Source organism: Streptomyces sp. NPDC057302 (assembly GCF_042667685.1).
Taxonomy (GTDB): domain Bacteria; phylum Actinomycetota; class Actinomycetes; order Streptomycetales; family Streptomycetaceae; genus Streptomyces.
This window is the reverse complement of record NZ_JBHUZJ010000008.1, coordinates 111,592-165,361: the sequence shown is the minus strand read 5'-3', so window position 1 is coordinate 165,361 and position 53,770 is coordinate 111,592. Positions and strand designations below refer to the sequence as shown.

Genomic DNA, 53,770 nt, shown 5'->3' with positions numbered 1-53,770 from the left:
CTCTGAGTGCAGTGGTTAGAACATAGTACTGCGACTGCAGTGGTGTCAATGGACTTCCGGAAGGAAAATGTCATGCGTCAGAACCCCGCACGACGGGCCGCCCTGCTCGATGGCGCGATCGAGGTCCTGGCCCGCGAGGGCTCGCGCGGCCTCACCCTGCGCGCGGTCGACACCCAGGCCGATGTCCCCAAGGGCACCACCACCAACTACTTTGCCAACCGCGCCGAGTTGCTGTCCCAGGTCATGACGCGCATCCAGGAGCGCCTGACCCCCGAAGAGTCGCAACTCGCCGACACCATGAGCGAAAAGCCCTCCGTCGAGCTGGTCGCCACCCTGCTCAAGCAGCTCCTCGGCCGCATGCGCGCGGACCGCGGCAGCTGGCTCGCCCTGATGGAGCTGCGCCTGGAGGCCACCCGGCGCCCCGAACTGCACGCCGAGCTCACCCGGTTCTTTACCGCCCAGCTCGACGCCAACATCAGCTTCCATCTGGACGGCGGCCTGCCGGGCGACCGGACCGGTGTCGTCCTGATGTATCTCGCCATGGTTGGCCTGATCGTGGACGACCTGACGGTGCCGGACCTGCTCGCGGCGCACTCCGTCGACAAGCTGATCGACGAATTGGCGCGGCGCGTCGTGGGTGTAAGCGCGGACGTCTGAGATCAGGCGCCCATCCGGGGAAAGCTCAGCGGTGCCACACCGTGGCGGGCCCCCGAGGCCGCCAGCACCGTTCCGGGAGTCGCTGATGTTCTGAGGGAACCGATGTGGACGTGCCGAGGATCGTGCTCCGTTGGGCTTCACGCACTCCAGGAGACCAGCGTTCACCACAGCATGATGATCTACCGCATAGAGTGACCTGCGCCCGGCTGGTCTGCATCAGGGCTTCCGGCGGCGAGCGAATGAGGCTGCGATGAGTGAACTGACGAAGCCCGGGATCGACGTTCCGGAGGGTGAGGCTCCCACCGAACTGACCGTCCGCGACCTCGTCGTCGGGGACGGGCTCGAGGCGAAGCCGGGCAGGGTCGTCCAGGTTCACTACGTCGGAGTCACCTTCGCGTCCGGAAAGGAATTCGACACCTCTTGGGACCGGGGCCAGACGTTCAAGTTCGCCGTGGGCGGTGGCAAGGTCATCAAGGGCTGGGACCGCGGGGTCAGAGGGATGAAGGTCGGCGGCCGGCGCGAGATCATCGTTCCCCCACGCCTGGGCTACGGCAACCAGTCACCCTCGCCGTTGATCCCGGCGGGCTCGACACTCGTCTTCGTGGTGGACCTGATCTCCGTCGCAGTCTGAGGCCTTCTGCTGCCCGGCCGGCCTCTCCGCCCGCAACCAAGGATCGCGTTCTACTCACTCTTGCCCGAGATATTGCGGTCGCGTCCGTCGGCCCTTGGCACGGGCCGTCGACGGACCCGTCAGCGAAGCGCCTGCCATTCCGCACCCGAGCCCCCGCCACACGCTCCACGCAGCGCCGGGCCGGGCCGGGCCGTCACCACCTTCCGGGTGCCCTGGTCATCAAAGTGACAGGGTGACAGGCCAGGCCCACCAGAGTTCCCCGTCGATGCCTTGATGATCCTTGGGCCCACCGCCCCGATGCCTTGACGGCCCACGAAGATTTCGGCATTCCCGCAGCTCAACGTATCGGTGACGCTGACTGCTAGGCGTTGCCGCATCGTTGGCCGGTGTGAAGACTTTGCCGGGCCCCTGGTGCGCGGGGTGGCGGCCGGACAGGCTAGTTTGCTCGGATGAGTCTCCTTGATGATGTGGCCGAGCGCGACGGCTGGCGATGCTGGGTATGTGACGAAGCGGTCGACCCCGACGAATCGGTGAACGACCCGCGGGGGCCCAGCGTCGACAGCCGGACCGCCGACCGGAAGGCCAAGGTCGCCGAGCGGCTCGCGCACCGCGGATGCAACACCCGCAAGGGCGCGGTGAAGGTGGTCATCGCCTGGCCGGACCGCCTGTACGTGGTCGAACCCGCGCCGCTGATCACCGTTGCCGGGAGGCTGGAGCGCAAGGGGGGCCGCGAGATGGTGGGCCGTTGCCCGACCAAGCGGGACGCCCAAGAGGCGGCGGATTGGCTGGTGGACCGGTTCTCCCGACTCGTACCGGGGCTGCCGGTGACCGCCGACATCGAGCCGGGCGGCGGCCAGTTCCTCGTCACCCTGGCCACCGGCCGCCGCTGACCAGGAATCACCCGAGCACACGCGCGTCGAGCTGCACCAGGCGAACCGGAAAGTCAGCGCCTACACCGCGGCCTGGAGCACGTCCCGCTCCCGCCGCCACTCCTGCATGCCGACGCCGACGCTCCGTACGACAAGGGCGTCGGCGTCGCCCGTAGCGCAGGCCAACTTCCCGTCCGGGCGTTTGTGCAGCCAGTCGCGGCCAGCCAGTCTCCTCAGCCTCCCGCGCAGCGGCTGATGCAGCCCCTCACCCTGACTAGAACCGAAAGAGCGTAAAAGCCAGCACCGGAGGACCTCTGGGACGTTCTGCAGCTTTCGGCCGCGTCACCGAGCCTGTGCCCGAAACAGCCGAATGGCCATCCGCGCAGGTCAGCGGCGTGATTCCGCCCAGCGTCGAGGCCACAGGCCCGCTCGACCCCTGCCGCGATACCTGACACCTCATCAGAACATGCAGCACAAGCTCGAGTTGGTTGCCAAGAGATGGCAGGACAACGCGACTGCGTCTTCGCGATCGGCACGATCACCTGGGTACACCTCGTGCCCACGAGGAGGCCTGTTGCAACGACGTCTCGTACGTCGCGAAGCCGGTGAAGGGCACCCTCGGAAGCAGCAGTGACGACGTTCGACGGCGCCGCGGTTCAGCGAGGAGAAGCTGGCGGCTGCGCGGTCCGCGTCCGGGGCAGTCCGGTGCGGGACCGCTTCCGCTCCCCCTCAGTTTGGTACCTTTCATTGGACACGCAAATCGATCGGATGTTCGTTTACTGGATCTCCGAGACGTCCGTTGTCGGCAGTAGACGCTCACGTTCTTCGACGTGCGGCGCGCCACACAATCGGACCAGGTGAAAGCTCATGGCAGGAACCGACCACGAAAAGGCGCTGGACACCGCGCTCGCGCAGATCGAGCAGAAATTCGGCAAGGGCGCGGTCATGCGCCTGGGCGAGCGGCCCAATGAGCCCATCGAAGTGATCCCCACCGGGTCGACCGCGCTCGACGTCGCGCTCGGCGTCGGCGGCATCCCGCGCGGCCGTGTGGTGGAGGTGTACGGGCCGGAGGCCTCCGGCAAGACGACCCTGACCCTGCACGCCGTGGCCAACGCCCAGCGGGCAGGCGGCTCGGTGGCGTTCATCGACGCCGAGCACGCACTCGACCCCGAGTACGCCAAGAAGCTCGGCGTCGACACCGACAACCTGATCCTGTCCCAGCCGGACAACGGCGAGCAGGCGCTGGAGATCGTCGACATCCTGATCCGCTCCGGCGCCCTCGACCTGATCGTCATCGACTCCGTCGCGGCCCTGGTGCCGCGCGCCGAGATCGAGGGCGAGATGGGCGATTCCCACATGGGTCTGCAGGCCCGCCTGATGAGCCAGGCCCTCCGCAAGATCACCAGCGCGCTCAACCAGACGAAGACGACGGCGATCTTCATCAACCAGCTCCGCGAGAAGATCGGCGTGATGTTCGGCTCCCCGGAGACCACGACCGGTGGCCGCGCGCTGAAGTTCTACGCCTCGGTGCGGCTCGACATCCGCCGGATCGAGACCCTGAAGGACGGCACGGACGCGGTCGGCAACCGCACCCGCGTCAAGGTCGTCAAGAACAAGGTCGCACCGCCCTTCAAGCAGGCCGAGTTCGACATCCTCTACGGCCACGGCATCAGCCGCGAGGGCGGCCTGATCGACATGGGCGTGGACAACGGCTTCGTCCGCAAGGCCGGCGCCTGGTACACGTACGAGGGCGACCAGCTCGGCCAGGGCAAGGAGAACGCCCGCAACTTCCTCAAGGACAACCCCGACCTCGCCGACGAGATCGAGAAGAAGATCCTCGAGAAGCTCGGAATCGGGGTACCGCCCAAGGCCGCAGTCACCGAGGACACCGGCGTCGTCCCGGTCCCCGGTGCCGCCCGGGTCCCGGCGGGAAGCGCCGCCTGACAGATGCGGGCACGGCTCTGCCGGAGGGGCAGGCTTCCAGCAAGGCCACCGCGGACGGGGGGAAGAGGCCGACAAGCGGGATCGCGCCGTCGTGTTCGTCCACACGGCAGCCCCTCACACTTGCACCGACCCCAGGCCCCGCGAGCGAGGAGAGCTCCGCGTGTCCCGCAAGCCTGTAATCCCGTCGAACGTCACCCTGGACGGCATGACGACGCATTACCCCGTGGAGTACTGGCAGGCGCCGCAGAGCGTGAGCAGGGCCGGACAGCCGTCGGCACCCAGCGCGCGCTCCGCCGAGCCCGACGGAGCGCCCCGATCGCAGCGCAGGCGATGAACCTCGCCGGCCGCAGGTCCACGATTACTTGCGCGGCTACTTGCGCGGCCGAGAGGGAGGTCGCGGCGTCCAGGCGCACCAGGGCGTCAGGCACGGTGGCCACATCGAGAGGATGCAGGTAGCGCCCTGCCCGTGCCCGACATCACCGCCGACGACCACCGTCACCGTAGATAGTCGGCGCGAAGCAGCCCGACGGGCATCCACCGACTACCCCGCGTTGCTGATCGATCTCCCCTCTCCCTGCAGGCGGCCCAACCGGACGATGTGCTCTGCACGCTGAGCAATGATTGCGCTTTACGTCGCCGTCAGCCCTTGGTCCGCGACGAAGCTGTGAAGGTAAAGGTCGCGAAGGACGCCGAGTTCGGCTCCGTGGTGAGCAGCTTCGTCCAAGGCGTGGAGAGCCAACACAAGGTAGCTCTCGTGACCGTAAACGCCGGCGCGGGAGCCCATGGGTTGGAGGAGTCGGTCGTCGCCGAGGGACTCGACCTGGGACCGGAATCGTGACCAGTCATTGGCCATCGTCTGAACGCCCTCGGTCGCTGTGCCGGGCCACAGGTGCCGGTCGTCCTCGCTATGGGGGTGGTCCTCGAAGAAGCGGCCGTAACTGCGCAGGCAGTCGGCGCCGATGTGCCATATTCGCCAGGAGATCGTCGTGAACGGCGCCGGGTGGACATCGGCTGTGGGCCGCGGGTCGGCACGGAACACGCCATCCGCATCGGCCCGGACCGTCATGCACGAGGCGACGGGTTCCCAGAGGTATTCGGCGTCGGTGAGGCCTTCAAGGCGAGCGAAGGTTCTGGAACGTACGTCGTCAAAGGTTTCGAGCAGGTCGCGGGTGACGGGGCCGGACGAGGTCATTCGCTACTCCAGGTTCGCCGACAGGTGCGGCCACCGGTGATCATCGGTGTGCGGAGACAGAAGATCAGGCGGTGGCCGTGGGTCACAGCATAGATCTTGCCCGTTGGCAGGACGCGTTCAAGGTCCTGATGGGCTGTATCGCGGGGCGGTATGCCCGGGTGGAACCGCGTTGCCGTGCAGGGGAGTTCACGCTCGGGATGCTGTCCGACCTGCCGCGGAAGAACTGTTGGGTGCTGGCCGAACCTGCTGGGATACGCCCCCGACCCACACAGGCACGCGGCGAACGACCGTGACCTGCATGTGCCGCGCTCAACGAGCTGCCTGGCGCGCGGGGATCCCCGCGAAAGTCGACTTCGCCATGAAGCCCCAACTCGCGGAGTTGGTGGGCCGCGCCGTCGCGTACTGAGCCGCAGACGAGATCCATAGCACCTGGCCCTCCGCCAGATATGCCCTCGCTCGGCGCCAACGCCCGTAGGAATGACGGAACTTGAAAGCCCTGCAGCACAATCACGACCCGGTCCGCCGTAGGTTCCCTCCCGACGTCGCGTGGAGCCGGAACTGCATGACGTGGTAAGACCAGCGCCAGCAACACTGCGGATTCGGCGCACCAGAACGTATCTACGTGGCCGCCGCCGCTACTTCCAAGCGACATTCAGGCACTCTCCGGTCGACGGGTAGAGCCCATCGACAAACGCTCTCCCTTGGAAGTTCAGGCACACGTTCCGTAAAGCAGTGGACGAGTCTCTTCTGATCGGCAGACTGTAGCGATGCGGATTGAGAACGTCGTCAGGGTCCAGGCAGTCCGACTCGCCGTGACAGTCGGTGCAGTCATTGCCGCTCCAGTCTTGTTCGTGGCTGGAACTCCTTTGCGGCGCCGTATGTTGCGTCGCTACCTCCGCGAGGACGGTCCGGGCCTCGTCTGGAAAGCGGACGGTTGGGTGAGCCCGGGATACTTCATCGTCACCAATGTGGTTGTTCGAGCCCTCTGCTGGCCGTCACAGTACGCATTTCGACGGCTTCGTCCTGCCTGAGCCGATCAGTCATCGGACCGCGACCTTTCCGCAACGACGATCTGAATAGGCGTGCACCCGTGCCTACTTCAGGCCATCCGCGCTTGATACTGAGGCCTGGCCTTTCGATCTGAGGGATGCTGCAAACGTCCGAGGAACTGTCAACCGCACTTGAAACGCTGCCAGACGGATTATCGCTGACCAGAGTGGACAGATCATCACCTACGGCTAGCCCTGGCCTTGGACGATCGAACGACGGGTGGGCGGCGGGATCTCATCGCCACCCACCGCACAATTGCACAAAACGCTACGCAACTCCCGCAACTAGCTCTGGAATGGAAGAAGATGAACGGAAAACAGCTACCCGCGTATGCAATCGCGTGTGTCGCCATCTGCATATTTGCGGTAATCAAAGGGGCTTTACTGAGCGACCCCACAGACTGGTGGAGTGTGACGGCGGGTGCCATCGGTCTTGTGGGAGGGGCCTTGATGCTCTCGGCGTATCTCCGCGGACCACGGCGCTACGGAAAATAGGGAGGGGTCGTCGAGTAGCGAAGCTGGCAGGCAATCAGCTCCAGCAAGCCAGGCGAGTCCCAACTCGGCGCCTCCCGCCCGGTTCTGGAGAAGCACAGCACACCGGTGCACGCAGCCTACCCAAGGGAACGGAATGAACTCGGCTGCCAAAAGCATTACAATTGTCTCCGCCCGACTGTCGATGCCCGTTGTAGCGATCGCCATTATCTCCACCCCGCGGATCGCCGGATGGCATTTCCATACGGCCGTCTTTTCGAGCGCATCGTTCATCATCGTTCTTTACGCGGCGAACATCCTGCTGCTGCGGTCCGCTGCACGCGACATCCGGAAGCACCTGCCGCAAGGCGAGGAGGTGCGACTGTCCCTGCCAGTGCGCAAGAGGGTTGGGCAACTTCCCTACCCTCTGCTAAGCGAGGAGTTCGTCGTGACGCTGACCGACCGGCGTCTACTCCTTCAGCCACGCTCCATCTTCACAGGACGCCCGAGAGGGGACCTGTGCATAGGCGAGCGAATCAGCTTTCGCCAGGGAAGGACACTTGCCATCGAAGCAGAATCGGGTACCAGGATAAATGCCTTGGTGCCGATGACGCATCGACACGACGTCGCCCGTTGGATGCAGCAGCGGCAGCACCACTGACCTCGCCTTGGCTTGTCCGGTCACACACGCACCGATGACGGTTGGACGGACGCAGGCCGCCCGTGCATTTGCGCTCGTGGGCCGGGTGCCCTGCCCTGACGCGGGCGACGGCTGCACAGTGTCAGGGCGCAGGAGGATGCTGCGGGCGGGTCAGGCTATGGGACATGAGAGGGATGAACGCCCTCTAGACGTGGGCGTCGGCATGTGCCATGGAGCTTGCGCGTCCGTCTCGTCCCTCTCGTCCTCGCGTCGCTTCGCCCGTTGTGCACGCATTCAACAGCTCAACCACCAGCCGTTGCTTTGGTCCACCATTCAGCCCGCCGCCCGCCGCACGCAGTGGGAAGAGGGCAACACCCTAGGTTGCCGCCCTGCACCAGCGGCAACCTGGAACTGGCAGGGCTAAAACATCAACGCGGCGACGCCCTGCTCATCCCGACATACGCCCGGATCGGTCCGACCGCTCAAGCCAGGACGGCGGGCTTGAGCACTTCCTCGCACCACTGGCGGAAGCTGGTGGGGGCGGGCGAGGCCAGTGCCTGCTCGGCGTCGTAGATGCCGTCGCTCTGGGCAGCGGCCATGTCGACCAGGCTCTGGGCGAATGCCTCGCTCATCCCGTACTGCATCATCGTCGCCTTGTGGGTCTCGGCGTCGACCTGCTGGAAGCGGACCGGGCGTTGGAGGACTTCGGACAGGACCTCGGCCATGCCGTTGGGCGACAGCGAATCAGGGCTGATCACCGGGACGGTGTCCTTCCCGGACCAGGAGTCGTCGGCCAGGAGCCGGGCGGCGGCTGCGGCGATGTCGCGGGTGGCGACAGTCGCCAGCGGGCGGTCCGCGGCGTTCGGAAGGAAGAACATCCCCTGCGTCTTGATCACCTCGGCCTGCTGGAGGAAGTTCTCCATGAAGAACGGCATGGCCAGCGCCCGGTAGGCGACCCCGGTGCTCTCGATCATCTCGTCCATCGCGAACGCGTCCGACAGTTGTCCGGCGTGCTTGCCGTACGCGCGGCCCAAGCTGGTGACGCCGACGACGCGCTTGACCCCTTGGGCCTTGACGGCGTCGCAGGCCGCGCGGGTGAAGCCGAGGTAGTGCTCCCGGTTGTCGTCGGTGCCGGGGTTCGGGGGGACCAGCCACAGAACGGTGTCGGCACCCTTGAACGCGGCGTCGAGGACTTCCGGGTCGCTGTGGGTTCCCTCGACTATCTCGGAGCGCTCGCGGGCCTGGGGCGTGAGCCGGCCGGGGTCGCGGGCGATGACTCGTACGGGATAGCCACGGTCGAGGAGGGCGTCGAGGACCTGGTGGCCGATCTGGCCGGTAGGGGCAGTGATGACGATCATGAGGTGCTCCGATCGGTACCGGGGAGGGCGATGCGGTCGAGCCACTCCTCAAGGAGGGCGCGTTCGTTGTCGGTCAGTGCGGTGCTCTGGGAGAGCACCGCACGCAGGGCGACCGCGGCTGAAACGGGGCCGGGGTCCGCGGAAAGGGGGGCGTCGTTGGTGATCGCGGCGATCACCGCTTCCCGCCCGGCGGAGATCAGGGACGGATGACGCTGCTCCGAGGTGCGGGAGAGGAGTTCCAGCGCGACTCCGCGGCCGCTGGCGTGCACCAGTTGGGTCGCGAGGGCCTCGTCGACCCGTAGGCGGCCGGCTGCGGCGATCTGGTGGATGGCATCGGCCAGGATCTTTCCGGCGATCTCCGCCGCCTCGACCTGCACCCCGGGGCGCGGCTCGCCGTAGATCAGCGCGTACAGGGTCGGGTTCTCCAGGGCGAAGGAGATGTTCACCGCCCAGCCGGCACGCAAGAGGTCCACGGGGTCGCCGTCTGCGTCCAGCGCCAGCTTCTGGGGGAGGTGCGCGGCGAAGCCGTGGGCGGCCACGGCATCGAGCAGCCCCTGCTTGTCACCGAAGAGACGGTAGATCGTCGGGGCCTGCACATTGGCCGCGGCAGCCACCGCCCGGGTCGAGACGGCCTCGCGTCCCTCCTCGTTCAGGAGGGTGAGAGCGGCGGCGACGATGCGCTCACGATTGTCCGCTGCCGAGAATCGCTCCTTTGTCATACCTCGACGTTAACATTTTTTCGTTATCACCGATAACCAGGGAGGGGTTGCGATCGTCACGGTCACCGCCGACACCGTCCAGAACGGCATCGTTTGCGACGCCCGGGGACTGCGCCAGGAAACCGGGAGCGGCTGCACACTCTCACCGTCGGCGGCGAGCACCTGTACTACGTGGACATCGCCGCCTTCATGGCCGCCTGCCACCCCCACCCCCTCCCCCGCGCGCCGACTCGGCGCCCGGACGCCACCCGTAACCGCCAGGACGTCCTGGCCGCCGACGGAAGGCCCCCCTCGGCGGCTCCGCGTAAAGCTGTGCCGACCAACGCCTATACCTGACTCGCACCATAAATCGAACACATGCTCTACTGAGAACATGGCGCACACAGAACACACCACCCCCGACATCGTGCAGACCCAGCGCGACTGGACCCGCACCTACAACGCCCTCGCCGGGGCCCCTGTCGCCAGCAACACCGTCCTGCGCCGACGGCTCATCGACCTGTCGCGCCGCCTTGTCCAAGAAGTGCCGCGCGCCCAGCTGGCCGACCTGCGCCGCCGCGCCGAGGAACGGTCATGACCCGTCACTCGGGGACATCACCGAGCGACAGCAAGAGGTGGGCGCCGCCGTCGGGCTATCCAACTCCTCCTCCCCCCATGACCTATCAGCTGCACCGCCTCGAACTGGCCGGGGCCGTCGTACGAGCCACCGGCACCGGCTGGCGGGATTGCCGGCTCGGCTAGTGACCGAGATCCGGCGCATCGACGTGCTCCGCTTCCTGGAACGGGTGCAGGAACGCGACAACGCCAGCCTTAGCCAGTCCGCCATGCCGAGGCCGAGCACCGCCGTGGTGAGGGCAGCGGGGGCAAGAGCCTGGCCCGCGCTGAAGCCGAGGCCGATGGGGCCTTGGTACTTGGTACTGGCCTTGGGCATGGTTCGGGACAAGACCGAAGCCCGCCGAGGGCTCCCAGGCTTCTGCCAAGCTATGGACGAAAATCGCTGCCGAGGCCAGTCCCGCTGCCGCCCAGACCGGGGTATACGCCGCCAGCGCCATCATCGGACAGAAGAGCAGCCCGCGGTGCGAAACGCCCTGCCGGCGTCGTGCGGGTTTCGATACGGGAACCGATCCTGGTATGCATCAGTACGCAGAAGGCGGCATTGGCGGCGAACAGTGCGGCCACTGTCCAGCGCGGCGCTTCGGTCTGTTCCGAGATCCAGATCGGCAGGAGGCTGCTATCCGGTACTACCAGCACCGGATAGCAGGGCAGCAGGAGCAGAAGGACCGCGCACAGGGCGAAGCTCGCCGCATTGCCGAGGCTCAACATGACATAGGCGCCACAGGTGTCCGCGGCCAGCGCCAGCCCGGCCCCCGCCGACCACTGCGGCGATCTGGTCGACCGTCGCGATGATCGTGAGCGCGGCCCAGTTCTCGACGAAGACGAGGGCCGCCATCGGCATCGCCCGCCCAGGGCCAAGCCCCGAGGGGGCTCGGTCTGCCGGTGGCGCCGCTGTGACCTCGTCGTGTCCCGGCGACGGACCTTGATCAGTGCGCAGATGCCGGAGAGGTAGTGCTGGCGGCGACCTCGCATCACGAGGCTTTCGGTGCTGGGGGACTTCGGTCGAGGAGCCAAGCTGCTCCCGCGCGAGCGCCTCATCCGTTGTCTCGGGGCACATGAGACCCCGTGATCGGGCTGTGGGCCGGAGACACATCAGCTTTCCAGGTCTAGGTCGAGCGACCCTGACCGGAACTGGTCCACGCACGCGCTGGCGCCGCCCGACGCCCGCGCGACCGCGTCGCCGTCACCGTCGGACTCGGCCACGCCCCCGAAGGCGGGTTCGACTCACGGTCCGCGCCAGAGGTTGGCGAAGGCCGCGTTCTCGATGGTCCGCCTCTGGCGTACGGCCTCCAGCTCCATCACCGCGTCGTGGACGGCAGCCAGCACGGTCGTCACCGCCTCGTCATCGAGACCGGGCTCATCGTCGGATCGTTCGTCGTCGATGCCCACGATCGAGGCGAGGGCGGCCAGGACGGGTTCCTTCTCCTGCAAGCGGTCGGCTGCACGGCGGCGCGCGGGCGTATCGACCGGTTCCATGCGTTGCTGGCCGAAGGACAACCGGCCGCTGCGCTGCGGCTTCAGCTCATCGCTCTCCTCGAGAGCGGTCTGGTACGCGGCCGCAAGGTCTCGGCCGCGACGCCACAGCCAGTCATCGATCCGTTCATAGGGTGCCTGCCGAGTGAGCGCTGCCGCAGCCTCGCCCATGAACCGATCCTCCAGCGTCGGCTGTTCACCCGGCACGATGCGGTCACCGTCCACGGCAACCGCCCCCGCACCGATGAGATCGATCAGCTCGGCTCCCGCGAGTGCGAGGGACAGGTCGCCCTGTCCCACGGAATGCTTCAGGTCCATGGCGATGATGAACAGGTCTTTCGCCGTGGTCATGAACGGCTCCCCTCAGAGACATCGACAAAGGTGCATCCCCCACCAGCCGGGCCCGCTTCAGGGACCGGCTGGTAGGCCGACTGTCACCATCAGTATCGCCCCGCCCGCGCGGCCGAGGCCTGTTAGCCAGGCGGCGGGGGCTTCTGCCGACGACGTCAGGGCAGAGGATCTTCGCTGTTAATGATCCCCGAGCCGCTTTGTCCGCCTGTCCGTCGAGCGACTGCGAACGGTCGGTGAGAACAAGACCATCAGGCGCGTACCGGCCGCTGATAGCGAGTCCGTGCATAGTCGCTCACGGCGTAGCGGTATCGAGGCTGGCTGCAGGACCCATCCTTCTGCCACTCCACCCATCGCGTCTACCGACCACTCGGCAGGTCTGAGGGATACACGCGCAGGCTTCAGTGTCGTCTGCTTGGGCTGTTGTCGCTGGGACTGGGCGAAGAGCCATCGTGGTCCCGATTCGCTGTCGACGCCTACCTGAAGTCCTCGGCCACCGGCTCCGGAACCTCCAAGCCGTGGGCCTCCTTGCCCTGTGGCAGAAAGGCCATGGTCATCGAGTACGCCGGAGCAGCAACTGGAATTGCCCCTCGCATCTGAGAGTCAGCGGCAGAGCGCCACGATGCTGTCGGTGAAGTGAAGGAATTCCTCGGCGGCTTGCTCGATCACCATGGCGGCCGGCTGGCGCAGGCCCGGCGCGAATCGCTCCGCGACAGCTGCCATCTCCTGGTTGGGGCGCGGAGTCCAGCCCGGCTGACACGAGGTGGCTGCCTCCAGAGGCCCGAAGCCGTCGGCCAGTAGCCACAGAAAGGCGCCCAGGTCACGAGCGACGACACCGGTCTCCCCTTCGGACCCGAGGAAGACGACGGGCTGGTCGGCCAGGGGCCGGCCTGGGCGGACCAGCCAGAAAGCGGCGTATCCACCCGAGCCGTCCTGGCCGAACGGCCAAAGGTCGTCGCCTTGTGGTTCACCGTTGCCGGTCCAGGCACGAAACCAGGCGGTGGTCTCCTCGGCGGACAGGAAGGCCGTGAAGGGCTCGAAATCGACCCCGGCACCGTCGGCGTAGTCGAACGGTAGGGCCATCGCCGCAGCGAGCGCGGCCGGAAACTGTCGATCATCGGTGAGATGCACCCCACAAGCTAGCGGTGTGGTCAGACACTGCCGCCGACCGGTAGGAATTCCTCGAAGCCGCCCTGGCCAACTGCCCCGGACCGGCAGCTCTCCGGCTGAGACTGGGCAGATCGGTAGAAGCTCTAGTCGTCACCCGCCCGGCGCCGCAACAGGACGTCGACGCAATCGACGACGCGGGCCCTGTGGGTCTGCTAGAACGTCGGAATGCCATGTCAGCGCCCCCTGCTTCCCCGTTCGGCGCCGGCCGCCTCGGGGATATCGTCCCGTTCGATCGCCGCGATGCTGGACAGGCTCGAAGCGCGATCAGGCGAGAGCCACTCCCTGATGGTCGTACATCGCGGTCGCGTCGTGGCCGAGGGCTGGTGGGCGCCGTACTCGGCCGACCGTCCGCACCTTCTCTACTCGCTGACCAAGTCGTTCACGTCAACCGCCGTCGGGCTCGCGGTCGGCGACGGGCTGCTCTCGCTGGATGACCCCGTGGTGGACGTGCTGCCCGACCGTGTCCCGGCCGACGTCTCGGAGCAGGGCCGCCGCATCACCGTTCACCACCTGCTGTCCATGACGGCCGGGCATCCCACCGACAGCCTCGCCGAGGCGTGGGAGCGGGAACCCGACGACTTGGTCAAGGGCTTCCTGGGCCTGCCGTTCTCCGTAGCCGAGGGGGCGCGGCACGTCTACGACAACTCGACCACTTACATCCTGGCCCGGATGGTGGAGCGGGTTACGGGCCGCGGTCTTCCGGAGTTCCTCGACGAGCGCCTCTTCTCGCCGATGGGCATCGACCATGCGGAGTGGGACCGGGTGGCCAGTGGCGCCGCCTTCGGATTCCACGGACTGCATCTGACGACCGAGGCCGTCGCCGCCTTCGGCGAACTGCTGCGGCGCGGGGGCGTGTGGGGCGACCAACAGCTCGTCCCACGCGCATGGGTGGAGCTGGCGACCAGCAAGCACATCGACAGCGAGTGGGTCCTGGACGGATCGCACCAGACGGACTTCTCCTACGGGTACGGCTACCAGTTCTGGATGTCGCGTCACGGCTACCACGGGCACGGCTCCTATGCGCAGCAGTGTGTGGTGGTCCCGTCCCACGATCTCGTCGTCGCCGTGACCGCCCAAGGAGACTCCCAGGACGTGTTCGACGCAGTTGGGGAATGTCTGCTGCCCGGCGTGGGTAACGCGGATAGCGCCAGGGACGACGCGATTCTCTCCGGTCGGCTGCGGCGACTGTCGCTGCCGCCGGTGCCCGGTTCGGCCTGCCCGGGGCGCGCGGTCAGTGCGCAACTCGACGCCTCGGCCGAGGGGTCGGCGCTGCCCGAGGGAACGACGGTGACCGTCGATCCCACCGGCGGCGGATGGCTCGTGCGATGCGAGTCGCTCTTCGGCATCGAGGTCGGCCACGGCGACTGGCGGGAGAGTTCCCCGCTCGGTCGGCCGATCGTGGCGTCCGGCGCCTGGCAGGGCAGCACCTATGTCGCCGATCTCTGCATCATCACCACCCCGCACCGCGTTCGTCTGGTCGTCGACGCCGACGCGGGGACCGCGACGGCGACTTGGAGCACCCCTCCCCTGACCGGCCCCAGCCTGGAGCTGCACGTGCGCTCGCCACTGATGACGCGGCCTGACGTCGCGTAGGACAGCTCTACAGGACCTCTTGGGCGTGCACCGCATTCCTTTGGGGTGTGGTGGTGAGTCGGCCGGTCGGGCCGCGGCAGATCCCCGACAGGCCGCTCCCGGCCCACTGCGGTGCCAAGCGTGTCTGAAGTATCAATAGGGTGTCCCCCATGCCTGCCACGCTGAGTTCCACGAAGACCGCCGCCGCGCTCCGCAGATCTGCTCGAGTCTCCGTCGAGTTGTTGCTGGTTCTGGTGGCCGCTGCGGTGGCCCTGTGGGTGGTGGGTCGGATGTGGTCGGTCGTCTGGCCGCTCATAGTGGGCCTCTTGCTCACCACACTGACCTGGCCTGTGGCCCAATTCCTCCGCCGGCGCGGGTGGCCCGCCGCCCTGGCAGCCTCGGTGGTGACCGTGCTGTTCCTTCTGGTCGCTGCGGGCATCGTGGCGCTGATCGCGGTGCCGGTGGCGTCCGAGTCCGGCGAACTCGCCGACGGCGTGGCCGACGGCGTCGAGAAGTTGCGCGAGTGGGCCTCCGGACCGCCCCTGAACATCGATGACGCCCAGATCTCAGGCGGAGTCGACTCGGCGACCGCCGGGATCAAGGACAGCGTCGGCAGCGTCGTCACCACCCTCTTCACCGGAGTGAGCACCGTGGTGAATGGTGTGGTCACTGCGGTCCTGGCGCTCTTCCTGATGTTCTTCTTCCTCAAGGACGGCCCGCGGTTCCTTCCGTGGCTCGCCCGCCAGCTCCCCGGCCGGCTTGCCAGCGATGTCCCGATCCTGGCGGCGCGCAGCTGGGACACTCTGGGCTCGTTCGTACGTTCCCAGGCCTTCGTCGGCATGATCGACGCGGTCCTCATCGGTCTGGGCCTGTGGATCCTGGACGTGCCGCTCGTACTCCCGCTGGCGGTGCTGACCTTCATCTCCGCTTTCGTGCCGATCGTAGGTGCCCTGTTCGCGGGCTTCGTAGCAGTGCTCATCGCGTTGGTGTCCAACGGTCTGACAGACGCGCTGATCGTGCTGGCGATCATCGTCGTGGTGCAGCAACTTGAGGGCAACGTGTTCCAGCCGATGATCCAGAGTCGCGGGCTGGGTCTGCATGCGGCGGTGGTCCTGCTGGCCGTCACGCTGGGCGGGAACCTGGCCGGCGTCGTGGGCAGCCTGCTCGCGGTACCGGCAGCCGCCCTGATCGCGGTGGTCTGGGACTACCTGCGCGAGCAGCTCAGCGACCCGCCGTCGGAGCCGGCGAGCGACGACCCGCAACCGGGTGCGGCCGTCCCGTCGTAACTCTGCCTCCATGCCGAGTTCGCCCGCGGAAACACCAGTGGCACGGCCCTGTTCGAGCAACTGCGTGGACTGCGTGGACAGGGCTAGCAGGGCGGCTACTCCAGTCGCACCCGCTGCCTCCGCGCCGTTCGCGCCGTTCGCGCCGTTCGCGCCGTTCGCGCCGTTCGCGCCGGCATCTCACCCACGGCCCCGCCGAGTTACCCATGCCGCGCCGCGCGCCGGACCGCCTGCTGGATCATCATGCAGAACCGCGCGAGCCTGCCACCTCGCGACGCCGCCGGTCTGGACGAAGTGCGGCTGACCTGCCCGGACATCGCGGGGGCAGCCTGCGACTTCGCCCGCGCGTTCACCGGCCTGCTGCGCCACGGCCGCGACTTCCTTCCGTACGACTGGATCAGTCGGGCCGAGCAGACCGTGCCCGCCCCGGTGCAGAGCTTCGCCGGGTTCCTGTCTCAGGACATCGACGCCGTGCTGGCCGGGTTGACCTCAGGGGTCTTCAAGACGGTCGTCGTTGAACGGCGTCGGCGATAACCGCTGTCACGAGCTTGTTGACGGCTGCCAAGTCCGGTGGGCCGGGGTCGCGGTCCGCGAACAGGAGGTGCCCGCCTCCGACCAGCGAGAGGGTAAGTGAGTCGATGTCGGCGTCGGCCGCGATGCGGCCCAGTTCACACTCGTCGGCCAGATAAGCGGAGATCGCGGTCGCAGCCTCGGCGAGGATGGCGATGCCGCCTCCGGGCCTGGCCTGCCGCAGCCGTGCGCGCAGCTCGTCCCGGAAGGTGATGAGCGGGATGATGGCCACCGGAATCGGTCCGAACAGGGTGGCCAGTGCGCTGGTGAGGTTGTCGGCCACCGCGCCGGTGCCGGCGGTCTCGCGCAGCGCACTCGCCTGCGTCTCGAGCTGCGCGGCCCGGTCGAGCACGAGGTCGGCCAGGAAGGCGTCGAAGTCGGAGAAGTGGCGATGCAGGACCCCTTTGGCGCAGCCCGCCTCATCGGTGACGGACCGGCTGGTCAACCCGTTCGGCCCGTCCCGCAGAAGCACGCGCTCCGCAGCGTCGAACAGCTGCTGCCGCGCGTCGCGAAGATGCACCCCAGTCGGCATTCACAGATCCTCTCGTACTTCATCGCGCTGGCGATCGTTGCCTAGTGGGCATGCGCCCACTACGGTGGGCGCATGCCCACTTTACCGCGAGAGCAACCAGGATCATCCCCGGCAGAGCCGCATGAGGCCCGCCGGATGGCCGAGTCGTTCGGCGAGGACGCCCAACGCTACGACCAGGCCCGCCCCGGCTACCCCGATACGTTGGTGACACGAATCGTCACCGGTAGCCCCGGCTCTGACGTGCTCGACGTCGGCTGCGGCACCGGCATCGCAGCCCGCCAGTTCCAGGCCGCCGGCTGCACCGTGCTCGGCATTGAACCCGATGCGCGGATGGCCGACTTCGCGCGAGCCCGTGGCCTGCAGGTCGAGGTGGCCACCTTCGAAGCTTGGCAGCCGGGCGGGCGGACGTTCGACGCGGTGATCGCTGCCCAGTCGTGGCACTGGGTGGATCCGGTCGCCGGCGTCGCGAAGGCGGCACGTGTGCTGCGGCCAGGGGGACGGTTGGCGATCTTCGGGCACGTGTACGAGCCGCCGCCCGAGGTGGCCGAGCCGTTCGCCGCTGCGTATCGGCAGGCGGCGCCCGACTCCCCGCTCAACGGCCAACCGACCCGACGTCCGCTCGGCCTCTACCAGGCGGCATACGAGAAGTTCGCCGACAAGATCCGCGAGACCGAGCAGTTCAACGCTCCCGAACAGTGGCGATTCGACTGGGAGCAGTCCTACACGCGCGACCAATGGTTGGACCTGCTGCCCACCACCGGCGGCCTTACCCAACTCCGTCCCGATCAGCTGGACCAGATACTGGACGCGGTCGGGAGCGCCATCGATTCCCTTGGCGGAGGCTTCACAATGAACTACAGCACCCTCGCAGCGACCGCCGTACGCGTCGGCACCTCCGCCTCCTGAGCCCATCGCCAACGCCCGCCCCACCAATCTGCCGTTCCGTGTTCCGCCGACGCGTGGGCGACCATCTCGACCGGGAGTTGCCGACCGGCGGGCGCCTCATCGAAGCATCTGGTTCCTGATGAACTCTGGTGGCTGGACGCCCCGTTGCTGCCGCCGTTCGCTGATCGGCCACAAGACGGTGGGCCTGCTCCGTGTGGCGAGCGGGCTGCGTTCGCGGCAGTGATGTACGCGCTGACCGGCCGCTGTGCCCAGCGGCATCTGCGCCCTGCCTACGCGCGCCGCGCCGAGGAGGTCGGTCCCGTGATCCGCGACGACCGACGGAGCCGAGGCCTTGCCATGACCGCCGCCCTGCGTCGCCCGCCGATCGCAGCGTGAACCACACCCACCCGCGGCTCCCGTCACTGCCGGGGGTCCACCCACAACGCCTCGGCGACGGCGCACAGTTCACCCTCGGCCGTGGCCAGCGCCACCCCCGACGGATGCTTGCGCCCTGCCGACTCCCCCACCCACGCGTAGGAGACATACTCCTCACCGGCCACCACGGGCCGCAACAGCGTCGCGGCCAGCGCGGCGGTCACGGAGGCGTCCGTCGACGTACCAAGCTCCCGCACCGCCCATCCTCCGGGGCAGTCGAGCGCCGCCCACACCAACTCATCCGGTATCAGCCCGTCCCCGTCGGCAAGTTCGACCCCAGGGATCCACGCGGCCGCCACCACCTCTCGGCCCGCCACCGGCCCGGGGCACAAGGCAAGCCCCCGCCCCGGCGCTCGTCCGACCCCGCACCCGAAGCAGTCGTTCGTGCCGGGAGGCCAAGTCGCCAGGAACTTCTCCGAGGCGGCCAACGCCTGGTCCCAACTCGGCGCTACCGGTGCCGTCACCCCCACCACCCGTGCCCGCGCCGCAGCGAGCACCCGCCCATCCTCACCGGACAATTCCCAAGCCCCGTCCGGGCTCTTCGCTACCCTCACCGGCTTCCCGACCGGTACGACCCCCCGGAAGTCCACCCCCACCGCCGCTGCCCCGACCCGCCCGGCCAGCACCCCGGCCACCCAGCCTCCGAAGGCCACGTCCGGGTATCCGTATACATGCCCAGGTACGGTCAACGTCTCCTGCTGCACGCGCACTCCGCTCGTCGACATCACGACTCCCTGCTACCCCCAACTGTCCTACCACCTCCCTACGCCTTGCCGTGCTTCAGGCTCAGCTTCTGCCAGGTGGGCCCGGACTCGGACAGAACCAGCGGAGCCGAGACCGTCCCGATGTGGCGCTCCGTCAGCTGCTGGACCTGCGCGTACCGGGAGGCCATACGATGTCGACGGTCAGCCCGGCCGAGCGAGCAGCGGCAACGGTGTCCGCCGTGCCGCCGCCCCGGCCGGTGGGCGCGCTGCCGTCCCAGACGGCCAGCAGACGGTCGGCGCCTTGGAGCAGGCGGCGGTTGGCTGCTTCGTAGGCCTCGCGCCCCGCGTGCTCGAACGGCATGATCACCACCTCGTCGGCGGCCTCGCACAGCGCGTCGAACCTGACGAGGTCCGTCGGGGCCACCACCGTGTCCCGGTAGTCCCGGGAGGGGATGATCGCCGACAGTCGGCCGCCGAGGGCCAGGATTTCCTCGGCGAACAGCGTGTCGGCGCCGCGGGCCAGGCATGAACGCCCCGCGAGCGCGTCGTCGTACGCACCGGCCAGCAGTTCGCGCAGTGCCGTGCGCACCGGGTCAGTTGCCCCGGCTACCAGGTCCATGTGACCGGTGACTGCGACCGTGACCACGCGACGATCCCCTTCCGGCCCGGCGATGTGGCCGTCACCCTATCCGGCGACCGTGGCGGTGGCGCGGTGATCGAGCGGCACGGAGCGGCACCGAGCGTCCGTGGCTTCAGAGGAGGATGGCTGCGGCGAATCCCAGGACATAGGCCCCGGCGAAGAGCACGGGAATCCATCGCTCGACCTTGTTCAGCGGCAGATAGACGCGCCAGTCGCGGCCCTCGCCGAGCGCGCGCCACTCCGCGGCCACAAAGGTGCGGGCCGGAAGCCGCTCCTCCAGCGCTCCTATCACCGCGAACTTGCCCCGGTTCAGCTGGTGGTAGGAACGGACGGTGAACCACCAGGTGACACACATGCCCAGCAGGACGAGCAGGGCTGCGACGGCCAGGACGACCGGCACCTGGCGGTTCGGTTGCTGGGACAGCCAGGCGCCGAAGAAGGCGAACAGTGCGGTGTGGAGGGTCAGGAAGAAGGTGTTGGCGAGGTTGCGCCGGGCACTGACCCGGTCGGCCATCTCCACGCACAGCTTGTACTGGTCGAAGACCGCGGCGTGATACGTGGCCTTTGCGTCGCCATAGTCCTGAGCGCCGATGCCGTCGTTCCACAGTGCGTCACTGATCTCGGCCATGGCGGCATCTCCCCGTAGTCGTCACGCTCGCCAACTCTACTGACAAGATGCATGCGTTGATCGTGATGCCGGGCATAACGCGTTGGAGGGACGTGAGTTGGTTGTCTCGGAGTGAACCGCCTGCCGATGGAGTCGAGTCCCTGCTGTCGATCCCGCCGGAGAAGTTGCGGAGGCATCCCCGACTGCTGTCCGTCTGGCGCGCGGACGAGGCGGCCGCCAAGGCGCTGGCTTATGCGCGAGGAGGGGGCGAGCAGACGTACGACGCCCTCGCGTACCGCTACTTGTGCGCCTGCCCGCAGGTTCCGTTCCTCGGCGTCGAGACCTTGTCCGGCCTGGCCGTACGTGAGCGGCGGCAGCAACGGGCGCGTCTGCCGGACGACTTGGCCCGGCTCGCCCAGCAGCACGACTTCATCGCCCATCGGCGTCTCGCCGTTCCCGACGGGCAGGTCCGGGTCGGCATCGAGCGAGGCCTGCTGTACGCCATGGCCGATCCGGGGGGCGAGATCGTCGGCAGGTTTCCGCTGGCGGTTCCCCTCCGCGCACTGGACGGGATCGCCAAGGCGCAGGACGTGCGTCCCCAGCCCACCATGTCGCTCCGGCGGAACCTGACCGCGTCGCGCTGGCTGCCCTTGGACGAGCTCATCGGGTCCGCGCGCTTTCCTGAGATGCGCGAGGTTGCGTCTCGGCTGGCGCGCGGAGTCCTCCCCGGTCGGCATCACGTGTTCGTCTCGCACCGTTGGCATGGCGTTGATCAGCCCGACCCGGACGGCACGCAGGCGCGACTGGTCGCGTGGCATCTCTTCGCCTCGTTGTGCGAGGCGGTCAGAGTCGCCCACCGGCGTGGACTGCACACCCCTCGGCGGGTGAATCACGCCGCGATGAACATGCCGGTCGGCATGGCCGGTTCGGACTTGGCCGAGTGCCTGCTGGTCGGGGTCCTGAGGGAAGTGCTCGATGCCGCGTCACTCACGCCGGTGGCCCGGGAGGTGGACCGGGCCGGCCTGGACGCGATCGAGCTCGGTGCGGCACGGGCTTGCGACGATGTCGGCCTGCGGCGCCTGCACGAACTGCTCGACACCCTGCCCTCGCTGCGGCCGCTGCTGCAACGGATCCATCTCTGGTACGACTACAGCTGCGTGCCGCAGGCCCCGCGCACCCGCGAGGAGCAGGTGCTGTTCCGGCAGACCATCGAATCGCTGTTCCTGCTGCAGTTCGCCGGGCGCACTCTGGTGCTGCTCGACGACGTCGCCGACTACCTGGGCCGGGCCTGGTGCAGCCTGGAGGCGGTGAACTCGCTTGCGTGCACGCTGGGCGGGCGTCCCGATGTCCTGCTGGCCCACGGACCGGCGCGGCCCTCGGGCCCCGCCACGGACGCCGAGTCGCTGCGCAGCCTGGTGAACGACCGTCAGCTGGTCATCTGGCGCGGGCTGCTGGACACCGAACTGTTCCGGCTGCAGACGCGCGAGGAGTGCGTACGCCGGCTCGGGCTGGCCATGGCGGATCCGGGCGACCTTCCCTACCTCTACGACCGTATGCTCGCCACCGCCGTGCCCAACGGCCGCATGAGCCGACAGGCCCTGGTCACCGGCGTGGTTCCGTTGCCGGACATGGGAGAGGGGAAGGTCCTGATTCCAGCGCCGGACTACGAGGGGTCGCAGCCACTCGACGGCGGCCGGCCGGTCCGGGTGATCGGCTCCTTCGACGGGTGGGGCGGCCTGAATCTCCGGGGTCATGTCGAGGAGGGACACGCTGAGGCCGGGCCTGCCGACTCGTCGCCGTACTGGTCTGTCCCTGAGCAGGCTGCCATCGGCACCGCACCGACCTGCCACATAGCGATCGTCGCCGAGTGCGAGGGCGAGGCCGTTCTCATCTCGTCCTGGATACGGCGGCACCGAGCTGAGTTGGAGAAGCTGCTACGCGTCACGGTCGTCTCGGGGAGCTGGACCGCGGTGGACCCCGTGCCCGTGGGACACCTGCCGCACGGGCGGCTGCGGGCGCGGCCCGTCAAGGCCGACGTGTGGGTGGTGATGGGAAAGTCCGGACTGGTGGCCAACGACGTGGGCCAGGCGCTGTGCCGCGTGGTGTTCGAGGCGCGTCTCCCGGTCGTCACCGTGTCCCTGGATCTCGCAGCCGAGAACGTCGAGCAGGTCGTCGGTGACGTGGCGCCCGGCGCACCGCACAGCGCCCTGTTGTCCGGGTGGGGAGCAGGGTACGAACACCCGGCGGGGTTGTTGTCCATGCACTTGTACAACCATCTGCTGCAGTGGGGAGCTCCGGTCCGATGAGAGTGCCGCACGTGGGGGAGTTCGCCGAGGGGGAGCTGGGACGTGTGCTGCGCGCCCTCAGCGTGGCCGACCGGGAAGGGGACCACGCCGGTTTCACCGCACTGTGCCGACAGCACGCCGCCCAACTGGATGCCCGCCGGAAGGAATGGCTGCGGGTTCCCGAAGAACTGCGGGAGTCCTTCCACCGGGACATGAAGGCCATGCGCCCCTACCCACAGACGATTGAGCGGCTCGCCCGCGAGCTGAACGGGCTGGGCCGCCCCGACGCGCTGCGCCAACTGTCGGGAGCCGACTTGCCCGGCGACCCGCTGGGGAGGATCCACGAGGCGCAGATCCTCGCCGAGGACGGGGAGCACGAGGCCGCTGACGCGCTGCTCCGGGAAGAACTCGGCCAGGGGCTGACCGACGACGCCCGGTTGGCCGCCATCCACTCCCGCATGGCCACGCACGCGGCCATGCGGGACGACCTCGACACCGCTGTCGAACACGCTCGCCTCGCGTACGACCTGGCGGTGCGCGCGGGAGATCGGGGCGAGGGGAAAGCAGCCGCGGTCCTCGACGACCTGCTCATCGCCCGCGAGCTGCGGCGCGGCACGTCCGACGGACGCCGGCTCGGCGCCTGCCGGGACACCCTCACACACGCTCAGCAGCTGAGCGACCGCGCCTGGTTCGAGGAGAGCAACCGGGCGCTGCTGCGGCTCCTCGACGAGCTGGACGCACTCCCCGAGGCGGCGTCCGCCCTCCGCTTCCTCGGCAAGCTCTGCGGTTTGATGGGGCTGAACCACTTCCACGCGGGTGAGCGCGGCGAGGCCAGGGCGTGGACGCATAAGGCCTTGCAGGAGTGCCGGCGACGCGGGGACCGCGTCGGCGAGGAGGTCTACGCGTCCAACTTGAAGGAGATCGACCGCGGGGAGCAAGCGGCAGCCCAGGGCGGGGACGGCCTCATCGGTGTCCCCGGCCGCGACTCCTGACGGCGATCTCGGTTTCGGAATTGCTCGCTCGCGCAGGTCATCGCCGGTCGACGTCGGCCTCGCACCGGCGCAGAGCGTTCCGGCAGCGGGCCACGTTGCACCCGTCCCTGTCGGCGGTCTGATCCAGCATTGACCGGGGCAACCCCGTACGCCCACCTGTTAGGACTACGAAGGAGCGCAGGACTTGCCGCGCACCCCACTTCGAAAGCGCTGATTGCTGTGGTGCCGACCCAGGTCAGCCCTGGTGAGTGAACCCTGGCACCTGTCGCGCCTGGTGGCGGGCCCCGGCTTCGAGCGCGTCTGCCACTACGCCGCGGTCGGTGAGGTGTTCGGCGCGTACCACGGCATCCGCCCCGGCCGGGGTGACAAGCGAGCGGCTGAAGACGATCACGGCCCATGCGTCGCCCGCCCCCACCTCGCGCACCTCCCACTCGCTCGACAGCGCTGCGAGGAGGCCGCGGCCGCGCCACCGGTAGACGGTGCCGGGCCGTTCGGTGAGCCGGGTGTCGACGCCGAGGATGCGGCGTCGGCGCCCCCGGCTTCGATACCCGACCTCGTCCCGCATACGTGACGCCCCTGAACTCCCGCTCGGCAGGGGGGTGTAGGTGAACGTCGCGTCCGTGCGTCCACCGTGCAGCCACATGGGGAACGTGGAACAGAGAATGTGCCAGGTGCCGGCCAACCGATCAGGCGTGACGTCGAGTTCCTGCATGGGACAGACCCTACGGCGTGCACCTGCCCTCGCCGCGGACGGGACTGGACTCGCATCCGCGACATCCCCCCGACGCGCCGTCGTGCCCGTGCTGCCGTGGGAGCCTGGTGGGGCGCGGCGCGGGAAGCGGCCTGGATGACACTGGCGGGGCAGCGCGAAGCCCTCGCGGTGCTACCGGCCGATCTATCCGACAGACCGAGGCCGAGAGCCGACGACAGGCCGTCGTCACTTGCCATTCCGGCCGGTCTCCGCCCCAGGGGTGACCATGGATGGATGAACACTGCAGAGCTTTTGGCAGAAGCGTTCGATCGTGTCCGGGATGAAGTGCATGCTGCCGTCGACGGGCTTTCGCCCGAGGAGCTCGCCTTCCGTCCGGGCGACAAGGCCAATTCGATCGTCTGGCTGGTGTGGCACCTCACCCGCGTCCAGGACGATCACGTCGCCGACGCGGCGGGCCGAGGCCAGGTGTGGACCGGCCAAGGCTGGTCCGACCGGTTCCAGCTACCCCTCGGCGAGAAGGAGACGGGCTACGGACACACCTCCGAGCAGGTGGCGTCGGTCAGTGGCGTCTTTGCCGACCAGTTGCGCGGCTACCACGACGCCGTCCACGAGCAGACCCTCTCCTTCGTGCGCACACTCGACGACGCGGCGCTCGACCGAGTCGTCGACGAGCAGTGGACGCCGCACGTCACCCTCGGCGTCCGGCTGATCAGTGTCATCTCCGACGATCTGCAGCACACCGGCCAGGCCGCGTACGTCCGGGGCATGCTGCAGCGCCGTTGACCCACGGGACTCCGTCAGCTCTTCCGACCAGTGCCGACCACATGGCGGCCGGCTCTGGACATGCTCGTCGCACTCACCGGCTGGGTCATGAAGCCGCCGGTCGTGGTGGCCGACGCCGCCGGCACCCATGCACGCCTGCGGAGCGCACTGTCCGAGCGGACGGTGGTCGTACGGATGTCACGTGACGTGGGCGCGACCGGCCGCTGAGCACGGGGTGGTGCACTGCCTCGCACGGCCACTGAGTCCGGGGCGGCGCACAGCGTCGTCGGGTCGGTGTGTCAGCGCGGCAGTGGCGGAGCGGTGCTCGCGCGCACCACGAGTCGGGTCGGCACCAGAGTGGTGCCGTGTTCCGGCTCCCCGTGTTTGACCTGGTGCAGAACACCGTCCACGCAGCGGCGCCCGACTTCGCCGAAATCCTGGTGGACGGTCGTCAACGGGGGCTGGAACGAACCGGCTTCGGCGATGTCGTCGAAGCCGACCACGGAAACGTCGTCGGGGACCTTGCGGCCACGCTCGTTGAGGGCGCGCAGCAGGCCGAGCGCCATCTGGTCGTTGGCCGCGAACACCGCGGTGCAGTCAGCCTGTTCAGCGAGTTCGAGGCCGGCGCGGTAGCCGGACTCGGCCGACCAGTCGCCGCGGACCAGTGGCGGTGGTGTGCGGCCGGCCTCCCCGAGGGCCGAGCGCCAGGCGTCCGTCCTGCGCTGGGCCGCGTACGACTCCTCGGGTCCTGCGAGGTGCCATACCGTCTCGTGTCCGAGGTCGAGGAGGTGGCCGACCGCTTCACGGGTGCCGCCGACCTGGTCCGTGTCGACGACCGTGTACCGGTCCCCGGCGTCGGAGTCGGCGACGACGACCTTCACGTGCGGTGGCAGTGACAGACGCGCGTCGTTGAGGAGGTGCACCTCCATGATGACCACGGCCGCGTCGATGGCCAGTTCCCCCAACCGCGAGAAGGCTCCGCGGACTTCGTCCTGGGTGGGGATGGCGACGGGCAGCAGCGTGACCGCGTAGCCCTCCTGCGCGGCCGAGACGGCGATCGCCTCCAGAGTGCGGACATTGCCGGTCGTGGAGAGGGAGAAGGTGATGACACCGATGGTGCGGAATTCGCCGCTCTTGAGTGCGCGGGCCGCACTGTTGGGGCGGTAGTCGAGCTCTCTCATGGCGGAGAGGACCTCCCGGCGCGTGGCTTCGTTCACGCCAGGGAAGCCGTTGGAGACGCGGGAGACCGTCTGCGAGGAGACCCCGGCCAGCCGGGCCACGTCCGCCATCGACACGGAACGGCGGCGCGAGTGAGAGCTCGCGGGGGCGGGCCCGCCCTTCGTCGCACGCGACGCCGGGGTGTGTTCGTCTGTGCCGTCCACGCTCTCCCTCACCGGATACCGCCCTTCGTGAGCAACTCTTGACCGCTCATCTGGAGGCAGTGTAGACATGCCGCCACTGGATGTTTACGTAAACATAACGCCTGACCCGCGTTTGGTCGAGCCGCTTCATCGGCCTGGAACGTCTACGTGAACTGCGGTTTCGGTCTGGCGAAGCACGAGCGAGGGACGCGAGATGACGACGCTACAACCGCCGGCGGCAGCAGGGGCCCGTCCGGCCGGGCCACCGGTGAGGCGTGCACGCCGCTCATGGACGGGATGGGTGTTCATCGGGCCCTTCCTGCTCGTCTTCGCACTGGTCTTCCTGGCGCCCCTGCTGTATTCGGCCTATCTGAGCCTGTTCCGGACGCAACTCATCGGCGGCACCTCGTTCGTGGGTCTCGACAACTACCAACAAGCCCTGCAGGACCACCAGTTCTGGGACGGAGTGCTCCGCGTCGGGCTGTTCCTGCTGGTCCAGGTGCCGATCATGCTGGGCATTGCCCTGCTGGTGGCGCTCGCGATCGACAGCGGCCGCCTGTACGGCAAGGACTTCTTCCGGATCTCCGTCTTCCTGCCGTACGCCGTGCCCGCGGTCGTCGCGACCCTGATGTGGGGCTTCATGTACGGGCCCCGCTTCGGCCTGGTCGGGGACATCAACGAGGCGTTCGGCGTCCACCTGCCCGACCCACTCTCCTCCGGCCTCGTTCTCGCGTCGATCGGCAACATCGTCACCTGGGAGTTCGTCGGCTACAACATGCTGATCTTCTACTCCGCGCTGCGCGTCGTCCCGCACTCGCTCTACGAGGCCGCGGAGATCGACGGAGCGGGCCAGTGGCGGGTCATCTCGGCGATCAAGATCCCCGCGATCCGCGGAGCCCTCGTCATCGCCACGATCTTCTCGATCATCGGCAGCTTCCAGCTCTTCAACGAGCCGGCCATCCTGCAGAAGCTCGCGCCGAACGCGATCACCACCGACTACACCCCGAACTACTACACGTACTCGCTGTCCTTCTCCGGCCAGCAGCACAACTACTCCGCGACGGTCGCCATCGTGATGGGCGTTCTCACCATGGTCGTCGCCTACGTCGTCCAGCTGCGCGGCATGCGCAAGGGAGCGTGAGCCCGATGACGGGACTGCCCACCGCGAGCACCACCGCCGGCGCCGCCGGGGCAGGCGCGGACCCCTCGCCCGCGGCACCGCCGACATCGGCTGCCCCGCGCCTGCGCGCACCGCGACGCCGCACCCGGTCCCGGTCCCGCCCCCGGCGCAGCGTACTGCTGACGGCACTGACCGGCATCATGCTGCTCTACAGTCTCGCCCCCCTTGTGTGGCTGCTGATCAGCGCCACCAAGACGCAGCAGGGGCTCGCCGATTCCTTCGGCCTGTGGTTCGACGGGGACTTCGCCCTGTGGGACAACATCACCGCGACCTTCACGTATCAGGACGGCGTCTTCGGCCGCTGGCTCCTCAACACCCTGTTGTACGTGGTGGTGGGCGCGGGCGGGGCCACCTTCCTCGCGGTCCTCGGCGGGTACGCGCTCGCCAAGTTCGACTTCCCCGGCAAGCGGGGTGTGTTCGCGGTCGTCATCGGCGCGGTCGCGGTGCCCACCACGGCTCTCGCGGTCCCCACCTTCCTGATGTTCAGCAAGATGGGGCTCACCGACACCCCCTGGGCCATCATCATCCCGTCGCTGATCTCACCGTTCGGCCTCTACCTGATGTGGGTGTTCGCCACCGAGGCGATCCCCACCGAACTGATGGAGGCCGCCCGCATCGACGGCGCGAGCGAGCTGCGCGCCTTCTTCCAGGTCGCCCTGCCGCTCCTGGCACCCGGCACCGTCACCGTGCTGCTCTTCACCACGGTCGCGACGTGGAACAACTACTTCCTGCCACTGATCATGCTGAAGGACCCCGACTGGTACCCGCTCACCCTCGGCCTCGACGCCTGGAACAAGCAGGCGGCCACGGCCGGCGGCGAGGCCGTCTTCAACCTGGTCGTCACCGGCTCGCTGCTCACCGTCGTGCCCCTCGTCGCCGCTTTCCTGCTGCTCCAGAAGTACTGGCAGTCCGGGCTCGCCGCCGGAAGCGTCAAGGAGTAGCCGCGCTACGCGAAGTCCGTATCCGGCCGCGACCCCTGGCCGCTGCCACCTAAGCACCCGTCCTGTCGAACCACGACGAAGTGGAAGTATCGCTATGCCCAAGCACTCCCGACGGCTGATGCGTGGCCTTGGTCTTCTCACCGTTCTCGCTCTGGGGGCAACCGCCTGCGGATCAGGCGACGACGACTCCGCCCGGAAGGAGGTCGGCGCCTCCGACATCAAGGCGGCGCTGAAGAAGGGCGGAACCGTCACCGTATGGGCGTGGGAGCCCACCCTGAAGCAGGTCGAGGCCGACTTCGAGAAGAAGTACCCGAAGGTCGACGTGAAGCTGGTCAACGCGGGGACGAACAACGACCAGTACAAGGCGCTGTCGAATGCGATCTCGGCGAAGAAGGGCGTCCCGGACGTCGCGCAGATCGAGTACTACGCCCTGGGCCAGTACGCACTGACGAAGCAGGTCGCCGATCTTTCGGTGTACGGGGCGGACAAGCTGGACGGGACGTACTCACCGGGTCCGTGGAATGCGGTGAAGTCCGGTGACGGGATCTACGGCCTGCCCATGGACTCGGGTCCGATGGCGCTGTTCTACAACAAGAAGGTCTTCGACAAGCACAAGATCGACGTTCCGACGACCTGGGACGAGTACATCGAGGCCGCCCGCGCGCTGCACAAGGCCGACCCGAAGGCGTACATCACCAGCGACACCGGAGACGCGGGACTGAGCACCAGCCTGCTGTGGCAGGCCGGTTCGCGTCCGTACAAGGTCAACGGCACGAAGGTCGGCATCGACTTCACCGACACGGGCGCGAAGAGGTACACCGACACCTGGCAGAAGCTGCTCGACGAGAAGCTGGTCTCCCCCGTCACCGGCTGGAGCGACGACTGGTACAAGGGCCTCGGTGACGGCACCATCGCCACGCTCCCCATCGGCGCCTGGATGCCCGCCAACTTCACCTCCGGGGTGAAGGGCGCGGCGGGCGACTGGCGGGTGGCCCCGCTGCCGCAGTGGGCCAAGGGCGAAAGCGCCAGCTCCGAGAACGGCGGCAGCTCGCTCGCGCTGCCCGAACTCGGCGAGAACAAGGAACTCGCCTACGCCTTCGTCGAGTACGCGAACTCCGGTGCGGGCGTACCGACCCGGGTGCGAAACGGCGCGTTCCCCGCGACGACCAAGGACCTTAACTCCCCGTCGTTCCAGAACACCGCGTTCCCCTACTTCGGCGGCCAGAAGGCCAACAAGATCTTCGCCGAGTCCGCCAGGAGCGTGACCACCGACTGGAAGTACCTGCCCTACCAGGCGTACGCCAACTCGATCTTCAACGACACCGTCGGCAAGGCCTACGTCTCCGGCACGAAGCTCTCCGCGGGCCTGAAGACGTGGCAGGAGGCCTCCGCCAAGTACGGCAGCGAGCAGGGCTTCACCATCGACAAGTAGCCCCCCGGCTCCCACCCCGAACCACCGGAGCCGGCCAGCCGCTCCGTTGAAAGGACGTACATGACCGCCCCCCTCACCTCCCGATTCCCGTACGCGAAGGGCCCCGACGGCAGCCGAAGGATCGGCTACGGCGCCGACTACAACCCCGAGCAGTGGCCGCGGGAGGTGTGGCAGGAGGACGTGAAGCTGATGCGCGAGGCCGGTGTGAACGTCGTCTCCCTGGCGATCTTCTCCTGGGCCAGGATCCAACCCACCGCGCAGACCTGGGATTTCGCCTGGCTCGACGAGGTCATGGACCTGCTGCACACGGGCGGCATCGGCGTCGACCTGGCCACCGCCACCGCGTCCCCGCCGCCCTGGCTGACCACCGCGCACCCGGAGATCCTGCCGGTGACCGCCGCGGGCGAGACACTGTGGCCGGGCGCCCGCCAGCACTGGCGACCCACCTCACCCGTGTTCCGGACCCACGCGCTGCGCCTGGTACGGGAGTTGTCGTCGCGCTACGCCGGTCACCCGGCCCTCGTCGCCTGGCACGTCTCCAACGAGCTGGGCTGTCACAACGTCTATGACTACTCCGACGACGCGGCCCGCGCCTTCCGGGACTGGCTGCGGGAGCGGTACACCACTCTCGACGAGCTCAACCACGCCTGGGGCACGGCTTTCTGGGCGCAGCGCTACAGCGACTGGGAGCAGATCCTGCCGCCGCGACTCGCCGCATCGCATCCCAACCCCACGCAGCAGCTGGACTTCAAGCGGTTCTCGTCGGACGCGCTGAAGGAGTATCTGCGGGCGGAGCGGGACGTCCTGCGCGAGCTGACGCCGGATGTGCCCGTCACCACCAACTTCATGGTGATGAGCGGCATCAAGGGCATGAACTATGCCGACTGGGCGAGCGAGGTGGACTTCGTCTCGAACGACCACTATGTCCGTCCGGGCCCGCAGGGCCGGGACGAGCTGTCCTTTTCCGCCAACCTGACCAGCGGCATCGCGGGGCACCGCCCGTGGTTCCTGATGGAGCACTCCACCAGTGCCGTGAACTGGCAGCCTGTCAACCTGGCCAAGAACCGGGGGGAGCTGGCCCGCGATTCGCTGCTGCACGTCGCGCACGGCGCCGACGCCGTGTGCTTCTTCCAGTGGCGCCAGTCGGCGGCCGGCGCCGAGAAGTACCACTCGGCGATGGTCCCGCACGCCGGGGCCGACAGCGAACTCTTCCGGTCCGTGACCTCGCTGGGCCGGACCCTCGAAGCGCTCGCGCCGCTCGCCGGATCCGAGCGCGAACCCGCCCGCGTGGCCATCCTGTTCGACTGGGACTCCTGGTGGACCAGCGAGCACGACTCCCACCCCACCTCGCGCCTCGACTACCACCGCGAGGCCCTCGACTGGTACTCCGCGCTGTTCCGCCTCGGCATCCGCGCCGATGTCGTACCCGCCCATGACACGGACCCGTCCTCGTACGACGTCGTGATCGCGCCGGTCCTGCACGTGGTGCCGCAGCAGCTCGCCAAGGAGCTCACACGGTACGTCGAGGGTGGCGGCCACCTCGTCACCACGTACTTCTCGGGCATCGTGGACGAGAACGACCACATCTGGCTCGGCGGCTACCCGGGCGCGCTGAGAGAACTTCTAGGCATTCGGATCGAGGAGTTCGGGCCGCTGCTCGACGGCGACCTCGTCGGCCTGGACAACGGGACCGCCGCAAGCATGTGGACCGACCGGATCGATGTGACGGGACCGGACGTCGAGGTTCTCGCCCGCTACCGCACCGGCGCCCACGCCTCCCGGCCCGCCGTCACACGGCGTACGGCGGGCCGGGGTACGGCCACGTACGTCTCCACGCGCCTCGGGAGCGAGGGCCTGGCCGGACTGCTGCCCGAGCTGCTCACCCGGGCCGGGGTGGCCAGCGAACTGCCCGAGCACGCCCGGGGGCTGGTCGAGCTCGTGGTGCGTCACGACGGGGAGAACCGGTACCTCTTCCTGGTCAATCGCGGCGACGAGCCCGTCCCACTGCCCGGCCTGAGCGGCGACGTGCTCCTTGGTCCCACCTCCCCCGACAGCGTCGTCCTGCCGGCTCGCGACATCGCCGTGCTGCGACAGTCCGCGACGTGAGCGAGTGTCGTCCTGCGACCTATGAATCCCCCGAAGGGTTCAGGAACCGGTGCGCTCCCACCGCTGATTGGCGGCTTCGCCGTCGCATGCCCACTGGATCAGGGGGGCTCCGTCACCGGTGGCCCGGTTCCGCACGTCGAGGCATTTGCCGCTGTGCCGGGCCATGAGGTGAACGGCGCCCCCGGTGGTGTCCCGCACGGTCCAGCGCTGGCTGTCGCCCTCGCCGCAGGGCGACTGGACGACGGCGGCGCCGTCCGCGGTGGAGGCGTCACGGACGTCGAGGCACTTCCCACTGTGCCGGAGCATCGCGCGGACCGTGCCGTCACCGGAGTCCTGGAACCAGAACTGCTGGTTGAGGCTGCCCCGGGCGCAGGACCACTGGACCGCGGTCGCGCCGTCACCCAGGGACTCGTCGGCGATGTCGGCACACTTCCCGCTGTGCTTCGCGGTGAGCGTCTCCCAGCTCCCGGTGCCGCCCACCTCGCCGGCTCCCGCGTCGACGGAGATCTGCGGGTAGTAGTCCATCGTCATCGTCTCCCTGGTGGGGAAGTCCAGCGGGAGCCACACGTACTGGGAGTCGTTGACGTTCCCTCCCATCGAGTTGCCCCAGCGGTCACCCATGTAGAGGTATGACGTTCCCGATGTGCCTTGGACCGGCAGGACGTACGCGGTCTGCGAGCCGTACGCCTTCCCGTTGCCGATGTCCTTCAGTTCGGTCCAGTCACCGGTGATGCTCTCGGCGCTGCTGTACTTCTGCTGGTTCGGGGACCAGCCGGTGGCGCCGGACGTCAGCAGGAAGTATCGGCCGTCGCGCTTGAACATGGCCGGGGCCTCACGCGACCGGCCCTCCCACAGCTTGCGCACCAGCGAGTCCACCTGGGTGTAGTCCTTGGTCAGCCGGTAGACGTGCAGGTCGGCGTTCTCGTTCGCCGCCGAGATCATGTAACCGGTGCCGTCGTCGTCGACGAACGTGGTGATGTCCCGTGACATGTGGTCGAGCGGCCGCAAGCTGCCCCGCCATGCGTAGTCGCCGTCAACGGTGGAGGAGACCGCCACGGCGGCGCGGGCCTCGCCGTAGTCGCTCGCGTTCTCCTTGTGCATCCACATCACGAACGTGTCCGTGGCCTCGTTGTAGATGACCTTGGGGCGCTCGATGTTGGCGCTCTCCAGCTCCGGATCGCTCTTCTGGGTCAGGACGTGCTTGCGGAATTCCCAGGTCTTCAGGTCGGTGGAGCGGTAGGCGGAGACATACCGGAAGGTGTTGTCCTCGTTCCGGTTCTCGCCGAACCAGTAGTAGTACCCGTCCACCTTGATCACACCGCCGCCGTGGGCGTGCACGACGTCGCCGTTCGGGTCGGTGAACTGGGTTCCGTTGGCGACGGTGACTGCGGCGGGGGCTGCCTGGGCCGAGCCCAGGGGGGACAGGAATGAGAGGAGCAGCCCCGCCAGGGCGGCGAGCAGAAGGGCGGTCGTGCCTCTCGCCTGCCGCCCCTCGGGCCTCGGTGTTCTCCTCTGCGCCTTCGCGGACATGGGTTTCTCCCTGTCGGAATGTGGGGATGCGCTCAACGATGTTTACGTAAACATCCGGTTGCGGAGATGAGTCTGGAAATCTTGTCCGGCTCTGTCAAGGCTTTGGCCAGGATCGGGCGTGCCCGGCAACGCGCGATGCCAGTGGTCTGCGGCGAGGTCGGTGGCAGGCCAACAGGCCCGCCCCGCGGTAGCGGCACAACACATCACGGCACGGCAACGGCCCGCCGCCCTGGTCACAGGCCGTCGCGGTCGTGCCAATGCTCCTGCCAGCGCCAGTCGATGGGGTCGGCGGCGCGCTGGTATCGGATGTCGGTGGACAGGCGGGTCACTTCGCCGGGGTCGGCGTTGTCGAGGGAGGCGTGCACCAGGTACGGGGAGTGGACCACCATGTCGCCCGCCTCGTAGTCGGCGACCAGCCAGCGGGAGTCGAACTCCTCGGCCAGCGCCGGGAGATCGGCCGTGATCGAAGCGGCGGGCCTGCGAAGCCGTCCGCCCCGTTCCTCGGCGCGCACCCGCTCATGACTTCCTTCGAGGTAGACAAGGCCGCCTCGCGTGGCGGGGCAGTCGCCCAACGGAATCCAGGAACTGAGCACCCGGTCGGTGCCCTCCCGCAGGTACACCAGGTCATAGTGGGCCTGGGTGGCGAATCCGATGCCCGTGTCGCCTGCCCGCTGATGCCGGATGATCTTTCGACGGTGCAGGAATGCCGACGCGCCAAGGAACCACGCGTACCAGTCGCGCAATGCGGGTTGGGTGCAGAACTCCTGATAGGCCGGGCCGGGCACCAGCTCCTTGAACAGCACTCGGCGCAGGGCCGCGGGGTCCACGTCGCTCCGACCGTGCTCCCGCAGCCCGGTCGGGGCAAGGGCGTCGAAGTAGTGGCGGCGCATCTCGATCACGCCGGCCACGGGCAGGGCGCCCTTGAGATAGAGGTAGCCGTGGCGGCGCAAGCGGGCCCACAGGGCATCGCGGTCATGCCGTTCTTCGCCGGGTACCGGTTCGAGGGCGCCCAGCCTGGCGGGGGCGGTGTCGAGTCTGTAGCCGTTGGACGTCAGCATGGCCACGATCCTGGCCTCGACCCGCCCGCGGGACCATGCACGAAAGCGCGCCTGGTGCAGGACGTTTCGGGGCACGGCGCGTCCCGCCTACAGTGACCGCATGCCAGGCTGGTCGCGCCATCTCACCCCCGCCGCCGCGCACTGGGGGCTCGGCCTGGTGTGTCTGGGAGTGGGCGGACAGAGCGGCCGCCTCCGCACGGTGCGCGAGCGGGTGCTGTCCTCGCATGCCGTGGTCCTCGTGACCGCGGGCAGCGGGCGTTGCAACGACCGCCCGGTCGCCCCGCCGACCCTGTTCAACCTGCCGGCAGGCGTCCCCCACACCTACGGCCCGGACGAGCACGGCTGGAGCGAGCAGTGGGCGCTGTACGACGGACCGGCCACTCGTGCGTACGCCGAACTCGGCTATCTCCCCGCCGAGGCGACCCCCATTGCCGACGCCGCATCGGCCGCCCTGCTCTTCACCCGGCTGCGCCGCGCCCTGGACCGTCCCGACCCCGAAACCGCGTCCGCCGCCGCCCTCCACGAACTGATCACCGCGCTGGGCCGCCCGCAGACCGAGCACCCCGCCCTGGTCGCGCTAGCCCGCAACAGCGCGCTCCCGCTCGCGGTCACGGCAGGCGAACTCGGCCTGACGCCGGAGAAGTTGAGGGAAGTCGTCCATCGGCAGACCGGGCACGGCCCGAAGGAGTACGTCCAACGGCTCCGCATCAATCAGGCCAAGGAGCTGCTCGCGGAGACGGACCTGACCGTCGTCGCGGTCTCACGCCGCACCGGATTCAACGACCCCGGCTACTTCACCCGCCAGTTCACCCGCCGCACCGGCGTCACCCCGTCCACCTTCCGAACCCAGCAACGCAGGGAATGACCGTGAGCCGGAAGTCTGCGACCCGGCAGCGGCAGCACCATGCGCTCGCCGACAGCGGGCGGTCCGCACTCGACGAGTTCACCCGCGTCCGGCCCGGCCTCCGCAACGCCGCCAGGTCTTGTCTTGGGCCCCTGTCGTCGCCCACCGAGCAGCGCACCCACGCATGTGCTCCACACCGCCACCGCCACCGCCTGCTCCTGACCGAGCCGCACGACGGTGCCGCACCGCAGTCATCAGTTACTTAAGGCCCTGCGACATGGTCCCATCGGCCGCTCCGGCGCGTCTTTCGCCGTGTCACCGTGGCTGGAGAGTGGTGCGCAGCCGGTAGCGGTCGCCGCTGTACTCGACCGTGGACAGCAGGAGCGGGCGCTGGTCTCGGGCATAGATCGTCTGGTCAAGGACCAGGACGGGCGATCCCGGTGTGATCTCCAGGCGTCCGGCGAGCGTCGTGTCCGCGCTGCGGGCCTCAATGGTGGTCTCCGAGCGGTCGAGTTCCACGCCGCGCTCGCGCAGTTCCTCGAAGAGGGACGCGGACGTGAAGTCGAGGCCTTCGAGGCCCGGGGCCAGCTCCGCCACCAGCAGGGTGCGGTCGACGGCGATCCGCACGTCATTGAGGAGGCGGACCCGTTCCAGGTGAAGCAGTGGTGTGCCGGCCGGCACGTCGAGCCGTTCCGCGTCGTCGAGTGACGCGGCCTCGATCTCCTGGCGCAGGACGAGAGAGCCGGGGCGCATGTTTTTGCGATGGGCCGTGGCGGTGAACGACTCGAGGTCGTTGGGCCACTCCCGGGCGGACGTCGGTGCGGCGACGAACCAGCCTCTGCCGTGCGAGGCCGTCACCACGCCTTGGTCCACCAGATGCGTCAGCGCTTTGCGCAGGGTCACGCGGGAGATGTCGAGCTGGGCGCACAGCTCCCGCTCGGGCGGCAGTTTCGCCCCCGGCGTCAGGCCGCGTGCCTGGATCTCCTCGAGGATGAGCCCGGCGGTCTGCGACCACAGGGGGGCGGGGTCGCTCGTGCGCTGCGGCGCACGCCGTGACAGGGCGGGGGTGGCGTCGGCAGCCATCGGTGAACCTCCAGCGGTCTGCAGGGAGAATACCACTACGTACCACTCAAGGTACGAGCGGCAACCGTGGCACTTCGGCCACTTCGGCCCGGTTCAGCCCCGCCCCTCGGGCCTTCGGTCCCCTCATGGCACATACATGCAGACCACTATTGACCACTTGCAAACCACCGCATACCTTTGGCGGCGTAACGACCCGGCGTACCCCCCCTGGAGGAAGACCGATGAGCACGGGCTCAGCGAAAGCCACCGCAAAGAAGCGGGGCGGCAGCGGCGCAATGGCGGTCATGCAACGCATCGGCCGCAGCCTGATGCTTCCCGTGGCGACCCTCCCCGCGGCGGCGCTTCTGGTCCGCCTCGGCGGAGCGGACATCCTCGGCCGCGAGAACTTCCCCGAGATCATCAGGAAGTTCGGCATGATCCTGGCCGCAGGCGGCCAGACGGTGTTCGACAACCTGCCGCTGCTCTTCGCCATCGGTGTGGCCATCGGCTTCGCCAAGAAGGCCGACGGCTCCACCGCCCTGGCAGCCGCCGTCGGCTATCTCGTCTTCAAGGCCGTCCTGGCCAGCCCCGCCTTCCCCAAGGGCGTGGACGGCGAGCCGCTCGACGCCAAGGTGCTCGGCGGCATCGTCATGGGCCTGGTGGCGGCGCTGCTCTATCAGCGATTCAGTCGCACCAAGCTCCCGGAATGGCTTGGCTTCTTCGGCGGCCGCCGCCTCGTCCCGATCCTGTGCGCCTTCGCGGGCGTCGGCATGGGCATCCTCTTCGGCGTGATCTGGCCGACCGTGGGCGGCTGGTTCTTCCACTTCGGCGAGTGGCTCATCGGCACGGGCGCCTGGGGCGCGGGCATCTTCGGAGTCGTCATCCGCGCACTCATCCCCGTGGGGATGCACCACTTCTTCCAGTTCTTCCCGTGGTTCGAGGCCGGTACCTACGTCAACCCGTCCACCGGCGCCGAGGTCCACGGCGACATCGCGCGTTTCCTGGCCGGTGACCCGACCGCGGGCCAGTTCATGACCGGCGGTTTCCCGATCTACATGTTCGCCCTGCCCGCCGCGGCCATGGCGATCGCGCACACCGCACGCCCCGAGAACCGCAAGATGGTCAAGGGCATGATGATCTCGGTGGCGCTCACCGCGTTCGTCACCGGCGTGACCGAGCCGATCGAGTTCAGTTTCATGTTCGTGGCGCCCGTGCTCTACGCGATCCACGCACTGCTCTTCGGCGTCTCGATGGCGGTCTGCTACGCGCTCGGCATCCGGGACGGCTTCGGGTTCTCGTCCGGCGCGATCGACTACGTCGTCAACTACGGCATCGCCACCAAGCCCTGGCTCCTCATACCCATCGGCCTGATCTTCGCCGCGCTCTACTACACGATCTTCCGGTTCGCGATCGTCAAGTTCGACCTGCCCACTCCCGGCCGAGAACCGGTGGAGGACGACGGCTCGGGCCCCGAAGGCACACCGGATGCGCCGACAGGCTCCGGCGACCCGGCCCCGGACCCAGACCCGGACTCCGGATCCCGCTCCGACGCCTCGGACCCGGTCAAGGCCTGACCCCGGCTCCCCCGCACCACGCTCACACCGCCGGTTCCCGACCACCCCGAGGGAACACCAGAAAGGAACCTCCCCCATGTCCGGATCGCGTATCACCTTCCTGCAGGGTCAGGCCGACCAGCCCCAGGCACTCGACCGCGTCATCGCCCATGTGCGCCGGCAGTTCACCTGCTCCGACCTCGACGAGCTCCGCCGCGCCGAGCGCCCCCTCTTCACCGGGATCGGAGCCTCGTACGCGGCGTTGAGCGTGCCCGTCGCCTTGCTGCGCGAGCACGGCATCGTCTCCCAGCGCGTCCTCGCCGACGAGATAGAGGACGGCACCGCCGGCTTCGAGGTGGACGCGTTGATCGGTGTCTCGCAGGGTGGCAAAAGCTCGGAGACCATTGCCGCCTTCAAGGCGGTGCGCTACGTGCCACGGGTCGCCGTCCTCAATGTGACGCCCTCGCCGCTCGGCGACCTCGCGGAGATGACGGTCGACCTCGGGAACGAGCCCGACTCCTACGCCTCCACCATCGGCTTCACCGGCACCGTCGTCGCCCTCGACCTGATCGCGGGGGCCATCGCGGGCCGGGAAGAAGCGGACGACCCATGGCGCGACATCGCAGCGTGGGCCGAGGCCGTGCGACGTGACGCGGCCGGCGTCATCAGCGAGTTGGCTCCGCGTGGCGCCCGCTGCGTCGCCGCCGACGTCGTCGCCTCGGGCGCCTCGCGGGCTTCCGCAGAGGAGGGCGCACTGCTGCTGCGCGAAGTCGTCCGTATGCCGGCCACCGCCGCCGTGACCCGCAACTACCTGCACGGCGAGATGGAGTCGGCGGGCGGCACCGCCGACACCCTGCATGTCATCTTCGGGGACAGCCGCGAGGTGGAGCTGGCGCGCTCCCTGTCCGGCGCCGGTCACCTGACGCTCCTGGTCACCGCGCAGGACGTGGGGCCGGCGGAGAACCTGTCCGTGGTGCGCCTGCCCGAGGCCGCTCCGGCTGCGCGCGTGGTCCTGGAGACCATCGTCATGCAGCAGCTCGTGGCGTCGCTCAGCGCCGAGCGGGACATCCCGATCGAGTCCTTCGTGTTCGCCAACGACGACACGAAAGAGGGCGGCGTCGACCCCGCCGACTTCTTGATCTCCTCACCAGTGGCCGCGGGCTGACGCACCGGTCCATGACCCGTGAGGCGGAACGTTCGGGCAGCCGGGGAGGTCCGGGAAGAGTACGGGCGCCCGGCCCAACCGCGGCTCCCCCTGACCGGATCCGCCACACCGGCCGGCGCCCGGCTACCCGAGTGGGGGTCCCTCGGCTGGAGCGCTCGTGTGGCCCATCCGTCGGGGCCGGTATGTGCTGGAGGCTCTGTGCAATCAACCCACACGGAGTGAGATTCATGCGTATGCGTACCGCGGTGTGTGCCGCTGCTCTGGCCGTGACAGCCGTCGTCGGCAGTGCGGAAACAGCAGCTGCCGAGGTGTCCGCTCCGGCGCGTGACGGACGCTGCCCCGCGGGTCAGCACGAAGCCGTCGAGGACTCGGTCAGCGCCCATGGAGAGGGTGGGGACCCGCCGGCCTGCCTGCCGGATTCGCTGGACGGTCTCTCCAGCCTGAATCCCGCGCCGCCTTCCGACTAGGCCTCATCCCTGGGGCTGCCGCTCACCCGGGCCGAACGGTAGCCCGCCGGCGCGAGCAGCGCCGTTCGGGCCCGGTCCGGCCCGGGACGCGCCCTCAGGCAGGGACGAAGACGTCCTCATGGGCCCCGTCGAGGATGAACCCGTTGTCGAAGCGGACCCGCACGCTCACGCGAGGCGCCCGTTCCTGGAAGGCGGTCCACGCCGGTTCCAGAGCGCCGACCTTCTCTTCGAGCTGCCTCCTGCTCTCCGTGGGCATCTCGCGCCCGAAGGCGTCGAGCAGCGATTTGAGTCGCTCGTACTCGCGCACGTCGTCGCTCTCGTCCTGGTGGCCGACCACCTGCTCGACGGTCCCGCCGGTGCCCGCCGCCAGGGACAGGAACCCGACGACGACCCCCGACACCTCCACCGAATCGGTCAGCCGGGTCTCCGCTGCCAGCACCACTCGCTGACCTGCCTTCAGAGTCATCTGCTCCCCATCTCCCCTGCGTCGGCTACGTCCACTACGCCCACGCGGTGCAGGAACGCCTCGACGAGGCGGTCGGTGAAAGCCTGGTCGACGGGTTCCGCCGTCATCAGGACGCGGTGGTAGACCGGCCCCACCAGTTGGTCGATCTCCGCCGCCATGTCGAGTCCGGCGCCGAGTTGGCCGCGTTCCACCGCACGTTCCAACGGGAGTCGGTCGCGGCGGCGCTGTTCGTCGAGGTACCCGGCCCGCAGGGCGGCGGCGAACGCGGGATCGTGCTGGGCGTGCCCGATGAGGGCCTTGAAGACGGCACCCGCGTCGGACCGGGTGAGGAACAGGGCCAGTTGGCGCAGGTGAGCGCGTAGGTCCGGCGCCAGGTCGCCGTGGTCCGGCGGGGTCAGGGCTTCGGTCGCGTCCTGGAGGAAAGCGTCCAGGAGGATGTCGGTCTTGGTCTTCCACCAGCGGTAGACGGTCTGCTTGGCGACGCCCGCCCGGGCGGCGATGCCCTCGATGGTGACGCCGGTGAAGCCCTTCTCGACCAAGAGGCCGTCGGCCGCCTCCAGCACTGCCTGCCGGGCCTGTTCGCTGCGGCCGTGCCTGTTGCCGTGGTGGCGTGCCGCCGGTTGTGGCCCGGCCGCCGCGGCGGCCGTACTTCCTCGTTCCATGTCTGCCTCCTGGGGCCAGCGTAGGCCAGAACCACTAGACGCAACGCAACGGTGCGTCTAGTCTAGGTTCATGACATCCACCAGCACCCCCCTCAACACCCTCGAAGACCCCCGCGTCGCCTCCGCCCTCGACCGGATGTTCCGGCACGCCGAGCAGGACGAGGCGACCAGCAGCCGGGTCCGGGAGGAGCGGCCCCAGGGTTCCGCGCCCCTCGGCCCGCAGGAGCGGGCCGATGCCAACGCGGAGGTGTACATGCCGATTTCCGCCCAGGGCGGCCGCCTCCTCTACAACCTGATTCGGGCCTCCCGCCCCGCCACCGTCGTCGAGTTCGGCACGTCCTTCGGCATCTCCACGCTCTATCTCGCCGCCGCGGTGCGCGACAACGGGACGGGGCGGGTGATCAGTACGGAACTGAGCGCCGCCAAGGCCGCGACTGCCCGCCGGACGTTCGCAGAGACGGGTCTTGACGACCTGATCACCGTCCTCGAAGGAGACGCCCGCGACACTCTGGCCACAGTCGCCGACTCCGCGGACTTCGTCCTCCTCGACGGCTGGAAGGACCTGTGCCTGCCGGTCCTGCGACTCCTCGAACCACGCCTCGCGCCCGGCACCCTCGTCGTCGCCGACGACGTCGACCTGGAGGACCTCGCGCCCTACCTCAGCTACGTCCGCGATCCCCAGAACGGCTACCAGAGCGTCACGTTCCCCGTGGAGGACGGAATGGAGATCAGCTGCCGCCTCTAGACCTGTGTGACGTCGTGGTCAGCGTGTTCTCCAAGGACTGCGATGCGATCACGCCGGGCGAGATGGCCGAAGCACCCGCACCTGCAAAAGGGGCACATTTAATCCCAGGGGGCGCGCTTCGAATCAGGTGTGTGCTTCGTTGCGCGGGTCAGTCGTTGACCTCGCGGTCGAAGTCCTTGGCGCACGCGTCCCGCTCGCTTTGTGTGTCGGCATGCTTGACGCAGTCATCGAAGTTCTTGTACTCGTCCGAATTGAGGATCGACGCGCCGATGGCGATGATCACGCCGGATGCGATCAGACCGAGCCCGCCGAGCACCGCACCGACGATCGACATCTTGCCGTAGGGCGCCCGGCCTCCACGCGCCTTGCGCGCGCCGATGATGCCGAAGATCACCGCCAGCAGACCGAGCAGCGCGCCACCGATCACGGTCCAGAAAAGCAGGATCGCCAGAATTCCGAGAACAAGAGCGGTGATCGCCATCCCGTTGCTCGGCCGCATTCCAGAGTGCTCAGGGGGCTGCGCGTAGTGGCCGGACGTCTGAGGATGCTCGGGGAAAGACATGCCATCACACCCATCTCTCTTGCGGTGCAGTCGAGTTGTCGTAGACGCCCGAGTGCCCCGACATCGTCTGTGAATGCATGAACTCTGCCGAGTACGTCCGCGGGCACGTGTTCTCGTGCAGCGAATAGGGCAAGTTCGGCGGGGCCGCACAGCCCCGGAAGCCGCGCCCGGCTCAGGCGTCGAGCCGGGTGATGGCGTCGCCTATCGCCTTCGGGCGAGCCCGGGGCTCATGACGGCGCGACCTTGAAGACCCGCAGGTCCACCAGCAGCCCGTCCTCGTGCGGGACCAGGTCGCGCCGCCACCGGCGGATCAGGTGCCAGGCTTGCGGCCGTAGACGAAGACGTCGTCGCCCTTGCGCAGCGTGTTCCAGTACTTCACGGCGTCCTTCTTCGTCATGTTGACGCAGCCGTGGGAGCCCGGTGGGGCCCAGACGCTGATGCCGACCGAGTGGAACGCCTGGCCGCCGTCGAAGAACTGGCTGTACGGCATCGGCACGTGGTAGATGCTCGACACGTGGTCGATGTGGCGCCAGTAGACCTTCTTCAGGCCCGTGCGTGTCTCGTGGCCGTTGCGGCCGGTGCGCACCGGGACCGGGCCGTACTTGAGGTTCTCGCCGTCCTGGATCCAGCTGAGCTGGAGCGTCAGGTCGACGCAGGCGATGCGGCCCTTGTTGGTCGGGCACTTGCCCGCCTTGTTGGGGTTGTTGCCCACCGCCTTCTGCTTGTTCATGAGGTTCATGACGCCCCAGGTGACGCTGCCCGCGTACCCGGCGTTCGGGGTGATGCTGTGCTTGGTCTGGAAGGCCTTGATGACCTTGCAGTCGGCTGCCGACTGCTTGCCGTCCACCGGGCGGCCGAGGAACTTCTCGACCTGCTTCTGGTGGGGCCCGGTCTGTGTCGAGCACGACGCGGCCTGAGCACTGCCCGTGCCGAGCGCCACCGTCAGCGGAACCACCAGCATGGTGACCCCCAGAGCCACGGCTCCTGATCTGCGTATGTCCCCCACTGCTACCCACTCCTCGTTCGTCATTGGTCCGCAGGTCGGATCCCACCTGCTAGACGAGGCGGCCCCGGGGTTCGTTGTAGGACGAATCGCCACAGGTGTGTAACAGAGGACAACTTGCCTCCGGGGCGGCCACCGGCAACTGGGCGTTGCCATGACGACAGCCCACGGGGCGGAACTGAGGACTCCAGGACGGGGCGATACCGCTGTGCTGCTCCAGGCGGGCACGGAGGGTGGCGGCGAAGTCGTCGGCCAAGTCGGCAGCGTCGAGACGGTCGGTGGCATCCAGCAGGTCGCGCGTCTCGTCGAGGGTGAAACCGAGCGGCTTCATCCGCCGGATGACCATCAGACGCCATCAGACGGGCGACGTCGGCGACGGTGTAGAGGCGAAACCCGCCCCGGGAGCGGGCGGAGGGGATGACCAGGCCGGTCTCCTCGTAATGCCGAGGGTAGAGTAAGTGATCGTCGGGATCGGTTCCACACCCTTCCGCCCCCCATGGTGCGGTACGCATTCCTCCCGTGACCGTCAGCCGTGTCGGGGCCGACGACGCCCCCGGCGAAGACCGATGTCTGCAGGAAAGAGCGTGCGCATGCCTACGACGACTCGCGCTGCCGCCTGCACGCCGTGACCCTTTGCCCCACAGCCCCCGCAGCCCCCACAGCAGCGCCTGCTGTCCTGTGGACTCCAGATCGCCGCTGGAGGGTCGGACCGGCCCTTCCGCGTCTTCCCGCACGTATCGGTGACGCCCGGCGTGCCCGACCGTGACAGGTACTGCCTCTCTTGTCTGCTTCCACTGCCGTGTCCACCACCTCGCGGCTGCGCGGCCTCAAGCCCGACTGGATCTCCGATCCGAAGGTGTGGCGCACCGAGGTCCTCGCCGGCCTGGTCGTCGGGCTCGCCCTGATCCCCGAGGCGATCTCCTTCTCGATCATCGCTGGGGTCGACCCGGCGATCGGCCTGTTCGCCTCCTTCACGATGGCCGTGACGATCTCCATCGTCGGCGGGCGCCGCGCGATGATCTCCGCGGCGACCGGTGCTGTCGCCCTGGTGATCGCTCCGCTCAACCGTGAGCACGGCTTTGGGTATCTCGTCGCGGCCGTGATCCTGGCCGGTCTCTTCCAGATCGTCCTGGGCGCGCTCGGCGTGGCGAAGCTGATGCGATTCGTGCCGCGCTCCGTGATGGTCGGCTTCGTCAACGCCCTCGCCATCCTGATCTTCATGGCGCAGGTTCCCGAGATGCACGACGTGCCCTGGGCCGTCTACCCGCTCATCGTCGGCGGGCTCGCGCTGATGGTGTTCTTCCCGAAGGTCACCAAGGTGATCCCGGCGCCGCTCGTCTCCATCGTCACTCTCACCCTGATCACCGTCGCTGCCGGAATCGCGGTCCCGACCGTCGGCGACAAGGGCGAGCTGCCCTCCTCCCTGCCGGTCCCGGGCCTCCCCGACGTGCCGTTCACGCTCGACACGCTCATCACCGTCGCCCCTTACGCGCTCGCCATGGCCCTCGTCGGCCTCATGGAATCGCTGATGACCGCGAAGCTGGTCGACGACATCACCGACACGCGCTCCAACAAGACCCGCGAGTCCATCGGGCAGGGCATCGCCAACATCGTCACCGGATTCTTCGGCGGCATGGGAGGCTGCGCCATGATCGGGCAGACTATGATCAACGTACGGGTCTCCGGTGCCCGCACCCGCCTGTCCACCTTCCTGGCGGGTGCCTTCCTGCTGGTGCTGTGCGTCGTCTGCGGCCCGGTCGTCTCCGACATCCCCATGGCCGCCCTCGTCGCGGTGATGGTGATGGTGTGCTTCGCGACATTCGACTGGCACTCCATCGCTCCCACGACCCTCAAGCGGATGCCCGCCGGTGAGATCACCGTCATGGTCATCACCGTCGCCATCGTGGTCGCCACCTCCAACCTCGCCATCGGCGTCGTCGTCGGATCGGTCACCGCCATGGTGATCTTCGCCAAACGCGTGGCGCTCCTGGCCGACGTCACGTCGGTCACCGACCCCGACGGCGGCCGGGTCGTCTACTCCCTCACCGGCGAACTCTTCTTCGCCTCCTCCAACGACCTGGTCGCCCAGTTCAACTTCGCCACCGACCCGGACAAGGTCGTCATCGACCTGTCCGCAGCCCACATCTGGGATGCCTCCTCCGTCGCCGTCCTCGACGCGATCGAGACCAAGTACAAGCAGCGCGGCAAGAGCGTCGAGATCGTCGGCCTGAACCGGCCCAGCGCCGACCTGCACAAGACACTCAGCGGTGAACTGACCGCCGGGCACTGACCGGCAGCAGCCGCTCCGCATCTCCAGGACATCCACGCTGGCGGTATCTGTTCGGGGCTTGTGTCGGGTTCTTGTGTCGGCGCACGTCCGCCGCATCATCCGCGATGCAGAGCCCCGCCTAGCTGCTCGTCCGGTGCGGCACGCTCCGGCGCAGGTTCGGGTCTGGCGAGGGAAGAGGCGCCGTCCTCGTGGGCGTCGAGCAGCTCGTCCCAGTGCTCGGTCGCCCACCGGCACGCGGCCTCAAGTGGCTCCAGCACGCTGCGGCCCAGCGGTGTCAGCGCGTACTCCACCCGCAGTTTCGGGTCGGCGTACTCGGTGCGTGACACGAACCCGTTCCGCTCCAAGCCGCGCAGCGACTGGGTGAGCACCTTCGGGGTGACGCGGCCCAGTGGCACGCGGAGCTCGGAATATCTGCGCGGACCGTCGTCCAGGCAGCGCAGGACCATGGGTGCCCATTTGTCACCGAAGCGGAAGTGCAGCAGCGGAGACGGGCACAGCTCGTCGAACAAGTCGGGTGGCAGCGGCGGCCGTCGCGTCATCGAGGATCTCCCGTTTGCGGTGTTGTATCCAGCTGGTGACTTGGTATCCAGCTGGTGACCGACCCACTGGATATCTTCCGGAGCATCGACTCCACGGAAGGTATTCCGGCGCAGGCAAGATTGCGTGGCTGTCGGGGCGGACGCACCGCCCGCCTGCCCGGTCCGCACCGGCCCCTCTGGCCGTACCCAGCAAAGTAAGGCAGGACACGATGCGCGCAGCCCGCTTCCACGAGTACGGCCAAGCCCAGAGCTTGGTGATCGAGCAGGCCCGCGACCCCCACCCCGGGCCCGGTGAGATCCGTGTCCGCGTCGCGGCGGCCAGCGTCAACCCCATCGACTGGAAGCTGCGGGCCGGCGCCCTGCGCCAGCTCATTCCCCTGGAGCTGCCCGCCGTTCCCGGACGTGACGCCGCCGGTCTGGTCGACGAAATCGGTGACGGAGTGCAGGGGGTGAGCGTCGGCGACCGCGTCTTTGGGCTGGGCGGTGTCACCGGCGCAACCGCAGAGCTGGCCATCCTCTCGGCCTGGGCCCACACCCCAGCCGCCTGGAACGACGAGCAGGCCGCGGGCGCCGGCCTCGCGTCCGTGACCGCAATGCGCGGCCTGAACGCACTCGGCCGTCTCGCGGGGCGCACCCTCCTGATCGAGGGCGCCGCCGGAGGCGTGGGCAGCGCGGCAGTCGAGATCGCGGTGGCACAGGATGCCACCGTGATCGGGACAGCCAGCGCACGCAACCACGAGTTCCTTGCCTCTCTCGGCGCCGTTCCCACCACCTACGGCCCCGGCCTCGCGCAGCGCCTCGGCGCTCTCGTTCCGCACGGCGTCGACATCGTGCTCGACACCGCGGCCTCCGGATCACTGGACGACCTCGTCGCCATCACGGGCGACCCGACGCGCGTCGCGACGGTCGCCGACCACGCAAGGGGGCAGCGCCTGGGCACTCATGTGGTCAACGCGGCCAACGACTCCACCCTGCTGTCCGCGGCGGCGGAGCTGGGGCGCCAGGGCCGCTACACACCGCGTATCGAACGGACCTATCCACTGGAGCAGATCGCCCACGCCCACACGCACGCCGAGCAAGGACGCACCCGCGGAAAATCCGTGATCCTCATCTGAGACAGAGGCACGGCACAGACGCGCCGGACCGCCAAGCGATGATCCTGGTGGGATGGCGCTGACCGTCCGGCGCCGGACATCTGCCACGGAGGACACGCGTGCCCGACCGGAACGGCGCCGTAGCCCGGGGGAAGATTGGTGTGTTCACCGCCTACTGCAGAGGGACGCAAACTCCTGCAGAGGGGCGCAAAAGCGCCCGTCCTGGGTCAACCGCTGACGGCCGTCGCGGTGCCTTCACCACCTGAGGAGAGCAGTGAACGGCATGGAGCCCAGGGGCTTCTGCTTCGAGCGGCCACGACAGGTCAAGAAGTACTGAGCGACGTCCGGACGGGCCGCTTCCCAGCCACCCAGCGGTGCGCCACCGATCACCCCCACGACTCCCCCGCACCACCTCGTGCCATTGGAGCGGAAGTTGGGATGATGAGGCGCCCGCCAAGGCCGACCGCGCGACGGGAAAGCCACTTCTTCACCGGAACACCACGAGGTCACTGTGCCCGCTCTCGACATGCTGGACATCTCCCTTCTGCGCGAACTGCTCACCCGTCCGAGAGCGGGCATGCGCGAGTTCGCGCGCACACTCGGCATCGCCCGCGGGACGGTGCACACGCGGATGGGCCGTCTGGAGCGGCTCGGAGTGATAGCCGATCACGCGCCGCGGATCTCACCGGCGCAACTCGGTTTCCCCATCCTGGCGTTCGTCCACCTTCATCTGGCGCAAGGGCAGCTCGCACGGGTGACCCGGGCCCTGGTCCTCGTCGACGAGGTGCTCGAAGCGCATACGACGGCCGGGGAGGGCGACCTGTTGTGCCGTGTCGCCGCCCGGGACACAGAGCACGTGGAGGAGATCATCCAGCGTTTCCTGCAACTCCCCGGTGTGGTGCGCTGCCGTACCGAGATCGCCCTCAGCGAGCGGGTGCCGAGCCGTATCACCTCCCTGCTGTCCCTGGTGGCCCAGGATCTCCAGGCCGACGAGACGAAGCCGTCCGGACCCGCGTCCCACTGATCGCGCGGGCGCGTACAGAGACAGAAGAGGGCGACTGCCACCACACGGTCAGGGCGATCACGGCTGTCCGAAGGTGAAGGTTCGAGCACGGATCGTGCGAGGAGCCGACGGGGCGGGGCGTGGCACGACACCGCCCTACGCCGATGGATCACATGGCCCGGTCGAGGAGGCCTTGTTCTGGTCCATTGGACCAGTTGCCGACGTCCGGGCCATGCCAGGAGCCCATCCTGTTGCGACCGTGCCCAGCGCGTTCCGCGTTCCCGGACGATCAACAGGAGCGAGATGACGACCTTCGTCAGTGCCGACTTCCGTCCCCACGACGGCGAGCGCGACGGTGCGCCTGTCGACCCACGCCGGCGGTACGAGGCGACGGCCGGTCATGTCCAGCTCACCGGGATCCAGGCACTGGCGCGCTTGCCGATCGATCAGCACCGGCGCGACCTCGCCGACGGAAACGACGTCGCCACCTTTGTCTCCGGCTACGAGGGTTCACCGCTCGCCGGATACGACCTGGAGCTGGGACGCCTGCGGTCGCTGCTGGATGCCAACGGGGTGCGCCACGAGCCCGGGTTGAACGAGGAGGCCGCGGCCACCGCGGTGCAGGGCAGCCAGTTGGTCAACACCCTTGACGGTGCCACCCACGACGGTGTGCTCGGCATCTGGTACGGCAAGGCGCCCGGCCTGGACCGGGCCACGGACGCCCTGCGGCACGGCAACCTCATGGGCGCCCATCCTGCGGGCGGCGCCCTGGTGCTGGTCGGTGACGACCCGGCCGCGAAGTCGTCGAGCGTGCCCTGCTCCTCGGAGCTGGCACTGATGGACTTGGCCATCCCGTTTCTCAGCCCGACCGACTCCCAGGAGGTGCTGGACCTCGGCCGCCACGCGGTGGCCCTGTCGCGCGCCAGCGGTCTCTGGGCGGGCTTGAAGATCGTGACCGCGGTCGCTGACGGCTCTTCGCTCGTCGACCTCGGCGCCGAACCTCCGGCGCCGAACCTCCCGCCGGGTTCGGGCCGTCACCAGCCCACCGCCCGGCTCCTCCAGCCCACCCTCGGGCCCCTGGAACGGGACTTGATGACCACCCGGCTGCGGCTGGCCCGGGAGTACTGCCGGCTCAACCGGCTCAACCGGGTCGAAGTACGGGGAGCCCACGACGTCATCGGAATCGTGGCTTCCGGCCGTACTTACCGCGAACTCCGCGCCGCGCTGGACCGCCTGAGCCTGACCGACGCACACCTCACCGAGGCCGGCGTCCGGCTCCTCAAGGTCTCGATGCCCTATCCCATGGACGCCGAGACGATCGTCGAGTTCGCCGAAGGCCTCGACCAGATTCTCGTCGTCGAGGAGAAGCGGTCCTTCATCGAGACCGCGGTGCGAGAAGCTCTCTACGGCCGCGCGGGCGCCCCTCAGGTCCTTGGCAAGGCGGACGAGCACGGTGCGGAGTTGATCCCGTCCTACGGCGAACTCGACGCCGACACGCTCGTCCGTCCACTCGCCCGTGCGTTGAAGGCCCGTGGCGTCCCGGTGGAGCGGCAGGGCTTCGAACGGGTCGAGGGACGCACCCAGCTCCCCCTGGTCACCCTCCCCAAGCGTGCCCCCTACTTCTGCTCCGGGTGTCCGCACAACAGTTCCACCAAGGTGCCCGCGGACTCGCTGGTCGGCGGCGGGATCGGCTGCCATGCCATGGTCCTGCTCATGGACGAGGACCAGGTCGGCACCGTCACCGGGCTCTCCCAGATGGGGGGTGAGGGCCTGCAGTGGATCGGCATGGCTCCGTACACCCGACGCGAGCACTACCTACAGAATCTGGGCGACGGCACCTTCGACCACTCCGGCTCGCTCGCGGTCAGGGCCGCCGTCGCCGCCGGAGTCAACATCACCTACAAGCTGCTCTACAACTCCGCCGTCGCGATGACCGGCGGTCAGAGCGCGGTCGGTGCCATGGACCTGCGCCAGATCGTCGACGTCCTACGCGCCGAGCAGGTGGCGCGGATCATCGTCACCACCGACGACGTGCGACGGACCCGGCGCACACGGCTGCCGCGCGAGGTGTCGGTGTGGGATCGCGGCCGGATGGAGGAGGCGCAGCGGGAGCTGGCCTCAGTCCCCGGCGTCACCGTGCTGGTCCACGATCAGGAGTGCGCCACCGAGAAGCGGCGCAAATGGAAGCGCGGAAAGCTCGACAAGCCCGAGACCCGGGTGTTCATCAACGAGCGCATCTGCGAGGGCTGCGGCGACTGCGGGCGCAAGTCGAACTGCCTGTCGGTGCAGCCGGTCGAGACCGAGTACGGTCGCAAGACCCAGATCCACCAGGCGTCGTGCAACGTCGACTACAGCTGCCTCAAGGGCGACTGCCCGGCCTTCATGACGGTCACCGGCGTACAGCCCGCCCAGGGCGCCGCCGGCGACACGGCACATGATCCGCGCGTGCGGGGTGAAGCCCCCTTCCCCGAGCCGGCTCCCACCGTCCCTGCCGACGAATTCGGCGTACGGCTGACCGGTGTCGGCGGTACCGGCGTGGTGACGATCTCACAAGTACTGGCCACCGCGGGGCTGTTGGCCGGCTGGACTCCGCGTTCACTGGACCAGACCGGACTGGCGCAGAAGGGCGGCGCGGTCGTCTCCGACATCCGGTTCCACCGCTCGGGCAAGGGGCATACCAACAAGCTGGGTGTCGGCGAGTGCGACCTCTACGTCGGCTGCGACATCCTGGTGGCCGCCGACGAAGCCAACCTCGCGGTGGCCTCTCCCGACCGGACCGTGGCCGTCCTCAATACCGCGCAGGTCGCCACCGGTCACATGGTCGCCGACGTCCGCCAGACGTTCCCCGATTCCGCCGCCGTGCACGAGCGGCTGCTGGCGCGGGTCCGTCCCGGCGCGGAGGTGCTGGACGCCCGGGAAACGGTGTTGGCGCTGCTGGGCGATGATCAGTACCTGAACACCTTCCTGATCGGCGTCGGCTTCCAGCTGGGCGCCCTCCCTCTGCCGGCCGAGGCCGTCGAGGAAGCGATCAGGATCAACGGTGTCGCCACGGAGGCCAACCTCCAGGCATTTCGTTACGGGCGGCTGTGGGTCGCGGACCGCACCGCGGTGACAAGTGCCCTTCAGACGGCCGATCCACGCCCGATCGACTCGCAGTTCGCGAAGGCGGACACCGATGGCACATCACTCGATGGCCTTCTGGCTCGCCGGGTCGAAGAGCTGACGGCCTACCAGAACGCCCACTACGCGGCGCGCTACGCCGCGCGGGTTCGTACGGTCCGTGAGCGCGAGCGGGAGGTCGCCCCCGGAACGGAGGAGCTGACCACAGCGGTGGCCAGGAACCTGTTCAAACTCATGGCCTACAAGGACGAGTACGAGGTGGCGCGCCTGGCCCTCGACCAAGGTGTCGCGGCCGAACTAACAGAACGTTTTGGCCCAGGGGCCCAGGCCCGGTGGAATCTGCACCCCCCGGTGCTGCGCGCTCTCGGGATGCAGCGCAAGATCCGCCTGGGCGGCTGGTTCCGTCCCGGTTTCACGGCCCTCTACGGCATGCGCGGCCTGCGAGGCACCGCTTTCGATCCCTTCGGCAGGGCTCAGGTGCGCAAGGTCGAGCGAGCGTTGGCCGAGGACTACGCCGAGCGTGTCTCCCACCTGCTCGCCGGTCTGACCGCGGCCAACCACGAGGTGGCCGTACAGATCGCCCAGCTTCCCGACCTGGTGCGGGGGTACGAAGAGGTCAAGCTCCGCAGCGTCGAGACATACCGTGCGCGCCTGCGGGAGCTGACCGAGCGCTTCGACCGCGGCGCCGGCGAGGGCCAGGCCGACCTCGCCCCGGTGGCCCGCGGCGCGGCCCCCTCGCCCCGGCCGGCGCCGCGTACGCCGAGGCAGTGACAAGTGCGCTGCGGAACGGATCACTGAAGGCCGAACATCGATCGCTGCGGGCGAAAAGCCGTTTGAGAATGCCCATTGCGGGAGACCGGTAGGCGCATGGCTGTTCTCAGGAAATGCGCCCGCCCCTTGCTCGCGTCCGTCTTCCTCACCGGAGGTGTGAGCGCCCTTCGCGACCCCAAGCGGGTGGCCCCGGCGGCCGAGCCGGTAGCGGCTCCTCTGGCCTCACGGATCCCCTGGCTCACGGAGGATCCCGAGCGTCTGGTCCGCATCAATGGCGCCGTCCAGGTGGGTGCCGGCGCGATGCTGGCGACCGGACGCCTGCCCCGTGTCGCCGCGCTCGCGCTGGCCTGTTCGCTGGTGCCGACCACCTTGGCCGGGCATGCCTGGTGGAAGGAGGAGGACAAGGAGCGGCGAGCGGCGCAGCGCACGCAGTTCACCAAGAACCTCTCGCTGCTCGGCGGGCTACTGATCGCGGCAGCCGACACGCACGGCAAACCGTCCGTCGCCTACCGCACCCGGGCCGCCGCGGCGTCCGGCCGCCGAAGCGCCGGGCACGCACGGCGCGAGGCCACGCACGCGCTGCACGACGCCGCCAAGTCCGCCCGCGCGATGTCCGAGAGCGCGCAGCACTCGGTCGCGCGGCGCTTGTGAGACTTACGGGCGGAGGCCGTCAGTAGGGCCTGTCCCCCACCGGCGGCCGTCGGCGCCTCGAAGGCGTTGAGCTCTCACAGCGTCTCGCCCCGCACCGGTGGGTCGCCGAACACACCCTGCGTACGCGTGATCGGTGCCGATCGGGGCACTCGTCGGGGATCGGCGCGGCCACCGGAATCGCCTGTGGTTCGCCGTTCATCGGCAGGAGAAGACAGATGCTGGCATTCGCGGCGGCCGTGCTGTTCGTCATCGCCTTCATCATCAACGCTACCGAGACGTCGACCGAGGCGGTCTTCAGCCCCACGAGTCTCATGCTCGTCGGCCTTGCTCTTCTCGCCTTGCACTCGGGCGGCATGGGAGCGGCGTGGTCCGCACGCGGAAAGGGACGCGGGCGCCGGCGCTGAGCGTCGTCCGGACCTCGCCGGCTCCGGCGCCTACCCTGGGGACGCCGTCAGGCTCTCTCGTCGTACCAGATCGCTGTCCCGTAGGCACGCCATCCGCCGTGCCGACTGCTGCCACCGACCCATTCGGCCTTGACACCCACGACTTCGTCGGCGCCGTCCTCCGCCGCGTTCGCAGCGAGCGAGGAGAACACCGCCTCCAGCGTGTCTTCCTGGGTTGACCAATAGATCGTGCGGTGACGCCAACCGCAGTTGCGAGACGCCGTGTCCACCGTGGCAATCGGTATGGGGAAGACCAGTTCTTGTCTACTCGTTGACATTCCATGATCTTGTCAACGGTCCAGCACTTTTCGCCAGCCCCCAAGAGACGAGCCCGTTCGGCCGCGGTGCGCCGCCGACGAGGACGCGCTGGTGCTCCTCCCGGCACCGGTCTGGCCGGGCTCGACGAGCACCCGGCCAGACCTCGCTAGCTGGAGTGCTGGCCTCACAGGCTCGTGGGCCCTTCGAGGGCTTGCAGCGTCCCACCGGGCAGCCGGTCGTTGCCCCAGCTGCGCTCGATGTAGCCGATGATCCGCGTGACGTCTTCGGCGGGCACCCGCTCCGGTTCGCCGTGTTCGAGCGGGTCGGCGTGGAAGATGTACAACCGCGA

The 53,770-nt window shown here is 68.6% G+C and carries 54 protein-coding genes and 2 pseudogenes (1 of these 56 cut by a window edge); 32 read left to right on the top strand and 24 right to left on the bottom strand.

Translation table 11 applies throughout. From position 1 onward, the window contains the following. Nucleotides 1–72 precede the first annotated feature (72 nt). The 5 genes from ACFUPX_RS09235 (at nt 73) to ACFUPX_RS09215 (ending at nt 4,435) form a co-directional block, all read left to right on the top strand. The gene (locus ACFUPX_RS09235) at nt 73–657 is read left to right on the top strand and encodes a TetR/AcrR family transcriptional regulator (protein WP_383318516.1); all 585 of its coding nucleotides are present in this window, start codon (nt 73–75) and stop codon (nt 655–657) included. Nucleotides 658–907: 250 nt separating this feature from the next. After that, nucleotides 908–1,288 carry an FKBP-type peptidyl-prolyl cis-trans isomerase gene (locus ACFUPX_RS09230; RefSeq protein WP_383318513.1) on the top strand — a complete coding sequence of 127 codons (381 nt, stop codon included), beginning with the start codon at nt 908–910 and terminating at the stop codon, nt 1,286–1,288. 449 nt (nt 1,289–1,737) lie between these two features. Beyond that, on the top strand, nt 1,738–2,178 hold the full coding sequence (locus ACFUPX_RS09225) for a hypothetical protein (RefSeq protein ID WP_383318510.1): 441 nt from the start codon (nt 1,738–1,740) through the stop codon (nt 2,176–2,178). An 846-nt stretch (nt 2,179–3,024) separates the two neighbouring features. After that, entirely contained in the window at nt 3,025–4,101 is a 1,077-nt protein-coding gene (recA, locus tag ACFUPX_RS09220; RefSeq protein WP_383318507.1) for a recombinase RecA, read from the top strand. A 160-nt stretch (nt 4,102–4,261) separates the two neighbouring features. After that, the gene (locus ACFUPX_RS09215) at nt 4,262–4,435 is read left to right on the top strand and encodes a hypothetical protein (RefSeq protein ID WP_383318504.1); all 174 of its coding nucleotides are present in this window, start codon (nt 4,262–4,264) and stop codon (nt 4,433–4,435) included. A gap of 294 nt (nt 4,436–4,729) precedes the next feature. On the opposite strand, the gene ACFUPX_RS09210 is transcribed toward ACFUPX_RS09215, so the two are convergent. Continuing rightward, nucleotides 4,730–5,293, bottom strand: coding sequence for a DinB family protein (locus ACFUPX_RS09210; RefSeq protein WP_383318501.1), 564 nt, complete (start codon nt 5,291–5,293; stop codon nt 4,730–4,732). 89 nt (nt 5,294–5,382) lie between these two features. On the opposite strand from ACFUPX_RS09210, the pseudogene ACFUPX_RS09205 reads away from it, so the two are divergent. Both ACFUPX_RS09205 and ACFUPX_RS09200 read left to right on the top strand, forming a co-directional pair. After that, nucleotides 5,383–5,550, top strand: a pseudogene (locus tag ACFUPX_RS09205) (IS701 family transposase); the annotation flags it as partial. A gap of 1,420 nt (nt 5,551–6,970) precedes the next feature. Beyond that, a complete protein-coding gene (locus tag ACFUPX_RS09200) occupies nt 6,971–7,474 on the top strand; it encodes a hypothetical protein (RefSeq protein ID WP_383318498.1) in 504 nt (167 codons plus the stop codon). 461 nt (nt 7,475–7,935) lie between these two features. Here the strand turns inward: ACFUPX_RS09200 and ACFUPX_RS09195 are convergent, their stop codons facing one another. Together ACFUPX_RS09195 and ACFUPX_RS09190 are read right to left on the bottom strand one after the other, a co-directional pair. Further along, nucleotides 7,936–8,811, bottom strand: a complete 876-nt coding sequence (locus ACFUPX_RS09195; RefSeq protein ID WP_383318495.1) for an NAD(P)H-binding protein — start codon at nt 8,809–8,811, stop codon at nt 7,936–7,938. Next, nucleotides 8,808–9,530, bottom strand: a complete 723-nt coding sequence (locus tag ACFUPX_RS09190; protein WP_383318492.1) for a TetR/AcrR family transcriptional regulator — start codon at nt 9,528–9,530, stop codon at nt 8,808–8,810. Before ACFUPX_RS09190 ends, ACFUPX_RS09195 begins: the two co-directional genes overlap by 4 nt. Nucleotides 9,531–9,903: 373 nt before the next feature. Here ACFUPX_RS09190 and ACFUPX_RS09185 point away from each other — a divergent pair, with 373 nt between their 5' ends. Next, nucleotides 9,904–10,107: a hypothetical protein gene (locus ACFUPX_RS09185; RefSeq protein ID WP_383318489.1), complete on the top strand. Its 204-nt coding sequence runs from the start codon at nt 9,904–9,906 to the stop codon at nt 10,105–10,107. Continuing rightward, entirely contained in the window at nt 10,104–10,271 is a 168-nt protein-coding gene (locus ACFUPX_RS09180) for a hypothetical protein (protein ID WP_383318486.1), read from the top strand. Before ACFUPX_RS09185 ends, ACFUPX_RS09180 begins: the two co-directional genes overlap by 4 nt. A 240-nt stretch (nt 10,272–10,511) precedes the next feature. On the opposite strand, the gene ACFUPX_RS09175 is transcribed toward ACFUPX_RS09180, so the two are convergent. The 3 genes from ACFUPX_RS09175 to ACFUPX_RS09165 all read right to left on the bottom strand — a co-directional run bounded on the left by ACFUPX_RS09175 (nt 10,512) and on the right by ACFUPX_RS09165 (nt 13,049). Beyond that, nucleotides 10,512–10,853, bottom strand: a complete 342-nt coding sequence (locus ACFUPX_RS09175) for a hypothetical protein (protein ID WP_383318483.1) — start codon at nt 10,851–10,853, stop codon at nt 10,512–10,514. Nucleotides 10,854–11,369: 516 nt separating this feature from the next. Next, nucleotides 11,370–11,969 carry a GPP34 family phosphoprotein gene (locus ACFUPX_RS09170; protein ID WP_383318480.1) on the bottom strand — a complete coding sequence of 200 codons (600 nt, stop codon included), beginning with the start codon at nt 11,967–11,969 and terminating at the stop codon, nt 11,370–11,372. A 600-nt stretch (nt 11,970–12,569) separates the two neighbouring features. Continuing rightward, a complete protein-coding gene (locus tag ACFUPX_RS09165; protein WP_383318607.1) occupies nt 12,570–13,049 on the bottom strand; it encodes an SMI1/KNR4 family protein in 480 nt (159 codons plus the stop codon). Nucleotides 13,050–13,421: 372 nt separating this feature from the next. Between ACFUPX_RS09165 and ACFUPX_RS09160 the strand changes: the two genes are divergently transcribed. The 3 genes from ACFUPX_RS09160 (at nt 13,422) to ACFUPX_RS09150 (ending at nt 16,525) form a co-directional block, all read left to right on the top strand. Then, nucleotides 13,422–14,729 (top strand): serine hydrolase domain-containing protein, encoded by a 1,308-nt coding sequence (locus tag ACFUPX_RS09160; RefSeq protein ID WP_383318477.1) that lies wholly within the window; start codon nt 13,422–13,424, stop codon nt 14,727–14,729. A gap of 149 nt (nt 14,730–14,878) precedes the next feature. After that, nucleotides 14,879–15,994, top strand: a complete 1,116-nt coding sequence (locus ACFUPX_RS09155; RefSeq protein WP_383318474.1) for an AI-2E family transporter — start codon at nt 14,879–14,881, stop codon at nt 15,992–15,994. Between the two features lie 240 nt (nt 15,995–16,234). Then, complete coding sequence (locus ACFUPX_RS09150; RefSeq protein WP_383318471.1) at nt 16,235–16,525, top strand: hypothetical protein; 291 nt, start codon at nt 16,235–16,237, stop codon at nt 16,523–16,525. On the opposite strand, the gene ACFUPX_RS09145 is transcribed toward ACFUPX_RS09150, so the two are convergent. After that, nucleotides 16,491–17,093 carry a TetR/AcrR family transcriptional regulator gene (locus ACFUPX_RS09145; protein ID WP_383318468.1) on the bottom strand — a complete coding sequence of 201 codons (603 nt, stop codon included), beginning with the start codon at nt 17,091–17,093 and terminating at the stop codon, nt 16,491–16,493. The genes ACFUPX_RS09150 and ACFUPX_RS09145 overlap by 35 nt on opposite strands. Before the next feature lie 72 nt (nt 17,094–17,165). Here ACFUPX_RS09145 and ACFUPX_RS09140 point away from each other — a divergent pair, with 72 nt between their 5' ends. Then, the gene (locus tag ACFUPX_RS09140; protein ID WP_383318465.1) at nt 17,166–17,999 is read left to right on the top strand and encodes a class I SAM-dependent methyltransferase; all 834 of its coding nucleotides are present in this window, start codon (nt 17,166–17,168) and stop codon (nt 17,997–17,999) included. 398 nt (nt 18,000–18,397) lie between these two features. Here the strand turns inward: ACFUPX_RS09140 and ACFUPX_RS09135 are convergent, their stop codons facing one another. From ACFUPX_RS09135 to ACFUPX_RS09120, 4 genes are all read right to left on the bottom strand, one after another. Continuing rightward, nucleotides 18,398–18,730 (bottom strand): hypothetical protein, encoded by a 333-nt coding sequence (locus ACFUPX_RS09135; RefSeq protein ID WP_383318462.1) that lies wholly within the window; start codon nt 18,728–18,730, stop codon nt 18,398–18,400. A 446-nt stretch (nt 18,731–19,176) separates the two neighbouring features. Continuing rightward, entirely contained in the window at nt 19,177–19,305 is a 129-nt protein-coding gene (locus ACFUPX_RS09130) for a hypothetical protein (RefSeq protein WP_383318460.1), read from the bottom strand. Next, nucleotides 19,272–19,763, bottom strand: coding sequence for a hypothetical protein (locus ACFUPX_RS09125; RefSeq protein WP_383318457.1), 492 nt, complete (start codon nt 19,761–19,763; stop codon nt 19,272–19,274). Before ACFUPX_RS09125 ends, ACFUPX_RS09130 begins: the two co-directional genes overlap by 34 nt. 106 nt (nt 19,764–19,869) lie before the next feature. Beyond that, on the bottom strand, nt 19,870–20,385 hold the full coding sequence (locus tag ACFUPX_RS09120; RefSeq protein WP_383318454.1) for a hypothetical protein: 516 nt from the start codon (nt 20,383–20,385) through the stop codon (nt 19,870–19,872). A gap of 92 nt (nt 20,386–20,477) precedes the next feature. Here ACFUPX_RS09120 and ACFUPX_RS09115 point away from each other — a divergent pair, with 92 nt between their 5' ends. Both ACFUPX_RS09115 and ACFUPX_RS09110 read left to right on the top strand, forming a co-directional pair. Continuing rightward, a complete protein-coding gene (locus ACFUPX_RS09115) occupies nt 20,478–22,670 on the top strand; it encodes a hypothetical protein (protein WP_383318451.1) in 2,193 nt (730 codons plus the stop codon). Beyond that, nucleotides 22,667–23,641, top strand: coding sequence for a hypothetical protein (locus tag ACFUPX_RS09110; RefSeq protein WP_383318448.1), 975 nt, complete (start codon nt 22,667–22,669; stop codon nt 23,639–23,641). Before ACFUPX_RS09115 ends, ACFUPX_RS09110 begins: the two co-directional genes overlap by 4 nt. A gap of 235 nt (nt 23,642–23,876) precedes the next feature. Here the strand turns inward: ACFUPX_RS09110 and ACFUPX_RS09105 are convergent, their stop codons facing one another. Next, nucleotides 23,877–24,353, bottom strand: coding sequence for a hypothetical protein (locus ACFUPX_RS09105; protein ID WP_383318445.1), 477 nt, complete (start codon nt 24,351–24,353; stop codon nt 23,877–23,879). Nucleotides 24,354–24,626: 273 nt separating this feature from the next. Here ACFUPX_RS09105 and ACFUPX_RS09100 point away from each other — a divergent pair, with 273 nt between their 5' ends. Then, nucleotides 24,627–25,136, top strand: a complete 510-nt coding sequence (locus ACFUPX_RS09100; protein ID WP_383318442.1) for a DUF664 domain-containing protein — start codon at nt 24,627–24,629, stop codon at nt 25,134–25,136. Nucleotides 25,137–25,196: 60 nt separating this feature from the next. After that, nucleotides 25,197–25,343: a hypothetical protein gene (locus tag ACFUPX_RS09095; RefSeq protein WP_383318439.1), complete on the top strand. Its 147-nt coding sequence runs from the start codon at nt 25,197–25,199 to the stop codon at nt 25,341–25,343. 71 nt (nt 25,344–25,414) lie between these two features. On the opposite strand, the gene ACFUPX_RS09090 is transcribed toward ACFUPX_RS09095, so the two are convergent. After that, entirely contained in the window at nt 25,415–26,404 is a 990-nt protein-coding gene (locus ACFUPX_RS09090; protein ID WP_383318604.1) for a LacI family DNA-binding transcriptional regulator, read from the bottom strand. A 286-nt stretch (nt 26,405–26,690) separates the two neighbouring features. Here ACFUPX_RS09090 and ACFUPX_RS09085 point away from each other — a divergent pair, with 286 nt between their 5' ends. From ACFUPX_RS09085 to ACFUPX_RS09070, 4 genes are all read left to right on the top strand, one after another. Next, nucleotides 26,691–27,617, top strand: a complete 927-nt coding sequence (locus tag ACFUPX_RS09085) for a carbohydrate ABC transporter permease (protein WP_383318436.1) — start codon at nt 26,691–26,693, stop codon at nt 27,615–27,617. 14 nt (nt 27,618–27,631) lie between these two features. Further along, entirely contained in the window at nt 27,632–28,597 is a 966-nt protein-coding gene (locus tag ACFUPX_RS09080; protein WP_383318601.1) for a carbohydrate ABC transporter permease, read from the top strand. Between the two features lie 94 nt (nt 28,598–28,691). Then, nucleotides 28,692–30,029 carry an ABC transporter substrate-binding protein gene (locus ACFUPX_RS09075; RefSeq protein WP_383318433.1) on the top strand — a complete coding sequence of 446 codons (1,338 nt, stop codon included), beginning with the start codon at nt 28,692–28,694 and terminating at the stop codon, nt 30,027–30,029. A 60-nt stretch (nt 30,030–30,089) separates the two neighbouring features. Then, nucleotides 30,090–32,135 carry a beta-galactosidase gene (locus ACFUPX_RS09070; RefSeq protein ID WP_383318430.1) on the top strand — a complete coding sequence of 682 codons (2,046 nt, stop codon included), beginning with the start codon at nt 30,090–30,092 and terminating at the stop codon, nt 32,133–32,135. A gap of 39 nt (nt 32,136–32,174) precedes the next feature. Here ACFUPX_RS09070 and ACFUPX_RS09065 read toward each other — a convergent pair whose 3' ends face one another. Together ACFUPX_RS09065 and ACFUPX_RS09060 are read right to left on the bottom strand one after the other, a co-directional pair. Further along, entirely contained in the window at nt 32,175–33,665 is a 1,491-nt protein-coding gene (locus ACFUPX_RS09065) for an RICIN domain-containing protein (protein WP_383318427.1), read from the bottom strand. A 233-nt stretch (nt 33,666–33,898) separates the two neighbouring features. After that, entirely contained in the window at nt 33,899–34,723 is an 825-nt protein-coding gene (locus ACFUPX_RS09060) for a phytanoyl-CoA dioxygenase family protein (RefSeq protein WP_383318424.1), read from the bottom strand. Between the two features lie 100 nt (nt 34,724–34,823). Here ACFUPX_RS09060 and ACFUPX_RS09055 point away from each other — a divergent pair, with 100 nt between their 5' ends. Next, nucleotides 34,824–35,588, top strand: a complete 765-nt coding sequence (locus ACFUPX_RS09055; protein ID WP_383318420.1) for an AraC family transcriptional regulator — start codon at nt 34,824–34,826, stop codon at nt 35,586–35,588. Nucleotides 35,589–35,882: 294 nt separating this feature from the next. Here the strand turns inward: ACFUPX_RS09055 and ACFUPX_RS09050 are convergent, their stop codons facing one another. Next, nucleotides 35,883–36,650, bottom strand: a complete 768-nt coding sequence (locus tag ACFUPX_RS09050) for a GntR family transcriptional regulator (protein WP_383318417.1) — start codon at nt 36,648–36,650, stop codon at nt 35,883–35,885. Nucleotides 36,651–36,871: 221 nt separating this feature from the next. Between ACFUPX_RS09050 and ACFUPX_RS09045 the strand changes: the two genes are divergently transcribed. From ACFUPX_RS09045 to ACFUPX_RS09035, 3 genes are all read left to right on the top strand, one after another. Continuing rightward, on the top strand, nt 36,872–38,203 hold the full coding sequence (locus ACFUPX_RS09045) for a PTS transporter subunit EIIC (RefSeq protein WP_383318415.1): 1,332 nt from the start codon (nt 36,872–36,874) through the stop codon (nt 38,201–38,203). Nucleotides 38,204–38,279: 76 nt separating this feature from the next. Next, on the top strand, nt 38,280–39,347 hold the full coding sequence (locus ACFUPX_RS09040) for an SIS domain-containing protein (protein WP_383318412.1): 1,068 nt from the start codon (nt 38,280–38,282) through the stop codon (nt 39,345–39,347). Nucleotides 39,348–39,574: 227 nt separating this feature from the next. After that, entirely contained in the window at nt 39,575–39,814 is a 240-nt protein-coding gene (locus ACFUPX_RS09035; RefSeq protein WP_383318409.1) for a hypothetical protein, read from the top strand. Nucleotides 39,815–39,908: 94 nt separating this feature from the next. Here ACFUPX_RS09035 and ACFUPX_RS09030 read toward each other — a convergent pair whose 3' ends face one another. Next, the gene (locus ACFUPX_RS09030; RefSeq protein ID WP_383318407.1) at nt 39,909–40,280 is read right to left on the bottom strand and encodes a hypothetical protein; all 372 of its coding nucleotides are present in this window, start codon (nt 40,278–40,280) and stop codon (nt 39,909–39,911) included. Beyond that, nucleotides 40,277–40,942, bottom strand: coding sequence for a TetR/AcrR family transcriptional regulator (locus tag ACFUPX_RS09025; protein WP_383318404.1), 666 nt, complete (start codon nt 40,940–40,942; stop codon nt 40,277–40,279). Before ACFUPX_RS09025 ends, ACFUPX_RS09030 begins: the two co-directional genes overlap by 4 nt. A 70-nt stretch (nt 40,943–41,012) precedes the next feature. Here ACFUPX_RS09025 and ACFUPX_RS09020 point away from each other — a divergent pair, with 70 nt between their 5' ends. Next, nucleotides 41,013–41,687: an O-methyltransferase gene (locus tag ACFUPX_RS09020; protein ID WP_383318401.1), complete on the top strand. Its 675-nt coding sequence runs from the start codon at nt 41,013–41,015 to the stop codon at nt 41,685–41,687. A 148-nt stretch (nt 41,688–41,835) separates the two neighbouring features. On the opposite strand, the gene ACFUPX_RS09015 is transcribed toward ACFUPX_RS09020, so the two are convergent. The 3 genes and pseudogenes from ACFUPX_RS09015 to ACFUPX_RS09005 form a co-directional block, all read right to left on the bottom strand. Next, nucleotides 41,836–42,249 (bottom strand): DUF4190 domain-containing protein, encoded by a 414-nt coding sequence (locus ACFUPX_RS09015; protein ID WP_383318398.1) that lies wholly within the window; start codon nt 42,247–42,249, stop codon nt 41,836–41,838. A 310-nt stretch (nt 42,250–42,559) separates the two neighbouring features. Further along, nucleotides 42,560–43,255: a L,D-transpeptidase gene (locus ACFUPX_RS09010; RefSeq protein WP_383318395.1), complete on the bottom strand. Its 696-nt coding sequence runs from the start codon at nt 43,253–43,255 to the stop codon at nt 42,560–42,562. A 49-nt stretch (nt 43,256–43,304) separates the two neighbouring features. Then, a pseudogene (locus ACFUPX_RS09005) lies at nt 43,305–43,698 on the bottom strand (MerR family transcriptional regulator); the annotation flags it as partial. A gap of 335 nt (nt 43,699–44,033) precedes the next feature. On the opposite strand from ACFUPX_RS09005, the gene ACFUPX_RS09000 reads away from it, so the two are divergent. Beyond that, nucleotides 44,034–45,542 (top strand): SulP family inorganic anion transporter, encoded by a 1,509-nt coding sequence (locus tag ACFUPX_RS09000; RefSeq protein ID WP_383318392.1) that lies wholly within the window; start codon nt 44,034–44,036, stop codon nt 45,540–45,542. A 95-nt stretch (nt 45,543–45,637) separates the two neighbouring features. On the opposite strand, the gene ACFUPX_RS08995 is transcribed toward ACFUPX_RS09000, so the two are convergent. Next, nucleotides 45,638–46,081: a winged helix-turn-helix transcriptional regulator gene (locus ACFUPX_RS08995; RefSeq protein WP_383318388.1), complete on the bottom strand. Its 444-nt coding sequence runs from the start codon at nt 46,079–46,081 to the stop codon at nt 45,638–45,640. Nucleotides 46,082–46,290: 209 nt separating this feature from the next. Between ACFUPX_RS08995 and ACFUPX_RS08990 the strand changes: the two genes are divergently transcribed. The 5 genes from ACFUPX_RS08990 (at nt 46,291) to ACFUPX_RS08970 (ending at nt 53,124) form a co-directional block, all read left to right on the top strand. Continuing rightward, entirely contained in the window at nt 46,291–47,196 is a 906-nt protein-coding gene (locus ACFUPX_RS08990) for an NADP-dependent oxidoreductase (RefSeq protein ID WP_383318385.1), read from the top strand. Between the two features lie 490 nt (nt 47,197–47,686). Next, nucleotides 47,687–48,199 carry an Lrp/AsnC family transcriptional regulator gene (locus ACFUPX_RS08985; protein WP_383318381.1) on the top strand — a complete coding sequence of 171 codons (513 nt, stop codon included), beginning with the start codon at nt 47,687–47,689 and terminating at the stop codon, nt 48,197–48,199. A 282-nt stretch (nt 48,200–48,481) separates the two neighbouring features. Beyond that, nucleotides 48,482–52,069: an indolepyruvate ferredoxin oxidoreductase family protein gene (locus ACFUPX_RS08980; RefSeq protein ID WP_383318378.1), complete on the top strand. Its 3,588-nt coding sequence runs from the start codon at nt 48,482–48,484 to the stop codon at nt 52,067–52,069. Nucleotides 52,070–52,165: 96 nt separating this feature from the next. Beyond that, complete coding sequence (locus ACFUPX_RS08975; RefSeq protein ID WP_383318375.1) at nt 52,166–52,720, top strand: DoxX family protein; 555 nt, start codon at nt 52,166–52,168, stop codon at nt 52,718–52,720. Between the two features lie 215 nt (nt 52,721–52,935). After that, a complete protein-coding gene (locus ACFUPX_RS08970) occupies nt 52,936–53,124 on the top strand; it encodes a hypothetical protein (protein WP_383318372.1) in 189 nt (62 codons plus the stop codon). A 47-nt stretch (nt 53,125–53,171) separates the two neighbouring features. Here the strand turns inward: ACFUPX_RS08970 and ACFUPX_RS08965 are convergent, their stop codons facing one another. After that, nucleotides 53,172–53,315: a hypothetical protein gene (locus ACFUPX_RS08965; RefSeq protein WP_383318369.1), complete on the bottom strand. Its 144-nt coding sequence runs from the start codon at nt 53,313–53,315 to the stop codon at nt 53,172–53,174. Between the two features lie 290 nt (nt 53,316–53,605). Continuing rightward, nucleotides 53,606–53,770 carry the 3' end of a hypothetical protein gene (locus ACFUPX_RS08960; RefSeq protein WP_383318366.1) on the bottom strand. It continues 1,866 nt past the right edge of the window, so 165 of the gene's 2,031 nt are visible here — the last part of the coding sequence; its start codon lies beyond the right edge, outside the window — the gene reads right to left on this strand; its stop codon occupies nt 53,606–53,608.

What these genes read in the sequence shown, in the direction of transcription:
- ACFUPX_RS09235 (WP_383318516.1), top strand. Translation starts at nt 73, where the DNA reads ATGCGTCAGAACCCCGCACGACGGGCCGCCCTGCTCGATGGCGCGATC.
- ACFUPX_RS09230 (WP_383318513.1), top strand. Translation starts at nt 908, where the DNA reads ATGAGTGAACTGACGAAGCCCGGGATCGACGTTCCGGAGGGTGAGGCT.
- ACFUPX_RS09225 (WP_383318510.1), top strand. Translation starts at nt 1,738, where the DNA reads ATGAGTCTCCTTGATGATGTGGCCGAGCGCGACGGCTGGCGATGCTGG.
- recA (WP_383318507.1), top strand. Translation starts at nt 3,025, where the DNA reads ATGGCAGGAACCGACCACGAAAAGGCGCTGGACACCGCGCTCGCGCAG.
- ACFUPX_RS09210 (WP_383318501.1), bottom strand. Translation starts at nt 5,293, where the DNA reads ATGACCTCGTCCGGCCCCGTCACCCGCGACCTGCTCGAAACCTTTGAC.
- ACFUPX_RS09200 (WP_383318498.1), top strand. Translation starts at nt 6,971, where the DNA reads ATGAACTCGGCTGCCAAAAGCATTACAATTGTCTCCGCCCGACTGTCG.
- ACFUPX_RS09195 (WP_383318495.1), bottom strand. Translation starts at nt 8,811, where the DNA reads ATGATCGTCATCACTGCCCCTACCGGCCAGATCGGCCACCAGGTCCTC.
- ACFUPX_RS09190 (WP_383318492.1), bottom strand. Translation starts at nt 9,530, where the DNA reads ATGACAAAGGAGCGATTCTCGGCAGCGGACAATCGTGAGCGCATCGTC.
- ACFUPX_RS09185 (WP_383318489.1), top strand. Translation starts at nt 9,904, where the DNA reads ATGGCGCACACAGAACACACCACCCCCGACATCGTGCAGACCCAGCGC.
- ACFUPX_RS09180 (WP_383318486.1), top strand. Translation starts at nt 10,104, where the DNA reads ATGACCCGTCACTCGGGGACATCACCGAGCGACAGCAAGAGGTGGGCG.
- ACFUPX_RS09175 (WP_383318483.1), bottom strand. Translation starts at nt 10,853, where the DNA reads ATGTTGAGCCTCGGCAATGCGGCGAGCTTCGCCCTGTGCGCGGTCCTT.
- ACFUPX_RS09170 (WP_383318480.1), bottom strand. Translation starts at nt 11,969, where the DNA reads ATGACCACGGCGAAAGACCTGTTCATCATCGCCATGGACCTGAAGCAT.
- ACFUPX_RS09165 (WP_383318607.1), bottom strand. Translation starts at nt 13,049, where the DNA reads ATGGCCCTACCGTTCGACTACGCCGACGGTGCCGGGGTCGATTTCGAG.
- ACFUPX_RS09160 (WP_383318477.1), top strand. Translation starts at nt 13,422, where the DNA reads ATGGTCGTACATCGCGGTCGCGTCGTGGCCGAGGGCTGGTGGGCGCCG.
- ACFUPX_RS09155 (WP_383318474.1), top strand. Translation starts at nt 14,879, where the DNA reads ATGCCTGCCACGCTGAGTTCCACGAAGACCGCCGCCGCGCTCCGCAGA.
- ACFUPX_RS09150 (WP_383318471.1), top strand. Translation starts at nt 16,235, where the DNA reads ATGCAGAACCGCGCGAGCCTGCCACCTCGCGACGCCGCCGGTCTGGAC.
- ACFUPX_RS09145 (WP_383318468.1), bottom strand. Translation starts at nt 17,093, where the DNA reads ATGCCGACTGGGGTGCATCTTCGCGACGCGCGGCAGCAGCTGTTCGAC.
- ACFUPX_RS09140 (WP_383318465.1), top strand. Translation starts at nt 17,166, where the DNA reads ATGCCCACTTTACCGCGAGAGCAACCAGGATCATCCCCGGCAGAGCCG.
- ACFUPX_RS09130 (WP_383318460.1), bottom strand. Translation starts at nt 19,305, where the DNA reads ATGGCCTCCCGGTACGCGCAGGTCCAGCAGCTGACGGAGCGCCACATC.
- ACFUPX_RS09120 (WP_383318454.1), bottom strand. Translation starts at nt 20,385, where the DNA reads ATGGCCGAGATCAGTGACGCACTGTGGAACGACGGCATCGGCGCTCAG.
- ACFUPX_RS09110 (WP_383318448.1), top strand. Translation starts at nt 22,667, where the DNA reads ATGAGAGTGCCGCACGTGGGGGAGTTCGCCGAGGGGGAGCTGGGACGT.
- ACFUPX_RS09105 (WP_383318445.1), bottom strand. Translation starts at nt 24,353, where the DNA reads ATGCAGGAACTCGACGTCACGCCTGATCGGTTGGCCGGCACCTGGCAC.
- ACFUPX_RS09100 (WP_383318442.1), top strand. Translation starts at nt 24,627, where the DNA reads ATGAACACTGCAGAGCTTTTGGCAGAAGCGTTCGATCGTGTCCGGGAT.
- ACFUPX_RS09095 (WP_383318439.1), top strand. Translation starts at nt 25,197, where the DNA reads ATGCTCGTCGCACTCACCGGCTGGGTCATGAAGCCGCCGGTCGTGGTG.
- ACFUPX_RS09090 (WP_383318604.1), bottom strand. Translation starts at nt 26,404, where the DNA reads ATGGCGGACGTGGCCCGGCTGGCCGGGGTCTCCTCGCAGACGGTCTCC.
- ACFUPX_RS09085 (WP_383318436.1), top strand. Translation starts at nt 26,691, where the DNA reads ATGACGACGCTACAACCGCCGGCGGCAGCAGGGGCCCGTCCGGCCGGG.
- ACFUPX_RS09075 (WP_383318433.1), top strand. Translation starts at nt 28,692, where the DNA reads ATGCCCAAGCACTCCCGACGGCTGATGCGTGGCCTTGGTCTTCTCACC.
- ACFUPX_RS09070 (WP_383318430.1), top strand. Translation starts at nt 30,090, where the DNA reads ATGACCGCCCCCCTCACCTCCCGATTCCCGTACGCGAAGGGCCCCGAC.
- ACFUPX_RS09065 (WP_383318427.1), bottom strand. Translation starts at nt 33,665, where the DNA reads ATGTCCGCGAAGGCGCAGAGGAGAACACCGAGGCCCGAGGGGCGGCAG.
- ACFUPX_RS09060 (WP_383318424.1), bottom strand. Translation starts at nt 34,723, where the DNA reads ATGCTGACGTCCAACGGCTACAGACTCGACACCGCCCCCGCCAGGCTG.
- ACFUPX_RS09055 (WP_383318420.1), top strand. Translation starts at nt 34,824, where the DNA reads ATGCCAGGCTGGTCGCGCCATCTCACCCCCGCCGCCGCGCACTGGGGG.
- ACFUPX_RS09050 (WP_383318417.1), bottom strand. Translation starts at nt 36,650, where the DNA reads ATGGCTGCCGACGCCACCCCCGCCCTGTCACGGCGTGCGCCGCAGCGC.
- ACFUPX_RS09045 (WP_383318415.1), top strand. Translation starts at nt 36,872, where the DNA reads ATGAGCACGGGCTCAGCGAAAGCCACCGCAAAGAAGCGGGGCGGCAGC.
- ACFUPX_RS09040 (WP_383318412.1), top strand. Translation starts at nt 38,280, where the DNA reads ATGTCCGGATCGCGTATCACCTTCCTGCAGGGTCAGGCCGACCAGCCC.
- ACFUPX_RS09035 (WP_383318409.1), top strand. Translation starts at nt 39,575, where the DNA reads ATGCGTATGCGTACCGCGGTGTGTGCCGCTGCTCTGGCCGTGACAGCC.
- ACFUPX_RS09030 (WP_383318407.1), bottom strand. Translation starts at nt 40,280, where the DNA reads ATGACTCTGAAGGCAGGTCAGCGAGTGGTGCTGGCAGCGGAGACCCGG.
- ACFUPX_RS09025 (WP_383318404.1), bottom strand. Translation starts at nt 40,942, where the DNA reads ATGGAACGAGGAAGTACGGCCGCCGCGGCGGCCGGGCCACAACCGGCG.
- ACFUPX_RS09020 (WP_383318401.1), top strand. Translation starts at nt 41,013, where the DNA reads ATGACATCCACCAGCACCCCCCTCAACACCCTCGAAGACCCCCGCGTC.
- ACFUPX_RS09015 (WP_383318398.1), bottom strand. Translation starts at nt 42,249, where the DNA reads ATGTCTTTCCCCGAGCATCCTCAGACGTCCGGCCACTACGCGCAGCCC.
- ACFUPX_RS08995 (WP_383318388.1), bottom strand. Translation starts at nt 46,081, where the DNA reads ATGACGCGACGGCCGCCGCTGCCACCCGACTTGTTCGACGAGCTGTGC.
- ACFUPX_RS08990 (WP_383318385.1), top strand. Translation starts at nt 46,291, where the DNA reads ATGCGCGCAGCCCGCTTCCACGAGTACGGCCAAGCCCAGAGCTTGGTG.
- ACFUPX_RS08980 (WP_383318378.1), top strand. Translation starts at nt 48,482, where the DNA reads ATGACGACCTTCGTCAGTGCCGACTTCCGTCCCCACGACGGCGAGCGC.
- ACFUPX_RS08975 (WP_383318375.1), top strand. Translation starts at nt 52,166, where the DNA reads ATGGCTGTTCTCAGGAAATGCGCCCGCCCCTTGCTCGCGTCCGTCTTC.
- ACFUPX_RS08970 (WP_383318372.1), top strand. Translation starts at nt 52,936, where the DNA reads ATGCTGGCATTCGCGGCGGCCGTGCTGTTCGTCATCGCCTTCATCATC.